Raw genomic sequence first — 56,339 nt, 5'->3', positions numbered from 1 at the left:
TGCCGCGTACCGGTTCCGGTCGCGGCCGTTCGACTTGGTGTCCACGCCGGGCGTGTGCGAGCACTGCTCCTCCGGCTGTGCCGAGCGCACGGACTGGCGGCGGGGCAAGGTTATGCGCAAGCTCGCCGCCAACGACCCCGAGGTCAACGAGGAGTGGATCTGCGACAAGGGCCGCTTCGCGTTCCGGTACACCGGTGCGGCCGACCGAGTGCTGCGGCCGATGGTGCGGGACAAGGCGACCGGTGAGCTCAAGCAGGCCTCGTGGACCGAGGCGCTTCAGGTCGCGGCCGAGGCGCTGACCAAGGCCCGCGGCTCGGCCGGTGTGCTGACCGGTGGCCGGCTGACCCTTGAGGACGCCTACGCGTACTCGAAGTTCGCCCGGGTCGCCCTGGGCACCAACGACATCGACTTCCGCGCCCGGCCGCACTCGCGTGAGGAGCAGGAGTTCCTGGCGTCCACTGTGGTCGGTACGACCCCGGAGACCGGGGTCACCTTCACCGGCATCGAGGCCGCGCCGACCGTGCTGTGCGTGGCCTTCGAGCCGGAGGAGGAAGCGCCGATCGTCTTCCTGCGGCTGCGCAAGGCCGCCCGCAAGGGCCGGACCAAGGTCTTCCACATCGGACAGTGGACGTCCCCGGCGGTCGAAAAGACCTTCGGCACGCTGCTGGCCACGCCGCCCGGCGGCGAGGCCGCCGCGGTGGACGCCCTGAGCAGCCACGCGCCGGACGTCACCGAAGGGCTCGGCAAGCCGGGTTCGGTGATCCTGGTCGGCGAGCGCGCCGCGCAGGTCCCGGGACTGTTCTCCGCGCTGCTGCGGCTGTCGGAGCAGACCGGCGCCAGGATCGCGTGGATTCCGCGGCGCGCCGGCGAGCGTGGTGCGGTCGAGGTCGGTGCGCTGCCGACGTTGCTGCCCGGCGGCAGGCTGGTCGCGGACGCCGCGGCCCGTGCCGAGGTCGAGCAGGCGTGGGGCCTGGAGCCGGGCTCGTTGCCGGACGTTCCGGGCCGTGACACCAACGGCATCATCGAGGCCGCCGCGAACGGCGAGCTTCGCGCGCTGGTGGTGGGCGGCGTCGACCCGTACGACCTGCCGGACCCGCAGCTGGCCCTGAAGGCGTTGCGGACCGCGGACTTCGTGCTCAGCCTGGAGCTGCGGCACAGCGCGGTCACCGAGTTCGCCGACGTGGTCCTGCCGATCGCGCCGTCGGTCGAGAAGGCCGGGACCTTCCTCAACTGGGAAGGCCGCCGCCGCGAGTTCGGCACCACGCTGGACGGGACCGGCGCGCTGCCGGACTGCCGGGTGCTGGACACGCTGGCCGTCGAGATGGACGCGGACCTGTTCACCCAGACGCCGACCGCGGCCGCCGGTGACCTGGCCAGGCTGGGGACGACCAGCACCGCCAGGGCCGCCGCGCCGACCGTCGAGTCGCGCCAGCAGAGCCTGCCGCAGAGCGACGGGCAGGCGCTGCTGGCCACGTGGCGTCAGCTGCTGGACAACGGTTCGTTGCAGGAGGAGGAGCCGCACCTGGCCGGGACCGCCCGGCGCGTGGTGGCCCGCCTGTCCGAGCACACGGCCGAAGTCCTCGGTGTCGACAAGGCGGAAACCGTGCGGGTCTCCACCGACCGTGGTTCGGTCACCGTGCCGTTCGAGTACGCGGACCTGCCCGACGGTGTCGTGTGGCTGCCCGGGAACTCCGGCGACGTCAGGGTCCGCCGCGAGCTCGGCGCCCTGCACGGCAGCCCCGTGAACGTCCACCCAGGAGGGACCGAATGACCAACGCCCTCGAAACCCTCGTGAGTGTTTATCGGTGTTCTAACCCTGATAACCACTCACGACTGATGACCTGGGGGGATGTGGCATGAGCAGGGCAGAGCTGCTGGCCGACGACCCGATCTGGTTGATCCTGCTGAAGGTGCTGTGCATCTTCCTGTTCGCGCTGCTCACCGCGATGATCACGGTGTGGGCCGAGCGGCGGCTGATCGGCCGGATGCAGAACCGGCCTGGTCCCAACCGGGTCGGCCCGTTCGGTCTGCTGCAGCCGATCGCCGACGCGATCAAGATGCCGTTCAAGGAAGAGATCGTCCCGCGCACGGCGGACAAGGTGACCTACCGGCTCGCTCCGGTGCTGGCACTGTCGCCGACCATGATCGGCCTGGCGGTGATGCCGTTCGGCCCGGAGGTCTCGATCTTCGGTGAGCGGACCGTGCTGCAGCTGGTCGACCTCCCGGTCGGCGTGCTCGTGGTGCTGGCGGCCGCGTCGATCGGTGTCTACGGCGTCGTGCTCGCGGGCTGGTCCTCCGGCACGCCCTACCCGCTGCTCGGTGGTCTTCGGTCGGCCGCGCAGGTGATCTCGTACGAGATCGCGATGGGCCTGGCGATCGTCGCGGTCATCCTGCAGACGCACTCGCTGTCGCTCGGCGACATCGTCGACTCGCAGCAGGGCCTGTGGTTCGGTATCGCGCTGTTCCCGGCGTTCTTCATCTACCTCGTCGCGATGGTCGGTGAGACCAACCGGGCCCCGTTCGACCTGCCGGAGGCGGAGTCGGAACTGGTCGCGGGCTTCCACACCGAGTACAGCTCGATGAAGTTCGTGATCTTCTACATCGCCGAGTACATCAACATGATCGTGGTGTCGGCGATGGGCACGACGCTGTTCCTCGGCGGCTACATGGCGCCGTGGCCGATCTCGCTGATCGGCGACAACTACTTCAACAGCGGCTGGTGGCCGATGTTGTGGTTCATCGGCAAGATCGGGCTGGCGCTGTTCTTCTTCATCTGGCTGCGCGGCACGCTGCCGAGGTACCGCTACGACCAGTTCATGAAGCTGGGCTGGAAGTTCCTGGTCCCGATCAGCCTGGTGTTCATCGTCGCGCTGACCGTCATCAACGTGTTCGACCAGCTCAGCACCACGGGAATCCTGATCTCGGCCGGGTTCTTCATCCTCTTGCTGATCGCACTGGTGATGATGATCCCGGACCGCCGGGAGCCGAGGGCGGGCCGCGTGCCGCTGTCCGGCGGCGGCTACCCGGTGCCGCCGATCGACCTGCAGATTCCGAGCAAACCGAGGCGGACCAAGCAGGCCCGCTCACGCGCCGGCCGTCGCCAGACCGTGGCGGCCGGGGCAAAGGAGGGCGACGATGGGGTTTCTTGATCCGGTAAAGGGTTTCGGCGTCACCTTCGGGATGATGTTCAAGAAGGTCGCCACCGAGAAGTACCCCGAGGTCAAGAAGGTCACCGCACCTCGGTACCACGGGCGGCACCAGCTCAACCGGCACCCGGACGGGCTGGAGAAGTGTGTCGGCTGTGAGCTCTGCGCGTGGGCCTGCCCGGCGGACGCGATCTTCGTCGAAGGTGGCAACAACACCGACGAGGAGCGTTATTCCCCGGGTGAGCGCTACGGCGCGGACTACCAGATCAACTACCTGCGGTGCATCGGCTGCGGCCTGTGCATCGAGGCGTGCCCGACCCGCTCGCTCACCATGACCAACGAGTACGAGCTGGCCAACGACAACCGCCAGGTGCTGATCTTCACCAAGGAGGACCTGCTCGCCCCGCTGCTGCCGGGCATGGAGGCCCCGCCGCACCCGATGCGTCTCGGCGAGACGGAGCAGGACTACTACGTGAACGGTCCTGAGCTGGCGAAGCGGGCGCAGGAGGAAGCCAAATGAGCAACTCCGCCATGCTGCTGGCCCAGGCAGGCGCCGAGGTCGCCAAGGTCTCCACCGGTGAGGCGATCTCGTTCTGGATCCTGGCCCCGCTCGCGCTGGGCGGCGCACTCGGCATGATCTTCGCCCGCAACGCCGTGCACTCGGCGATGTTCCTGGTGCTGACCATGCTCTCGCTCGGCGTGATGTACATGGTCCAGCAGGCGCCGTTCCTCGGCTTCGTGCAGATCATCGTCTACACCGGCGCGATCATGATGCTGTTCCTGTTCGTGCTGATGCTGGTCGGCCGGGACTCGTCCGACTCGGTGGTCGAAGTCCTTCGCGGGCAACGGGTCTGGGCGGCGATCCTGGGCATCGGGCTGGCCGGCCTGCTGGTCACCGGCGTCGCCGAGGCGCTGACCTCGGTCCGGCCGGTCGGGCTGGCCGAGCAGAACGCGGGTGGCGCCAACGTCGCGAACATCGGCCGGTCGGTCTTCACCGACTACCTGTTCCCGTTCGAGCTCACCTCGGCGCTGCTGATCACGGCCGCGCTCGGTGCGATGGTGCTCGGCTACACCGACAAGTCGAAGCGCCGCACCCAGCGGGAGACCGCGGACGCGCGCTTCCGCGGCGAGCACGACCGGCCGAGCCCGCTGCCCGGCCCGGGTGTGTACGCCACGGCCAACTCGGTCGCCGTCCCGGCCCTGCTGCCGGACGGTTCGATCGCGCCGGAGTCGGTGTCCGCGATCATCGAGGCCACCGCGTCGCGGGAACTCGCCACGGACATCGAGACCGTCGCGGGCGCGATCCCAGGTCCCGACGCCCACGCGTTGAAGCCTGCCGCTGCCAAGGAGGGTGACAAGTGACCCCCACCTACTACCTGCTGCTCTCCGCGCTGCTGTTCACCATCGGCGCGGTGGGCGTGCTGGTCCGGCGCAACGCGATCGTGGTGTTCATGTGCGTCGAGCTGATGCTCAACGCGGTGAACCTGACCCTGGTGACCTTCGCCAGGATCAACGGTTCGCTGGACGGCCAGGTGATGGCGTTCTTCGTGATGGTCGTGGCGGCCGCCGAGGTCGTGGTCGGCCTGGCGATCATCATGTCCATCTTCCGCACCCGTCGCACCGCCTCGGTGGACGACGCGAACTTGCTGAAGTACTAGAGGGGTAGAGCAGGTGTCCCAGACATTCAGCCTCGCCGCCGCGGAGCAGGTGGTCCCGGCGAGCGGACTGGCCGGCTCGGCGTGGCTTCTGATCGCGCTGCCCGCCCTCGGCGCACTCGTCCTGCTGGTAGGCGGCCGTCGCACCAACGCGTGGGGCCACCTGCTCGGCATCGCGACGGTCGTCGCCTCGTTCGCCATCGGCATCGCGCTGTTCTTCGACTCCGGCAGCAGCCAGGTCCAGGAAGCCAAGCTGTTCTCCTGGATCAACGTGAACGCGCTGAACGTCGACTTCGGACTGCGGATCGACCCGCTGTCGATCACGTTCGTGCTGCTGATCACCGGTGTCGGCTCGCTGATCCACATCTACTCGGTCGGCTACATGGCCGACGACGACGGCAGGCGCCGGTTCTTCGGCTACCTGAACCTGTTCGTCGCGGCGATGCTGATCCTGGTGCTGGGCAACAGCTTCGTGACGCTGTACCTCGGCTGGGAAGGCGTGGGTCTGGCGTCCTACCTGCTGATCGGCTGGTATCAGAACCGCCCGTCCGCGGCCACCGCGGCGAAGAAGGCGTTCCTGATGAACCGCGTCGGTGACGTGGGCCTGGCGGTCGCGATCTTCCTGCTGTTCAAGAACCTGGGCACCACGCAGTACACCGAGGTGTTCGCCCGGGTCGGCGAGCTGTCGCCGGCCACGGTCACCGCGATCACGATCCTGTTGCTGCTGGGTGCCTGCGGTAAGTCCGGCCAGTTCCCGTTGCAGGCGTGGTTGCCGGACGCCATGGAGGGCCCGACTCCGGTCTCCGCCCTGATCCACGCCGCGACGATGGTGACCGCGGGTGTCTACCTGATCGCCCGCGCCAACCCGATCTACAACCTCTCGGCCGACGGCCGGCTGGTCGTGGTCATCATCGGTGCGATCACGTTGCTGATCGGGTGCGTCATCGGTTGCGCGTACGACGACATCAAGAAAGTCCTGGCGTACTCGACGGTTTCGCAGATCGGCTACATGATCCTGGCGGTCGGCCTCGGCCCGTTCGGCTACGCGCTGGGCATCATGCACCTGGTCGCGCACGGCTTCTTCAAGGCCGGGTTGTTCCTCGGGGCCGGTTCGGTGATGCATGCCATGAAGGACGAAGTGGACATGCGCAAGTACGGCGGCCTGTGGCGGATCATGCCGATCACGTTCGGCACGTTCCTGCTCGGCTACCTCGCGCTGATCGGCATCCCGCCGTTCTCCGGCTTCTTCACCAAGGACGCGATCATCGCGGCGGCGTTCGGCCAGGAAGGCTGGCGCGCCTGGGTGTTCGGCGGCGCGGCGCTGCTGGGCGCCGGGCTGACCGCGTTCTACATGACCCGTCTGGTGCTGATGACGTTCTTCGGCAAGCAGCGCTGGAAGGAGCTGAAGGCCGAGGACGGCTCGGACTTCCACCCGCACGAGGCCAAGTCCGTGATGACCATCCCGATGATCATCCTGGCGATCGGCTCGGTCGGCGCGGGCTTCTTCTTCACCTCCGGCGACCGGTTCGTCACCTGGCTGGCGCCGTCGCTGCAGCCGTTGCAGGAGGTCGAGCACGGAGTCCTCTCGCACGGCATGATCCAGATCCTGGTGATCGGCCTGTCGGTGCTCGGCGTGCTGCTGGCGTGGCTGATCGTCGGCCGCAAGGACGTCCCGGTGGTCAAGCCCGCCCGGGTCTCGCCGGTCGTTCGCGCCACTCGCGCGGACCTGTACGGCAACCACCTGAACGAGGCCCTGGTCGCCCGGCCGGGCACCTGGCTGGCCCGCGCTCTGGTCTACGTGGACAACAAGGGCGTCGACGGCCTGGTGAACGGGATCGCGGCGTCGTTCGGCGGTAGTTCCGGCAGACTTCGCCGGCTGCAGACCGGGTTCGTGCGTTCGTACGCGCTGAGCATGCTGGCGAGCGGGATCCTCGTGGTCGCCGCGCTGCTGATGGTGAGGTTCTCCTGATGAACTTTTCTTCGGCCCCGATGGCCGCGGGCACGTCCAGTGGCGGCGCGGCTTATCTGCTCGCGTTGCTGCTGCTGCCGCTGCTCGGCGGCATCGTGGTGGCGTTCCTCAAGGACGACCGGATGGCCAAGCTGACCGCGCTGACGGTCTCCCTGGTCGAGCTGGCGCTGGTCATCCCGGCGTGGATCACGTTCGTGCCCAACGGTTCGCGCATCCAGCTGGCCCTGTCGGTGGACTGGATCCCGGCGTTCGGCGTGCACTTCTCGCTCGGCATCGACGGCATCGCGCTGACGATGATCGCGCTGATCGGCGTCCTCACCCCGATCGTGATCGGCGGGTCGTGGGCCGACAAGCTGCCGGAAGGCCGTGGCGCGGCGGGTTTCTACTCGCTGCTGCTGGTGATGCAGACCGGCATGGTCGGCGTGTTCGCCGCGACCGACGTGTTCCTGTTCTACGTGTTCTTCGAGGCCGTGCTGGTCCCGATGTACTTCCTGGTCGGCCGGTTCGGCGGGCCGCGCAGGCAGTACGCGGCGATGAAGTTCTTCCTGTACTCGCTGCTCGGCGGGCTGATCATGCTCGCGTCGGTGATCGGCCTGTACGTGGTGAGCGCGGACTACAACAACGGTGTCGGCACGCTGGACTGGCAGACGCTGTCGAACGTGATGGACCAGGCGCCGCTGAGCACGCAGATCTGGCTGTTCCTCGGCTTCTTCGTGGCGTTCGCGATCAAGGCGCCGCTGGTTCCGTTGCACACCTGGCTGCCGGACGCGACCGCCGAGGCCCCGATCGGCACCGGCGTGCTGCTGGTCGGTGTGCTGGACAAGATCGGCACGTTCGGCTTCCTGCGTTACTGCCTGCCGCTGTTCCCGGCGGCCAGCCAGGAACTGGCGCCGCTGGTGCTGGTGCTCTCGGTGCTCGGCCTGATCTACGGCGCGATCCTGGCCACCGGCCAGAACGACATGAAGCGGTTGATGGCGTACATCTCCATCGCCCACTTCGGGTTCATCGGCCTGGGCATCTTCGCCTTCTCGACCCAGTCGATCGCCGGTTCGGCGCTCTACATGGTCAACCACGGTCTGGCGACCGGAATGCTGTTCCTGGTCGTGGGCATGGTGATCGCGCGGGGCGACTCGCGGCTCATCTCGGACTACGGCGGTCTGTCGAAGGTCACCCCGCTGCTGGCCGGGCTGTTCCTGTTCGGTGGTCTGGCGGCGTTGTCGCTGCCCGGCACGAACTCCTTCGTCAGCGAGTTCCTGGTGCTGGTCGGGTCGTACCCGAACGCCCCGGTCTACGCGATCCTCGGCGCGGTCGGCATGATCCTCGCCGCGGCGTACGTGCTCTGGGCGTACCAGCGGGTCTTCCAGGGGCCGGTGCGCGGCAACGCGCTGGTCGGCGTGGCGGGCGGTCCCGGCGCGGCGACCGACCCGGCCAAGGTCGGCATCTCCGACCTCGGCGTGCGCGAGAAGGTCGTGCTGGCCCCGCTGGTCATCCTGATCATCTTCCTGGGCTTCTACCCGGCGCCGGTGCTGGACGTGCTCCAGCCGACGGTGGACGCAACGCTGCAGTCGGTCGGCCTGGCCGACCCAGTGGGAGGCAAGTGACGTGTTGGCTCTACAACCACCACCGCAGGCGCCGATCGACGCGCCGCAGATCGAGTACTCGGCGATCCTGCCGGTCCTGATCCTGCTCGGCGCGGCGTGCATCGGGGTGCTGGTCGAGGCGTTCGTGTCCAAGGCGAGCCGGTGGGCGGCGCAGGTCACGCTGTCCCTGCTGGCGATCCTCGGCGCGGGACTGGCATTCGTCCTGTACGTCACCGACTCGCCGGAGCGCGGGCTGACCACGCTGTACCGGACCATCGCGGTCGACCGGCCCGCCCTGTTCCTGTGGGGCACGCTGCTCGCCCTCGGGCTGGGTGCGCTGCTGCTGATCGCCGACCGGACGGTCGAGCGCGGTGGCGCGTTCGTCGCCCAGGCCGGTATCCGGCCCGGCACGGTGCAGGACCGCGCGCAGATGGCGTCCGGCGGCATGCAGACGGAGGTCTTCCCGCTCACGCTGTTCGCGCTGTCCGGGATGATGATCTTCTGCGCGGCCAACGACCTGCTGACCATGTTCATCGCACTCGAGGTGCTCAGCCTCCCGCTGTACCTGATGTGCGGTCTGGCCAGGCGGCGCAGGCTGATCTCGCAGGAGTCGGCGGTCAAGTACTTCCTGCTCGGCGCGTTCGCCTCGGCGTTTTTCCTGTACGGCCTGGCTCTGCTGTACGGCTACGCGGGTTCGGTCAAGCTGGCCGACATCGCCAACGCCGCCGCGGGTTCGGCCGCGTCCGACACGCTGCTGTTCGGTGGCTTCGGTCTGCTGGTCGTCGGCCTGATGTTCAAGGCGTCGGTCGGTCCGTTCCACGCGTGGACGCCGGACGTGTACCAGGGCTCGCCGACCCCGATCACGGCTTTCATGGCCGCGTGCACGAAGGTCGCCGCGTTCGGCGGCATCCTGCGCGTGCTGACCGTCGGCTTCGAGTCGACCAGCTGGGAATGGCGTGGCGTGCTGTGGGTCGTGGCGGTCGCCTCGATGGTGATCGGCGCGGTGCTCGGCCTGACGCAGACCGACATCAAGCGGATGCTCGCGTACTCGTCGATCGCGCACGCGGGCTTCCTGCTCGTCGGTGCGCTGGCGCTGCGGCCGGAAGGCCTGTCGGGCACGCTGTTCTACCTGCTCACGTACGGTTTCACGACGCTGGCCGCGTTCGGCGCGGTGAGCCTCGTGCGTGACTCGAACGGCGAGGCGACGCACCTGTCCCAGTGGGCGGGGCTGGCCAAGCGCTCGCCCGTGCTCGCCTGGGTGTTCGCGTTCCTGCTGCTCGCGATGGCCGGTATCCCGTTGACCAGTGGGTTCATCGGCAAGTTCGTGGTGTTCTCGGCCGGTATCCAGGACGGCATGGCGCCGCTCGTGGTGATCGCGCTGGTCGCCTCGGCGGTGGCGGCGTTCTTCTACCTGAGGGTCATCGTGCTGATGTTCTTCAGCGACCCGGCGCCGGACGGCCCGACCGTGACGGTCCCCGGCACGTTCACCACCGCTGCCATCACCCTCGGCGTGCTGGTCACGCTCGTGCTGGGCCTGGTGCCCGCCTTCGCCCTGGACTGGGCGGGGACAGGCACGTTCGCCTTCTAGACATCGATGAATCCACGCGGGTCCGGCCAGGTGACAACCTGGTCGGACCCGTTTTGGCAGATGGTCACGGCGTAGATGTACGTGTCGGGCTCGTCCTGTTCGTCGAGCGTGCTGAGTTCGGCGCTGTACATGCCGCTGGCGACGACTTCGGCCCGGAGGATCTCCATCGCCCAGGCGGTGAGTCGTTTCGCCAGTGCCTCAAGTCCGACGTCGGCCGGGTCGACCTCAAGCTGGTGGACGATCTCGTAGTAGGCCCGATCAAGCTCCTGCTTGCGCAGGTCGAGCAAGGTGTACGCGAACCGGTTAGCCATCTCCGACCTCCTGTGCGATTATTCTCCTATTAGGCTGGCAGATAGTAATCAAGCGAGCAATCCACGATCGGGTGACATGGCGACTTCAAGCACCGTCCAGGCATGGGAACTGGGCATCCGCCTCAAGGAGCGGCGTGACGAACTGGGGATGACCGTCGCCGCCGCGGGCAAGGCGACCGGGCTTGGCGGCGCGAACCTCTCGGCCATCGAGACGGGCAAGCGGAAGATGCCTGCCTTCCGGATGCCGGACGTGGCCAAGGTCTATGGGCTGACCGAGGATGAGATGTCCACTTTGGAGGAGCTGCGCGTTGGCGCGGACCGCCGCGAGTGGTACCACGACTACGCCCAGATCTACTCGAACGACTTCGTCCGGTTCCTCGGATTCGAGGCCGGTGCGGCGAGTGTGCGGACCTATCAGGGCGAGGTCATCCCAGGTTTGTTGCAGACCGCCGACTATGCGCGGGCGATGATCCGTGGCGGCGGCCCTTACATCCGGCCGGTCGACGTGGACGCCCGGGTGGAGTCCCGGATGCGCCGCCAGGAGCGGCTGACCGGTGAGGATCCGCTGAAGCTATGGGCAGTTGTCGGCGAAGCCGCACTGCTTCAGCAGGTCGGTGGCCGAGAAGTCATGCGTGGCCAACTGGAACATCTCCTTGGCTTGCCCCGAGAATCGGTCGAGCTCCGGGTGATGCCGTTCAGCGTCGGCTCGCATCCGTTGATCGGGAACTCGGCGGTGGTGTTCACCTTCGCCGCGCCACGGCTGCCGGATGTGTTGTGGCATGAGAGCGTTACCGCGCAGACCATTGTCGAGAATCGCGGTAAGGTGCTCGAAGTGGCCGCGAGCTTCGAGGATGCCTCGGAGCGTGCACTGGACCAGGCGGATTCACAGGCTCGCATCCGGCAGGCGCTCAAGGAGTTGGCATGACTCAGGGCTGGTTCAAGTCGAGTTTCAGCAGTCCCAACGGCAACTGTGTTGAAGTGAACCTCGATACCCCTCATTTCGTCCGGGTTCGGGACAGCAAGAACCCACAGGGCGGCGAGCTGCGGTTACCGTCCAGCGGCTGGTTCAAGTCCACCTTCAGCAACCCCAACGGTGACTGTGTCGAGGTGAACCTTGACGCCCCTGGCTTAGTGCGGGTTCGGGACAGCAAGAACCCCGAGGGCGGCGAGCTTCGGATACCTTCCGTTACCTGGGAGCGTGCTGTGCGCCACGGTCTGCAGCCCTGACGGCTGTCACCGCCGTATCAGCGATTACGCTGAGCGGACTGGTACCACTGCTGCCGGGGGAGCGACAACGACGTGACAGCCGAACAGACGCCTGACCCGCGCCTGCCACTAGGGCTGAGCGCGGCCGATCCGGACCTGGTGAAGGCCGTTGGCCTGGCGCTCTCCGACGTGGAGAAGATCCTGCACGGGGTCGCCGACAGCGACGTCTCGTTCATCGACGAGGCAGCCCTGCACCTGGTCAACGCGGGTGGCAAACGTTTCCGTCCGCTGTTCACCCTGATCTCCTCGCACGTGGCCGACGGCCCGTTGCCCGAGGTCATCACCGCGGCCGCGGCCGTCGAGCTGGTGCACCTGGCGACGCTGTACCACGACGACGTGATGGACGAGGCGACCATGCGGCGCGGCGCGGCCAGCGTGAACGCCCGGTGGGACAACACCATCGCCATCCTGACCGGGGACTTCCTGTTCGCCCACGCGTCCGGCCTCGTCGCCGACCTGGGCACGGACGCCGCCCGGATCATCGCCGAGACTTTCTCCGAACTGGTCACCGGCCAGATGCGGGAGACCGTCGGCCCGGCGCCCGGCGAGAACCCGGTGGACCACTACCTCACGGTCATCGGCCAGAAGACCGGCTCGCTGATCGCCACCGCCGGTCGCTACGCCGGGATGTTCTCCAACGCCACGGCCGAGCAGACCGAGGCACTGCACCGCTACGGCAAGATCATCGGCGCGGCGTTCCAGATCTCCGACGACATCATCGACATCGCGTCCCCCGCCGCCGAGTCGGGCAAGACCCCCGGCACGGACCTGCGCGAGGGCGTCAGGACCCTGCCGATGATCTACGCACTGTCGCATCCCGGCAACGACCGTCTCACCGAGCTGCTCGCCGGACCGATCTCCGACGACGCCGAGGTCGAGGAAGCGCTCGAACTGCTGCGCGACTCGACGGGCATGCAGCGTGCACGGGAGACCCTGGAGCAGTACGCCGAGCGCGCACACGCCGCGCTGGCGCCTCTGCCCGCAGGTTCCGCACGCGACGCCCTCGAGCTGCTGACACGGTACGTCATCGAGCGGACCCGCTAAGTCCGTGATTCCTTAACCCCGTAATCTTGACAAAGGGGTGGGGTCCACGAGGGAGCGAGTGCATGCAGATCTTCGGCCAGGTCTGGCTTTGGAGCCTCGGGTCGTTCCTGCTTGGGGTGTTGTTCACCTGGTTGCTGCTGGTCAAGCCGACCCGCAGGCGGGTGGTCGAGCTGGAGGAGGCGGCCACGCGCTCGCCTCGTGAGCCCAGGCAGCCGACCCGTGTCGTGGAGCCCGTCGGTCCGCCGATGGGACGGGAGGCCGACCGCTTCCTCGACGACCTCTTCGACACGCCCAAGGCACCGCCCATGCCGCCGCAGGAGTCGGTTCAGCAGCCGCTGGTCCAGCAGCCGGTGTTGCCGCCGCCGGTGCCGAAGTTGCCGCCGCCACCGATGCCGGCCTCCGCGCAGCCGGGCCCGACCGCTCCGCCGGAGCTGCCGCCGTTGCCTGAGCCGGTGGCGAAACCGCCGGCGCAGACGTTCTCGTCCCGGTTGGACCCGACGGCTCCGCCCGAGCCGCCGATCCCCGACGAGAACGACACGGAACTGTCGGACCGCCCGTTCCGTGAGTTCACCGAGAGCACCACGGTGTTCGTGCCGCCCGCGGACCTGCGCATCCCGGACAAGGCCGAGCCGACGGGTGAGGACTGGTTCGCCAAGGAGGACGAACCGGACCCGCACCTGATCACCGACGTCCAGGACGACGAGCGGGTCGACGAGCGGGGCACGATCTTCACCCAGCACACCACGCCGATCTCCGACGACGTGATCCGCACGCTGGACAACGAGGCACCGCCCGAGCAGGTCCAGCCCTACCAGCCCAAGGCGGCGGCCGCGCCGGATTCCGAACCCGCGCAGCACATCGAGCCGCCTCAGGTGCCCAAGCCCGAGCCCAAGCCCGAGCCCAAGCCCGAGCCACTGCCCGCGCCCGAGCAGACGCGACAGTTCGAGCCCGCCGCTGCCCCGGCGCAGGAAGCCCAGAACGCCGGCCGGTCACTGTTCGAGCCGGTCGTCCCGGTCGCCGGCCAGGAGCAGGCCGAGTCGTCCCAGCCGGAGGACTTCGTGCCGCCGGGCCCGTTCGGCCCGGGTTCGGCGATGCCGCTGCCCGGTGGCGGCGCGCCCGCGCCGGAGTTCAACGTCAAGGCGAGCGTGACCGCGCTGCGGTACTGCACTCAGGACAACCCGCAATTCGACCGGATTGTCGCGGAGGTGTGGTTCCGGTCCCCGAGCGACGCCGAACGTGTGGGTTTCCGTGTCCTGTCCTAGGTTTCTATGCCCCTGATGTCGGAGTGACGCGCACCACACCGTCCGTTACGGTGCTGGGACATGACAGATCAGATCGCGCGGCGCTGGACATTGTGGCGGCTCCCGCGACGGGCTCTGATCGGTTATCCGATACTTTCGCTCGCGGGCGCCTTCACCGCATTGTCGACCATTCCGGTGCGCTCGGAAAATCTGCTGCCTTTCGGTTTGCTGATCTTCTGCGCGGTGGTTTACCCGGAACTGTCCCGGCCGATCGAGCGGCTGCGCCGGACCGGCCGGCCGTTCATCGACCTCAATTCGGTGTGGATGTTCGCGGCGGTGCTGTTGCTGCACCCGGCGTTGTCGGCCGCGGTGATCGTGGCCTCGTACACCTCCCAATGGATTCGCAACCGGTCGGGGAAGGCGGTCTCGGCCGCGGCGACGATCGTCGCCGGATACGCGGCCTACGCGTTCCTCGCGTGGGTGAGCGTCGTGCCGTTCGACCGCATGCCGCGTGACGTGGCGTCCTTCGGGCTCGTGGTGAGTGCGGGCCTGGTTTTCCTGATCGTCGATTCCGTGTTGATCTATTACGCGGCCCCGCATGATCTCGAAGCGGGTGACTACGCGTTGAGCGGGTCCGCGATCGCGCTCGGCATCGTGCTCGCCTGGGCTCTGGTCGACTGGCCGATCATTCTTGTGCTGATCGTCGGGATAGCGCTCGCGTTGCACCGCGGTGTGCTGATTCGTCAGTTACGGGATCAGGTCAGAGTCGATTCGAAAACGGGTCTGCTGAATTCCGCTTCGTGGTCGAAGGACGCGACGGCGCGGTTGCGGCACGGCGGAAGTTCCGCCTTGCTCATGCTGGACCTGGACAATTTCAAGACGATCAACGACAAGTACGGTCACCTGGTCGGCGACAAACACCTGAAAGCCGTCGCGGACGTGCTGAAATCCGAAGTCCGCGGTACCGATGTGGTCGGCCGGTTCGGCGGCGAGGAGTTCGTGATCCTGCTTCCCTGCACGTCGCTGGACGACGCGCTGGCCGTGGCCGAGCGCATCCGCCGCCGGATCGACAACCTGGGCACCGTGACGGTGTCGGTCGGCGTGGCCGCCCACCCGGAGCACGGCTCGTCGCTCGACGAGGTGGTCAACGCGGCCGATCTGGCGTTGCTGGCGGCCAAGACCGCGGGCCGCAACCGAACTTTGCTTTTCGCTGCCCCGCAGGCGCCGGGTTGGTAACGTGCTCGCGGGGATTGCACAGAAGTAGATTGGCGGCAGATGCCCACGACGTTCGGGTTGTCCTTCGCGGCGGTCGACATCCTGTCCGAGGGACTGCAGCTCAATTGCCGGGTGTACCCGTTCGACATTCCGAGCTTCGGCCAGTACGCCGAGGACCGGGTACGGATCGCCGGCGCGATCAGGGACGACCTGATCAACCGCGGCCTGGCCGACCACCAGCGCCTTGGCCCGGAAGTGACCACGGCGCTACGGCTGTTCAACGACTACCAGGTGGCGATCGCCGTGATGGGCGACGTCGAAGGCGGCCGGAAGGTCTACGCCCGCGGCGCGGTCACGGCCAGGCGCGGCATGATCGTCGTCCAGGACGACCAGGTGCTCAAGTTCCAGATGATCCGGCCGGAAGGCCTGGCCCGCGGCATCGCCGCGCTGCTGCCGCCGTTGAAGGCGGGACCGGGCCAGTCGGTCACCATCACCAAACCCAAGGCGCACCCGGTGCCAGCGGACGAGGAAGTCGGCTTCCGTCAGCCGGTGGCCCGCGCCCAGACCACGAACCCGGCCCAGCTGCGCGCCGCCGAGGAGATGTTGCGCCGCAAGCGTGTCGGCTCCGGCCACTTCGTGGTGACCGGCCGCGACCGCAACGGCAACGTCAAACGGGCACCCGGCCTCGGCTGGGTCGACACGGACGCGGGCCGCTACCTCGTGCAGACACTGGGCCGCGACGACGTCGACGGCGGCACGTTCTTCCCCGCCGACATCACCCGGATGACCCACCAGCTCAACGAACTGCTCAAGTCCGTCAGCGCCTGACGCCAGCGCCGTGTCCACCTTTCCGGCACCCCGTGTCCACCTTTCCGGCACATCGAAACACCCGTTCCAGCACCTCGAAATGCCCCCAGGCGATCGCCTGGGGGCATTTCGAGGTGCCGGAACGTGACTTTCAGCGTGCCGGAATGGTGGACACGATCACTCGACGGTCCAGGTGTCCCGGCCGCGCAGCAACGACTGCAGGTCCGCGGGCTTCGCGGCCTTGGCGGTCGTGATCTGGTCGCGGGCCAGGTCGTCGTACGTCGCCCGCTGCACGTTGCGGAAGATGCCGGTGACCGTGTGGGACAGGTCCTCGCCGCCGATGCGCGACAGCGCGAACGAGTACGTCGGGTCGTCGATGGTCGGGTCGTGCACGACGAGGTTTTCCTCGCCCGCCTCCGAGACCTTGGCGATCTCCAGACCGCCGAACCCGCTGCGCACCAGGCCGTAGTCGCCGTCCGGGCCGAAGCGGACCGGCTCACCCTGCCGCAGCGGGATCAGCCTGCGCTCCTTCTCCTCCGGGTCCTTCAGCACGTCGAACGCGCCGTCGTTGAAGATCGGGCAGTTCTGGTAGATCTCCACCAGCGCCGAACCGCGGTGCTGCGCCGCCGCCTGCAGGACCTCGGTCAGGCCCTTGCGGTCGGAGTCCAGCGCGCGGCCCACGAACGTCGCCTCGGCGCCCAGCGCCAGCGAGATCGGGTTGAAGGGGTGGTCGAGCGACCCCATCGGCGTGGACTTGGTGATCTTGCCGGTCTCCGACGTCGGGGAGTACTGCCCCTTGGTCAGGCCGTAGATCCGGTTGTTGAACAACAGGATCTTGAGGTTCACGTTCCGGCGCAGCGCGTGGATCAGGTGGTTGCCGCCGATCGACAACGCGTCGCCGTCACCCGTCACCACCCACACCGACAGGTCCGGGCGCGCCACCGCGAGCCCGGTCGCGATCGCCGGCGCGCGGCCGTGGATCGAGTGGATGCCGTAGGTGTTCATGTAGTACGGGAACCGCGACGAGCACCCGATGCCGGACACGAACACGATGTTCTCGCGCTTCAGGCCGAGCGTCGGCATGAACGCCTGCACGGCGTTCAGCACGATGTAGTCGCCACAGCCCGGGCACCAGCGGACCTCCTGGTCCGACTTGTAGTCCTTCGCGGTCTGCTTCTCGTCCGTGGTCGGAATTCCGGCCAGGCCGGGCAGCCCGAGGTCGATGGCGGTCATGCCGGGACCCCCTTCACAACGTCTGTGAACACCCCTTGCAACTCCTCGGCCTTGAACGGCAGGCCGGCCACCTTCGTGTAGCTGATCGCGTCGACCAGGAACTTCGCGCGGATGAGCATCGCGAGCTGACCGAGGTTCATCTCCGGGATCACCACCCGGTCGTACGAGCGCAGCACGTCACCGAGGTTCGCGGGGAACGGGTTGAGGTGCCGCAAGTGTGTCTGTGCGATGGCGAGCCCGAGCTTGCGGACCCGGCGGCAGGCCGCGCCGATCGGCCCGAACGACGAACCCCAGCCGAGCACGAGCACACGTGCCTTGCCGGACGGGTCGTCCACTTCGAGGTCCGGGACCTTGATGCCGTCGATCTTGGCTTGGCGCAGGCGCACCATGTGGTCATGGTTAGCCGGATCGTAGGAAATCGAACCCTTTCCGTCCTGCTTCTCCAGGCCGCCGATCCGGTGCTGAAGACCGGGCGTGCCGGGAACGGCCCACTCGCGCGCCAGAGTCTCCGGGTCGCGGACGTACGGCCAGTGCTCGTCTGAACCGTCGGTAGCGTTGGGCTTGGTCGCGAACGTCACGCGCAGGTCCGGCAGCGTCTCGACGTCCGGGATCAGCCACGGCTCCGAGCCGTTGGCGATCGCACCGTCGGACAGCAACAGCACGGGAGTGCGGTACTCCAACGCGATCCGTGCGGCGTCGACGGCGGCGTCGAAACAGTCGGCGGGCGACTGCGGCGCGATGATCGGCACAGGTGACTCACCGTTGCGGCCGTACATGGCCTGCAACAGGTCGGCCTGTTCGGTCTTGGTCGGCAGACCGGTCGACGGGCCACCGCGCTGGACGTCGATCACGACCAACGGCAGCTCGGTCATCACGCCGAGGCCGATCGTCTCGGACTTCAACGCGATACCGGGACCCGAGGTCGACGTCACGCCGAGCGCGCCGCCGTACGAGGCGCCGAGCGCCATGCCGATACCGGCGATCTCGTCCTCGGCCTGGATGGTCGTCACGCCGAAGTTCTTGTGCCTGGACAGCTCGTGCAGGATGTCCGACGCCGGCGTGATCGGGTACGTGCCGAGCACGACCTCCAGCCCCGACCGCTGTCCCGCCGCGACGATCCCGTACGCCAGCGCGGTGTTGCCGGTGATCTGCCGGTACGTGCCGGGGTTCAGCTTCGCCGGCGCCACGTGGTAGGTCGTGGCGAAGGATTCGGTTGTCTCGCCGTAGTTCCAGCCCGCGCGGAAGGCCAAGATGTTGGCCTCGGCGATGTCCGGCTTCTTGGCGAACTTCTCCCGCAGGAACTGCTCGGTGCCCTCGGTGGGGCGGTGGTACATCCAGGACAGCAGGCCGAGCGCGAACATGTTCTTCGCGCGCTCCGCGTCCTTCTTGGAAAGCCCGGTCTCCTCCAGCGCGCTGCGCGTGATCGTCGCCATCGCGACCTTGTGCACCTGGTAGGAGTCCAGTGAGTCGTCCTGGAGCGGGTCGGTGTCGTAGCCGACCTTCTGCAGGTTGCGCTTGTTGAACTCGTCGGTGTTGACGATCAGCGTCCCACCTGGTGGGAGATCGCCGATGTTGGCCTTCAGCGCCGCCGGGTTCATCGCGACAAGCACGTCCGGCCGGTCGCCGGGCGTGAGAATGTCGTAGTCGGCGAAGTGCAGCTGGAAGCTCGAGACACCGGGCAGTGTGCCCTGCGGAGCGCGGATCTCCGCCGGGAAGTTCGGCAACGTCGCGAGGTCGTTGCCGAAGGCCGCGGCCTCCGATGTGAACCGGTCACCGGTGAGCTGCATGCCGTCGCCCGAGTCGCCGGCGAACCGGATCACGACCCGGTCGAGCTTCGTGATCTCGGTGTGCCTGGTCGACTTCAGCGCGTGGCCGTTGGTTTCACCCTCGACACCTGTGCTCATTGGGCTCGCCTGATCCCTCTCTGCCGCAACCGTGAATTCAGTTGCTTACCCCGCTTCGAGCCTAGTCCTCGAATGTCGAGCCGGCCTCGCACCTGGCCGCAGTCGGGCTAGTCATTACCTGTTACCAAAGGTAGATACCGGGGTTGGACCGGCACCTGGCGAAGCGGTCTACGTCACATGCCATAAGTATATGTTACCGGCGGTAACACCTACGAGCGGCCGGTGATCCGCGTTCGCAGCCTCTCCAGCCGCTCGGCGAACTCGGCCGACTCCAGGGTGTGCACCTGTGCTCTCAATTCAGTTTCAACGGCATTCGCATGATCAACGTTGCCCGAGGTCGTGCGCAAAGTTTGTTTCGTGGTCCTGACAAGGTCCCGTGGCGCGTTCACCGCACCGCTCGCCAGTTGGACGGCGGCGGCGACCGGGTCGTCGGCGGCCTGCCAGGCAAGGCCCCGCTCAACTGCGGCTTCGGCGTCCAGGATGTGCCCGAGCAACGTCATGGCGACGGCCGTCTGCCGGTCGACGGCGCGCTGCAACATCCACGTCATGCCGCCACCCGGGTGAATCCCAATCTGTAGGAACCGGGCGTCGAACCTTGCGTTCGGACCGGCAATGCGTATGTCGCATGCGAGCGCCAGATTCAGGCCCGCGCCCACCGCGGCGCCGTTGACCGCGGCGATGGTCGGCAGGCCGCAGTCGGCGAACGCCAGGAAACCCGCGTAGATCCGGCGAAGTCCCTCTTCGTGGGCGTCGCCGAGAGTGGTGAGGTCGGCACCCGCGCAGAACGCCGGTGGCGCACCTGTGACGACGATCGCGTGCACGCTCTCGTCGTTCTCGCACTCCCGCACGGCATCCACGAGCGCCGCCGATATGGGCAGCGTCAACGCATTACGCCGTTGCGGAACGTTGAGCGTGATGACTGCGACCCCGCCGTCACGCTCCAGCAGCACCTCGGTCATGCCTTGAACCGTACGGTGCGGACCGTGGTGATCCACCTGGCGTCCCGGCGGATCGGACAGTCCGTCAAGTCACGTCCGGGGCTCGGGGGCGGGTGACCGTTCGAGCAGCGTGGACAGTACGACCGTGGAGACCGTGCGGTCGATCATGTCCACACCTCGCAGCCGCTCGAGCGCGTCCTCGAGGTGGTGGATGTCCGCGGCCCGCAGATGCACGATCGCGTCGGCCGCGCCGGAGACCGTGTAAGCCGCAACCACCTCCGGCAGCGGTTCGAGGCTCGCGCGGATCTGCCCGGGGGAGACGTTGCCCCGGTAACGGACCTCCACGAAGGCCTCGGTGCCCCAGCCGAGGGCCTCCGGGTCGACCACGGCCGTGAAGCCGCGCAGCACGCCGCGGTCGAGCAGCCGGTCAACCCTGCGCTTGACCGCAGGCGCCGACAGCCCGACGACCTTGCCGATCTCGGCATAGCTCGATCGGGCGTCGGCGACAAGCTCCGAAACGATTCGCTGATCTATCGAGTCCACACGCAACATTCTGCATGCTCAAGCGCAACAGTACGACCTTGATCCGTACTCGAAGGGGGCCATACATTTCGATCCATGACATCTGCGGACCGGATGCCCACGACCCGGCGGTATCTGATGTGCCCACCGCGGTACTTCGAGGTCGCGTACTCGATCAACCCGTGGATGGACCCGGCGAAGCCGGTGGACCACGACCTCGTGATGCGGCAGTGGCAGACGCTGCACGACACCTACGTCGACCTCGGCCACAAGGTCGAGACGATCGAACCCCAGCCCGGACTGCCCGACATGGTCTTCGCGGCCAACTCGGCGACCGTGATCGACGGCCGCGTCCTCGGCGCCCGGTTCCGCGCGGAACAACGAGCCGCGGAGGCGGACCACTACCGCAGGTGGTTCAACGAGAACGGCTACCACAACATCGTGATGCCCACGTGCATCAACGAAGCGGAAGGCGACTTCGCGTGGACCGGCCGCTACCTGCTGGCAGGCACCGGTTTCCGCACCGACCCCGGCGCCCACGCCGAAGCCCAGGAAGTCCTCGGCGTCCCGGTGGTGTCCCTGCACCTGACCGACCCGCGCTACTACCACCTCGACACGGCACTGTTCGTGCTCAACGAGGACGAGCCCAACGTCGCCTACTACCCCGGCGCGTTCTCCGAGGGCTCACAGCGCGTCCTGCGGCGTCTCTTCCCGGATGCGGTGATCGCCACGGCCGAGGACGCGGAGACCTTCGGCCTCAACGCCGTGTCCGACGGCCGCAACGTCATCCTGCCGACCGAGTCGACCGCCCTCGCCGCCCAGATCGAGGACCGCGGCTACGAACCGATCTTCGTGGACATCTCGGAGCTGAAGAAGTCCGGCGGCGGCCCCAAGTGCTGCACCATGGAGATCCGCGGCTGACCACGAATCACCCATCCGTGACATGCCGCACGTGTGTTCGATTGTGAGACACTCGGCCCGTGGTCGAGAGGGATAGCACCGCCCTGCTGCGGGAGGCCGTCGCCATACAGCGGAGGCACACGGCGTCCTCAACGAGCACACGGTGACCCTGAACGAGCACACGGCGCGCTTCGACTCGATCGACAGCCAGCTTCAGCACCTGATCAAGTTGGTGGGCCGGATACTCGACCGCCTACCCGAAAAACCCCACGAATTCTGAACCCAAGCGCAAGCCCCCTGGTCCACCAGGGGGCTCTGCCTATCAGGTCATGCCATACCAGGCGTACGCGAGCGCAGGCGACGTCACGGAGGCGGCAGCCATCCACAACACCGCCAGAGACAAAGTGGCACCAACCCGCTTGAGCATGGAGATGATGATCACACACAGTCGATCTTGTGCGACTCGCGGGGTCCCGATTCTCAACCCCGACGCCCTTGACCCTTAGCTTCGCGGCGAAGCCGCGCCGCTGGTCCCAGCGAAAGTGCCCAGCGCTGGAAGGTGCGGAGCAAGCACCGTGGGGAGTGTGGGGGCTCGGCCCCCCAAAATGATGGAAGGGCGACCCTGCGAAGTTGCGAAGCAACGAGCAGAGTCGCCCTGAGCCCGTGGCGGGTGACGGATTTGAACCGCCGTAGCTTGCGCGGCTGATTTGCAGAATGCTCGCCGCTCAAGATCCATGTACCTTCTGACCTGGAATTACACGTGGTACTCATAGTGCGGAGTGTGTCCACGGGCCCACGGATGGCCCACGCCACGCTTCGTTGTAGGCCTTCCGGGGAGTCGTCAGGCGTTTACGCGATCAGTAGTTCTGACAGCGCGGCCATGTGAGCTACCCGGTCCCGGTGTTGTCTAGCCTGGAGCACCAGATTCGCCACCACTAGCGCCGGGTCGGCATCAGATACGTCCATCCCGAGATGCTGTCGGAGCCATGGCGCGACTTCGCTCCACCGGTAGAAGACGGTGCCGTCACGTACGGGGTTGACGGGCGGTGGAAAGCCCCCGTTCCCTCTTGCGCCTGTGGCATACCGCCGCACCGACTCGCGACTTTGTCCGATGCGGTCCGCAATATCGGCCAAGGTCACCAGGTCCTGGTCTAGAACACGAACAGCCACCAGCCCAACCGACTCAACCGAGCGGACCGCTGAAACAATCGCGTCTGCCATAGTAGGTGCCTCCCGATCGAATTCTGCGATCGGGAGACTGTCCTCCATGCCGAACGACGCGTCATCGCAGCCTGCTGCGAAAAGCTCGTCCAGCTCGTTGTCGGTAGGCCGACGATTGAGCACTAAGGTGAACACATGTGCGGCCACGGCCTACCTCCTCTCTGTGCTTCAGGCCATCGAGACTTAAAAGTACCTAGCCATGGGTGTGCTGCGCGGCAAACCGGTCGATCTGCTTGGCATGCGTGCCTGGGTCGCGAGGCGTTGACCAAATACCCCGACTTGCTCGACATGGCTCGCACATCACCTCACCCCACCGGTGACCGCGGCCGATCTCTCGGACGACAAGCCCGATCTTTTCAGCTCGGCGAAGCGCATCGGCAATCTCTTTCTTCGGGTGCCGACCCGAACTGGCCATTTCCGCTCCAAAGATGTGTGAATCTTGCAGCGGCCACCGGATGTGACCTTTGCGCACCTGACATGGCGGTCCTCCTCGTGCGTGCCTACCCCGGTGCAATACTACACCGGCCTGGTGCACAAGTGCACCAGGCCGACGGATAGGGGTCCATGGATGTCCCATCAAGATCGTTGAGGGCTCTACAGAGTCTGCTTGCAGCCCGGCCAACCCCTCCTGTACCCGTCGTCGGGCCTCTTGTTCGCCACCGTCAGACACTTTGCGTACACCCGCAGCGACACGGCCGCATGACGCAGGTCGTACGGCGCTTAACAAGGGGAGGCAACCACATCAGGCGCGAACGCCCGGCTCGCGGCCGGGGTCGAGCCGCTGGTCCGAGCCGAACGCGGCCAGCGCTGGAAGGTGCGGAGCAAGCACCGTGGGGGGTGTGGGGGGCTCGGCCCCCCAAAATGATGGAAGGGCGACCCTGCGAAGTTGCGAAGCAACGAGCAGAGTCGCCCTGAGCCCGTGGCGGGTGACGGATTTGAACCGCCGTAGCTTGCGCGGCTGATTTACAGTCAGCTCCCTTTGGCCACTCGGGCAACCCGCCGGGGTGACCAAACTGTACCCAACCCCCTAAGCCGGGTGCCAACGGGTATCCCGTTGCGCGTTCAGCGGTAGCATCGCCTGGGCTTTTGGTGGATCGACTCGGAGGTGCGGTGACGTGGCGGACCCGTCGTTCGACGTGGTGAGCAAGGTCGACCGGCAGGAGGTGACCAACGCGATCAACCAGGCCGGCAAGGAGCTGTCGACCCGGTTCGACTTCCGTGGCACCGGTGCCGAGATCGACTGGACCGGCGAGGAGTCGCTCTCCATCCAGGCCGAGACCGAGGAGCGGTGTCTGGCCGCCATCGAGGTCTTCAAGGAGAAGCTGATCAAGCGGGGGATCTCGCTCAAGGCGTTCGAGGCCGACGAGCCCAAGCCGTCCGGCAAGGTCTACAAGGCGTCCGGCAAGATCCTCCAGGGCATCGCGGCCGACAAGGCCAAGGAGATCGCGAAGGCCATCCGTGACGAGGGCCCGAAGGGTGTGCAGGCGCAGATCCAGGGCGACCAGCTGCGGGTGTCCGGCAAGAAGAAGGACCACCTGCAGGATGTGATCGCGTTGTTGAAGAACAAGGACTTCGGGATCGCCCTCCAGTTCACCAACTACCGCTGATGCGCGGCATCGTGCTCGCCGGGGGCAGCGGGACCCGGTTGCACCCGATCACCCAGGCCATCTCCAAGCAGTTGCTGCCGGTGTACGACAAGCCGATGATCTACTACCCGATCTCGGTGCTGATGCTGTCCGGGATCAGGGAGATCCTGGTCATCTCCACGCCCGCTGATCTGCCGAACTTCGCGCGTCTGCTGGGGGACGGTTCCCAGTTCGGATTGAGCTTCTCGTACGCCGAGCAGGCCGAGCCCAACGGTCTGGCGGAGGCGTTCATCATCGGTGACGAGTTCGTCGGTGACGATGACGTCGCGTTGGTGTTGGGCGACAACATCTTCTACGGCCAGGGTTTCTCCGGGATGTTGAAGCGGGAGGCGTCGTCACTGGACGGCGCCACGCTTTTCGGTTACCCGGTCAAGGACCCGCAGCGGTACGGCGTCGGCGAGGTGGACGCGTCCGGCAGGCTGTTGTCCATCGAGGAGAAGCCGGCCGAGCCGAAGTCGAACCGGGCGATCACCGGTCTTTACTTCTACGACAACCAGGTCGTCGAGATCGCCAAGGGCCTGACGCCGTCGGCCCGCGGTGAGCTGGAGATCACCGACGTGAACCTGGCGTACCTGCGGCAGGACCGGGCCAAGCTGGTCGACCTCGGCCGCGGGTTCGCCTGGCTGGACACGGGCACGCACGACTCGCTGCTGGAGGCGGGCCAGTTCGTGCAGGTCCTGGAGCACCGCCAGGGTGTGCGGATCGCGTGCCTCGAGGAGATCGCGCTGGTGATGGGGTACATCACACCGGACGAGTGCTTCGCGCTGGGGGCGCGGCTGGCGAAGTCGGGGTACGGCGACTATGTGATGTCCGTCGCGAAGTCGGCCCTGTCAGCGCGGCGCTAGCGCCGGTCCGGCGTCGAGCAGGTCGTAGCCCAGTTCGACGTCTCCCCTGATCATCACATCGACCGAGCGTGGTTCCCGTCTGTCCGCCATGAGCAGGCAGAACTGGATCACGTCCATGGTCATCTCGACGGTGACGCCGAGGTCCGGCCCGCCGAGCGGGAGCGTCCACGTGCCACCGCCAGGTCCGGTGAGCACCAGCCGGACGACGTTGCCCGGACGTGCCACCCGGCGGTAGGCGGCGGCGTGGGGCAGCAGTCGTGCGGCGAAGTCCGCGATGGCGTGCATGTGCTCCGGTGGTGGCGGCGGTAGTGCTTTCCGCGTCACCAAAGCGATGTCGCGCGCGTGAATCCACGTCTCGTACGCCCGGGACAGCATCAGGTCCTGTGGCAGGGATCGGACGGCCAGTGCCTGGCAGATCGCGTCGGCTTGGCGCCGCCACTCCTGCCAGACCCGCTCTTGGTCACGCGGCATGGCCAGCAACTGCTCCGTGCGCGTGTCCGGGTCGTCGCCGGGTCGTACCGGCGGGTGGACGTGCAGACCTAATTGGTCGGCGACGAGGTTGTCGGTGGCGGTCAGGTGGACGACCAGTTCCAGCACGGTCCACGGGTCGTGTGCCACGACTCCGGTCCACTCGTGCGCGTCAAGTTCCTTCAACAGTGCGTCAAGTGCGGCGACGGACGCCGCGTAAGCCTTGGCGTACGGAGGGATTGCGCAGGGACCGACTACGGCCGCGACTCTGTCCCGCACCCGCTCGGGCGGCGGACTCCCTGTTCCGGCAAGGTATTGAGTGCCTTCGGTGAGCGTACGGACCTCGGCACGGCACGTCTCGCATGTCCGCAGGTGCGCTTCGACGGCTTCGGATTCCGGCCGGTAGCACGCGTCCATCGTCCAGGCGGCGAGCAGCGACGAGACCGCCGCGTGGTCACTCACCGCCCGGCCGCCAGTTCCCGCAAACCGGCGCGGAGCCGGGATTTCGCTGTCCCGGCGGGGATTCCGAGCTCGATCGCGATCTGCTGGTACGTCCGGCCCTGGTAGTAGGCCAGTTCCAGTGCCTGTCTGGTCAGGTCCGGTAAGGACGCCAACGCCACGGGCCGTTCCACCTCGACTCGCTGACTGGGAATGTTGTTGTGCCGCAACCACTGCACCGCGAGCCGGTGGGCCAGCACAGCCAGCCAGCACCGCAGGCTCGCCTGAGCGGGATCGTAGGCGAGCGGACGATTCCACAGGCTCACGAACGCGTCAACCGTGATGTCCTCCGCCACCGAGGAATCACCCGTCACGCTCAAGGCGACGGCGTAGACCGTCGCGCTGTGCAGGTCGTACACCTCAGTCAGCGCGTCCTGGTCGCCGTAGACCAATCGCTGCCGGAGGTCACCGTCCACCATGACTCGGACCATCCCAGTGGAAGCGGTCCGTTCACACCGCCAGACGTCACAGCCCGCGACGGGCCATGTCCTCCAGTCGCCGGATTCGCTCGGCGATCGGCGGATGCGTGTCGAACAACCGTGCCAGTTGTTCACCCGGCCGGAACGGGTTGGCGATCATCAGGTGTGACTGCGACGCGATCGCCGGTTCGGGCGCCAGCGGAGCCTGCTGGGTGCCGATCTCCAGCTTGCGCAACGCCGAGGCCAGCGCGAGCGGATCGCCGGTCAGCTCGGCACCGGACTCGTCCGCCTGGTACTCGCGGGAACGGCTGATGGCCATCCGCACCACGCCGGCCGCGACCGGGCCGAGGATCGCGATGACGAGCATCGCCAGCGGGTTCGGCCGGTCGTCGTCCTCGCCGCCGAACAAACCGAACAGCATCGCGAAGTTGGCGAGGAAGCTGATGACGCTGGCCAGCGCGCCTGCCACGCACGAGATCAGGATGTCGCGGTTGTAGACGTGCGACAGTTCGTGGCCGAGGACGGCCCGCAGCTCACGCTCGTTGAGGATCTCCAAGATGCCTGTGGTGCAACACACGGCGGCGTTGCGGGGGTTACGCCCCGTCGCGAACGCGTTGGGTGCCTGCGTCGGGCTGATGTACAGCCGCGGCATCGGCTGCCGGGCGGCGTTCGCGAGCTCGCTGACGATCCGGTACATCGCGGGCTGTTCCCACTGCGACACGGGACGCGCCCGCATGGCGCGCAGCGCGATCTTGTCGGAGTTGAAGTACGCGTACGCGTTCACACCGAGCGCGATCAGCAGCCCGATGATCAGCGCGGTGCGCCCGAACAGCGAGCTGACCAGCAGGATGAGAGCACTCATGCCGCCAAGCAGGAATGCGGTCTTCACCCCGTTGTAGTGCCGGTGCACGGTGCCCTCCTTCCCGAGTTCCTTTCGGAACAACGCTCTTGTGGGAAGGGAAGTTCCTGTTAGGACCCGGTGTGGCCGAGCCGCCAGTACGTGGCCGGGCGCACGCTCGCCCGGTCGATGCCCTTCTCGGCCAGGACCTCACGCACGGCCTGCATGACCTGGCGTTCGCCCGCGGCCCAGACCGCGGGTGTGCCGTCCGGGAACTCCGCGGCTGTGAGCGCCTTCACCAACGGTTCGCTGCTGCCTGCGGGAACGCCGTCGCGGTGCACCCACGTGACGTCGACGTCCTGCTCCTCGGCGGCGTTCTCGATCTCGACGAACGCCCTGATTCGTGCCCCGGGCAACGCCTCCATGATCGAGCTGATGGCCGGCAACGCGGTCTCGTCGCCGATGAGCAGGTGCCAGTCGGCGTCAGGGTCGGGCTGGTACGCGGGCGACGGGCCGACGAAGATCACCTCGTCACCGGGCTGGGCGTTCGACGCCCACTTCGACGCGGGCCCGTGATCACCGTGCAGCACGAAGTCGAAGTCGATCTCGTTCGCCACCGGGTCGTGCCTGCGGATGGTGTACGTGCGCATGTACGGACGGACCCGCGACATCGCCACCCGCGCCGACTCCAGGGTGAGCGGCTCGGGCAGTTCGGCGCCGGGTTCGTACAGGTAGAGCATCACGTTCTCGTCCGTGCCCGCACCGGCGAAGTCGTCGATCTGCGGGCCGCCGACGGTGATCCTGGCCATCCGCGGGGTGATCCGGCGCGTGCGGATCACCGGCACCCGCCACAGTTTGGTGGGCTGCCTGCGTGCCCGGCGACGTTCGGTACTCATCGCCGCTCAATGTAAGGCGCCGCTCGCCGGTCAGCCTGGGCGGTCCAGTTCGGCCGTACCCGATCGGGTACGAGTGTCGCGGGCACGGTTGTCAACCCCGTGGTCGCCAGGAGGGCGGCGGCGAACTAGCCCAGACGGGCGTACTTCGCTGTGTCCGCGATAACAGGTTGGTCACAACGTCCGTGGTGGCCGGATAAAGTCTTGGTCGCGGCGCCGTTCTGCCGGCGGAATCATCGCTACCAGCCGATTTCGGCGTGGAAACTTCGCTGACCGTCCAAGGGGTTGGAAAGTGATCAACGTCATGCCCGAGTCTGATCCCGAATGCTCCTGGTCTTCACCGGTTCGCGAGGTCAGCGGGAACTCTGTGCCGTCGGAATGGGTGGCTATTTCGCCTGATCGGGGTACAGTAGCCCGACTGCGCAAGCTGTGGTGACGCTGTGGTGATGCCGCGACGCACCCGAGATGCCCGTACCCCCGTGGGACGAGGAGGCGGCATGGCGGAGCGACCGGATGCCGTGGAGCCGGTAGATGAGACCCCGCTTGTCCGTCGTTTCCGTTTCTACTCAGTCAGCGTCGTCATCATCGGCGTGCTCGCCGCGCTACTGGTCTCGTGGTGGCTGCCGCCGACGGACTACAACAGCGGCCACATCTGGACCGGCCTGCTGCTGATCGTCGGCTTCCTGGTCGCCGAACAGCTCGCCGTCAACGTCGACGTCCGCAGCGGCGTGAGCTGGTCGATCTCGTTCACCGAGATCCCGCTCGCGATCGGCCTGTTCGTCGCGCCCTTCGAACTCGTGCTGCTCGCGCACGTCATCGCCGGTGTGAGCACCTTGCTCATCCGTGGCGTGCATGACCGCGTGCTCTACAACGCCGGTGTGCTGGTGATCGAGATCAGCACCGCCTTCGCCGTGCTGAACGCGTTCCAGGTCGGCCTCGACGGCGCCGGCCCGAGCTGGGCGGGCGCGTTCGTCGGCGCCTTCGCCGCACCGGTCTCAAGCACCCTGCTCGGCCTGGTCACGGTGCACGTCCTCGGCAGGCGGATGCGGCTTTCCGCGGGCGTCCTGCTGGTCGGCCGGACCCTGGTGCTCGGCATGGTCAACTCCGCGGTCGGCGTCGTCGGCTACGTGGTGGCCGTTCAGGAAGAGGGCGGCTGGCCGTTGATCCTGCTCGCACTTTCCGGCTTCGGCGCCCTGTACGTCGCCTACTCGGGCCTGCTCCGCGACCAGCGTGACCTTGAGGCGTTGTCCCAGGTCAGCCTTATCGTGGCGCGGTCGGGCCAGCAGGCCGCCGCGAAACCGGCGACCGGGCTCGACGACATCTCCGCGAACGTGGCCGACGACGAGTGGCACGCGATCGCCGAACGGATCAAGGACCAGCTGTCCGCGACCCGGGTCGTGCTGCACATCAGGTTCGATCCGCAAGCGCCGATGCGAACCGTGACCGCGGGTACGGATCTGCCGCAGGAACTCCAAGCCGAAGAGGTCATGGGCGCCAAGGGCGACCCGTTGCTGCGCCTGCCTGGATCACACGTACGGCACTTCCGTCGGATCGACGCGATGCCTGAGATCCGTCAGTCCTTGCTGCGCAGGGACGCGACGGAAGCGCTTGTGGTGCCGTTGCGCAGCGCGAGCCACCTGCTCGGTGTCGTCGAAGCGCACGACAGGCAGAGCCGTTGGCGCGGTTTCGGTACGGCCGACATGCGCCTGATCGGCACCATGGCCAGCCATTTGGCGACGGCGTTGGACAACCGCAGGCTGCTGTCGCGGCTGCGGCACGACGCGTACCACGATCCGCTGACGGGCCTGCTCAACCGGCCAGGCTTCCGGCAGGCCGCCACCGAGGCGCTGCGGTCCGACCCGCAGGCCATGGTCGTGCGGATCGACCTCGACGTGCTGTCCACGGTCAGCGACGCACTCGGCTACGCCTGGGGTGACCGGATGGTCTCCGCGGCCGCCCGCCGGATCAGGGACACCCTCGGCCCGGAGAGCATGATCGCCCGGCTTGAGGGCATGGCTTTCGCGGCGCTGCTGCACAGCCGTCCGATCGACGAGATGCACTCCCTCGCCGAACGCCTGCGGGACATGCTGATCGCGCCGTACATCGTGGAACGCCTCACGCTCGACGCCGGAGCGGTCGTCGGTTTCGTCTCCGCGGCGATGGAGGACGACAGCACGGTCGTCGACGTGGACACGTTGCTACAGCACGCGGATGTGGCCGTACGTGCCGCCAAGGCGGGCGGCGAGCCGGTCCGGGCGTACATGCCGAGCATGGGGCAGATCTTCCTGCGCCGGTTCCAGCTGGTCACCCAGTTCCGGCACGCCGTGGAGACCGGCCAGGTCAAGGTGCACTACCAGCCCAAGGTCGCGCTGCCGAGCCGCAACGTGCTGGGCGTGGAAGCGTTGGTGCGCTGGACGCATCCGGAGTACGGCAACCTCGACCCGGACGAGTTCGTGCCGGCCATCGAGGCCGCCGGCCTGGTCGGCGCGCTCACCGGGTTCGTGATGGAGCAGGCGCTGACCAAGGTCCGCAGGTGGCTCGACAAGGGCCTGCGGATCTCCGCCGCGGTCAACATCTCCGTGCGCAGCCTGGCCGAACAGGACTTCCCCGAGCAGGTCTCGGACCTGCTGACCCGCTACGGCGTGCCCGCCGAGCTGCTGACGCTGGAGCTGACCGAGTCCGGCGTGATGGCCGACCCGCAGAAGGCCCTGCCGGTGCTGCGCAGGCTGCACGCGCTCGGCGTGATCCTGGCGGTGGACGACTTCGGCACCGGCTACAGCTCGCTGGCGTACCTGCGTCAGCTGCCCGTGGACGAGGTGAAGATCGACAAGAGCTTCGTCTTCGGCATGGGCACGGACCTGTCGGACCTCGCCGTGGTGCGCTCGATCGTCGAGCTCGGCCACTCGCTGGGCCTGTCCGTGGTGGCCGAGGGCGTCGAGGAGGACGTGGCACGCGACCAGCTGTCCGCGATGGGCTGCGACGTCATCCAGGGCTACCTGATCTCCCGGCCGCTGTCGGAGAGCAGGCTGGAAGCCTGGTTGCAGGCCCGCACGACGAAGACCCCGGGCCGGTTGGACGAGACCGTGCTCACGTTGCTGGCGTGAAACCGACCCCCGGTTTTTAATCCCTGGAGCGGGTGTGTAAAGTTCTCCTCGCTCCTAGAGCACGCCCCAATAGCTCAGTCGGTAGAGCGTCTCCATGGTAAGGAGAAGGTCTACGGTTCGATTCCGTATTGGGGCTCGGTGGGCCCAGCCGTGATGTCATCGATGTGGCATCGCGGCTAGATCCATGTGGCGGTGTAGCTCAGGTGGTAGAGCAAACGGCTCATAATCGTTGTGTCGCCGGTTCAAGTCCGGCCACCGCTACGCGATTGGGAGAGGTGTGCTCGCGAAAGCGCGAGCCTTCATCGCTCCGCATTACACTGGGGGTGCGACCCCCAGACCCCGCCCAGGGGGCAAGCCCCCTGGACCCCCGAAGGTTCGCCTGGAGGACCTGAGGGGTGTCGGGAAACCCCGCTTTAGCTAGGAAGGTACTGCTGTGGCTGCCACTGACGTGCGACCGAAGATCACGCTCGCGTGCGAGGTGTGCAAGCACCGCAACTACATCACCAAGAAGAACCGGCGCAACGACCCGGACCGCATCGAGCTGAAGAAGTTCTGCCCGAACTGCGGCACGCACCGCGCGCACAAGGAAACTCGCTGAGCGCCAGTTCCTCATGGCTCTCGATCCCTCCTTCATCGGACGCACGTACCCCGCATCACCCGTCTACCAGGTGAGCCGGGCGAAGATCCGGGAGTTCGCGGAGGCGATCGGCGACGACAACCCGCTGTACTCCGACCCGGCTGCCGCACAGGCCGCCGGGTATCCGGATGTTGTCACCCCGCCGACGTTCCTCACCATCATCAACCTGGCCGCGATCAACATCGTGATCACCGATCCGGACCTGGGGCTGGACTACAGCCGGATGGTGCACGGCGACCAGAGCTTCACGTACCACCGGCAGGTGCACGCGGGCGACGAACTGCGTGCCATCGTGCACATCGACGACATCATGTACCGGGCCGGCAACGACTTCATCAACCTGCGCGCGGACCTGTGCGACGCGGACGACCAGGTCGTCGTGGTCACCCGTGCCCAGCTTGTGGTGCGTGAGGCAGCGAAGCCCGAAGAGGTGCCCGCATGACCGCCGTCGGCGACGAACTGCCGTCGCTCACCGTGCACGTCACCCGCAAGGACCTGGTCCGCTACGCGGGCGCGGCGCTGGACTTCAACCCGATCCACTGGAACGAGCCGTTCGCCAAGGAAGTCGGCCTGCCGAACGTGATCGCCCACGGCATGCTCACCATGGCGCTCGCCGGGCGTGTGCTCACCGACTGGACCGGCGACCCGGGCAACATCCTCGAGTACTACGTGCGGTTCACCCGGCCCGTCGTCGTTCCCAACGACGACAAGGGCGCGACCGTCGAGCTCTCCGGCAAAGTCCGTGAGATCAACGAGGACGGCACGGCCAAGGTCGACATCACCGCCAAGTTCGAGGGCAAAACCGTCCTCGGCAAAGCCCAGGCAGTCCTGCGCCTCCCCTAACCCCCCTCGTGAGTGTTTATCGGCGTTAGAACACCGATAAACACTCACGAGGTGTTTACCTGGCTTCGCGCAGGAGGTCGCCCATCCTCGTCAGGCCGGTGGCCAGGTCGTCGTCGCCCAGCGCGTACGACAGCCGGAAGTAGCCGGGGGTTCCGAACGCCTCACCGGGCACCACCGCGACCTCGGCCTGCTCCAGCACCAACGCGGCCAGCTCGACGCTGGTCTGCGGGCGCACACCGCGGATCTCCTTGCCCAGCAGGCCCTTCACCGACGGGTACACGTAGAACGCGCCCTTCGGCGTCGGCACCTCCACGCCCGGGATGGCCGAGAGCATGTCCACGATCGTGCGGCGACGGCGGTCGAACGCCACGTGCATCCCCCGCACGGCGTCCAGCGGCCCCGAAACGGCCGCCAGGGCGGCCCGCTGGGACACGTTCGCCACGTTCGAGGACAGGTGCGACTGGAGGTTCGCCGCGGCCTTCGTGACGTCCTTGGGGGCGATCATCCAGCCGACCCGCCAGCCGGTCATCGCGTACGTCTTGGCGACGCCGTTGACGATCACGCACGTGTCGGCCAGTTCGGGCACCACGACCGGCATGGATTCGGCCGTGGCGCCGTCGTAGACCAGGTGCTCGTAGATCTCGTCGGCGATCACCCAGATGCCGTGCTCGACCGCCCAGCGGCCGATCGCCTCGACCTGCTCACGCGGGTAGACCGCGCCGGTCGGGTTGGACGGCGAGACGAACATCAGCGCCTTGGTGCGCGGCGTGCGGGCCGCTTCCAGCTGCTCGACCGTGACCAGGTAGTCCTGGGTCTCGTCGGTCACCACAGGCACCGGCACGCCGCCGGCCAGCGTGATCGACTCGGGGTAGGTGGTCCAGTACGGCGCGGGCAGGATGACCTCGTCGCCGGGGTCGAGCAGGGTCGCGCAGGTCTGGTAGACCGCGTGCTTGCCGCCGTTGGTCACGATGACCTGGCCGGCCTCGACGTCGTAGCCGCTGTCGCGCTTGGTCTTCGCCGCGATCGCCTCCCGCAGCTCGGGCAGGCCCGCCGCGGGCGTGTAGCGGTGGTTACGGGGATCGGCCGCGGCCTCGACGGCCGCCCGCACGATCGGGTCCGGGGTGGGGAAGTCCGGCTCGCCCGCGCCGAAGCCGATCACCGGGCGGCCCGCCGCCTTGAGCGCCTTCGCCTTGGCGTCGACCGCCAGGGTCGCCGACTCGCTGATGCCACCGATCCTTGCCGAGACACGTGCCATGGCAGCATCGTCGCAGATCGGGCCGTGCGCACGGCGGCTGGGGTGACCGCGATTTCAGGCCCGGGACGGGCTTGCCGTACACTTTCGAACTCGGAACGAAAGTCACTTTGCCCCACGCGGTCAGACCTGACAGAGTGGGGACAGTGGATCTCGTCCACCGGTGGTCCTCGGGTCACCACAGGGGCGTAGCTCAATTGGCAGAGCAGCGGTCTCCAAAACCGCAGGTTGCAGGTTCAAGTCCTGTCGCCCCTGCAACGAAGGTCAAGGCTGGCGAGCGGAGGAACTGGCGTGAGCGAGGAGCCGGGCAAGGATCGGGAAGAGGACCAGAAGCCTCAGTCCCGTCCGGTCACCGCCGCTGCGCGGCGCGAGCGCCGTGCGTCGGCGCGCCCCGCAGCGCGCAAGGACGCCGCACCGGCCGCCAAGGCCAAGCCGAAGGGCAAGCCGGCGGCCGAGACCGAGGCCGAGGGCAAGAAGGGCCGCGCCACCCCGTCACGGGACGGCAAGGAGAAGCGCCCCGGCCTGTTCGCGCGCCTCGTCCGGTTCCTCAAAGAGGTGGTCGCCGAGCTGCGCAAGGTCATCTGGCCGACCCGTAAGCAGATGATCACCTACACCGCGGTGGTGCTGGTCTTCCTCGCCGTGATGGTCGCCATCATCGCCGGGCTTGACCTGGGCATCGGCAAGGGCGTGCAGGCAATCTTCGGGTAAGCAAGCCGCACGCGAGATGTAGAGATTAGGAAGCGAGATCACTGTGACCTCCGAGAACGGCGCCGCTGGCGGCCAGGGGCTGCCCAGTCCGGCCGACGACGAGGTCGTCGCCACTCAGGACGAGGAGTTCCTCGACCAGGCGGAGACCGACGAGGACGTCGTCGACGACGCCGAGGAGCCCGCCGCGCCTGCGGAAGCGGAAGAGGCCGTCGCCGAGGAGGAGGACCCGGTCGCCGAGCTGCGTGAGGCACTGCGCCGCGCGCCGGGCGAGTGGTACGTGATCCACTCCTACGCGGGCTACGAGAACAAGGTCAAGACCAACCTCGAGACCCGTATCCAGACCCTCGACATGGAGGACTACATCTTCCAGGTCGAGGTGCCGACCGAAGAGGTCACCGAGATCAAGAACGGCCAGCGCAAGCAGGTGCAGCGCAAGGTGCTGCCCGGCTACATCCTGGTCCGGATGGACCTCAACGACCCCTCCTGGAGCGCGGTCCGCAACACCCCGGGGGTCACCGGCTTCGTCGGTGCGACCTCCAAGCCGTCCCCGCTGACCATCGACGAGGTGGCGAAGTTCCTGCTGCCGCAGGTCGAGCAGAGCAAGCCGGCCGCGGGCAAGGCGCCTGCCGCCGCCGCCAAGCCGACCGTCGAGGTCGACTTCGAGGTCGGCGAGTCGGTTACAGTGATGGACGGCCCGTTCGCCACGCTCCCCGCGACTATCAACGAGGTCAACGCGGACGCGCAGAAGCTCAAGGTCCTGGTGTCGATCTTCGGCCGCGAGACTCCGGTCGAGCTGTCGTTCAGCCAGGTCTCCAAGATCTGACCGGCCTCTCGGCTTGAAGGTCGGCGGCCGCGCGGCGGCACGGCAGGTTCGTCGCGCGGACCCACGCAGGAAACAGGAATACGAGAATGCCACCCAAGAAGAAGAAGCTTGCGGCGATCATCAAGCTGCAGATCACGGCCGGCCAGGCCAACCCGGCTCCGCCGGTCGGTCCGGCGCTCGGCCAGCACGGCGTCAACATCATGGAGTTCTGCAAGGCCTACAACGCCGCGACCGAGTCGCAGCGTGGCACCGTGGTGCCGGTCGAGATCTCCGTGTACGAGGACCGGTCGTTCGACTTCAAGCTCAAGACCCCGCCGGCCGCGAAGCTGCTGCTGAAGGCCGCCGGTGTGGAGAAGGGCAGCGGCGAGCCGCACCGCACCAAGGTCGCCAAGGTGACCTGGGACCAGGTGAAGGAGATCGCCCAGCAGAAGCAGGCCGACCTCAACGCCAACGACATCGACCAGGCGGCCAAGATCATCGCGGGCACCGCCCGCTCGATGGGCATCACGGTCGAATAAGTCTGATGGTGTGGTCGGTGGGTAACGACATCGACCAGGCGGCACAGTGTCGATCAATACCCATCGCGGGCACCGCCCGCTCGATGGGCATCACGGTCGAATAGAACTTTACGCAAGACACGTGGGAGGGCCTCGCGCGGCCCGCTACCACAACTGTTAGTGAGGAACGACAGATGGCAAAGCGCAGCAAGGCCTATCGTCAGGCCAGCGAGCTGGTGGACAAGGAGCGGCTGTACTCGCCGCTCGAGGCCGCCAAGCTCGCCAAGGAGACCTCCAAGGTGAAGATGGACGCGACCGTCGAGGTCGCGATCCGGCTGGGTGTCGACCCCCGCAAGGCCGACCAGATGGTCCGCGGCACCGTGAACCTGCCGCACGGAACCGGTAAGACCGCCCGGGTCATCGTGTTCGCCACCGGTGACAAGGCCGCCGAGGCCGAAGCCGCCGGAGCCGACGCGGTCGGCGCCGAGGACCTGATCGAGCGCATCCAGGGTGGCTGGCTCGACTTCGACGCCGCGATCGCCACCCCGGACCAGATGGCCAAGGTCGGCCGGATCGCCCGGATCCTCGGCCCGCGTGGCCTGATGCCCAACCCGAAGACCGGCACGGTCACCCCCGCGGTGGCCAAGGCCGTGCAGGACATCAAGGGCGGCAAGATCAACTTCCGGGTGGACAAGCAGGCCAACCTGCACCTGGTGATCGGCAAGACCTCGTTCGACAACGACAAGCTCGTCGAGAACTACGCCGCCGCGCTGGACGAGATCCTGCGGGCCAAGCCGTCCTCGGCCAAGGGCAAGTACCTGAAGAAGGTCACCTTCACCACGACGATGGGCCCCGGTATCCCGGTGGACCCGGCTCGTACCCGTAACCTGCTCGCCGACGAGGCCGCCGCGGTCTGAGCGGCCCAAGGCACGAGAAAGGCGGACCCACTCACGGGTCCGCCTTTCTTTTCGGCCGTTGGTGTTACAACGCCGTATACACCGCTTGTGTACATGGAGGTGTGACACGGGTGAAGCTGGCGAGGGCGGACCGCCGGGAACAGATTCTTGGGTGCGCCACCAGGGTTCTCGCCGACCGTGGCTACGCGTCGACCGGGCTGGAGGAGATCGCCGAGGCGGCCGGGATCAGCCGGATGATCCTGTACCGGCACTTCGAGTCCAAAGCGGACCTGTACCGGGCGGCCTGCGAGCGCGCAGGCGAAAGGCTTGCCGCGGCGACGGGGGACGAACTCACCGAGTCCACTGTGGGCGCTCTGGTGATGTGGGCGGCCAAGGAGACCGCCGAGTTCCGCCTGCTGTTCCACCAGGCCGCCCGGGAAGCCGAGTTCCGCGCGGACATCGACGCCCTGCGGGCCGAACTGATCGAGACGCTCGAACACCGGATGCGCGACGTGATCCCGGACGCCCAATGGGCGACGTGGGCCGCGCACCTGGCGCTGACCGTGACCGTCGAGGCGACCATGACGTGGCTCGAGGTCGGCAGTCCCGATCCGGACCAGGCCGTCGAGCGGATCACCGAGGCCGTCAAGGCGGTCATCACCGCGTCGGTCCGGCACTGACTTTCCAGGCGTGTGCGGTGCTGAACTAGCGCGACGTGACGGTGGTCCTCGGGGCGGTCGTGGGCGTGGTCGTGGCGCACTCCTTGGTCTGGTGACCGGAGATGATCCATGCCGCGCCGAACGGCGTGAACGTGAACGTGCCCAGCGTGGTGGTGCCCGGCTTGACCGCCAGCGTGCAGGAGTCGACCTCGATGATCTGTTTGCCGGACGTGTCCACCCGGGGAACCCTGGTCAGGGCGGCGACCTCGGGCCTGAGCTTCGCCACGGCCGCCGCGCAGTCCGGGGCGTCGAAGTTGCGGGCGAACGCGGCCTCGGCTTCCTTGGTGAACAGGTAGCACGCGACCTGCGGCTGCCCCAGCGCGATGCTCCGGTACAGCGTGTCGACCACCTCGTTGGGCCTGCCCGGCTCACGCCCTGGGTCGTTCGGCGAACCGGGACCGGCGCCGCCCTGCACGGTGTTGTCGTCCGGCGGCGGGCCGAAGTAGTAGTCGTACGCCCAGATCAGGCCGATGACCACGAGCGCGAACACCACCAGCTTGCGGAGGGCCTTGCTGAACAGGATCTTCTTCCACAGCGGGGTCCCGCGGGCGGGCGCGGCGGGCGGCAGCTGCCCTTGTCCCTGCATCTCCTGGAACTTCATGAACTGCTGGAACTGTTGGAACTGCTCGAACTGACGCTGCTGCTCAGGGTCAATCGGAGCCGGGTGGTTGGGGCGCTCGTCTTCGGCCACGTCCCCATCATGCCGGGGGCGATTTGGAGAGGCAGCCGTGTGTCCCGTATCGTTGTGGCCGTTCTACCGAAGACCGCTGGTCTCTTCCCCCGTGAAGATGAAGATCCCGCAAGGGTGGCCCGCGCAGGAGGAACGAGCTGAGCGAAGAAGTGCCTTCTTTCTTCACGCCCGTGCCTGCGCGCCGGGCGTTTCGTCTTTTCCGGGCCTGGGACAAGCGGTCGTAGCCCAGAGAGGAGGCGAACATGGCGAAGCCGGACAAGGTGGCCGCAGTCGCCGAGATCGCGGACAAGTTCCGTACGAGCTCGGCCGCCGTCGTCACGCAGTACAGCGGCCTCTCCGTGTCGCAGCTCACCACGCTGCGCCGCGCTCTCGGCACCAACGCGTCTTACCGTGTCGCGAAGAACACCCTGGTCAAGCTGGCCGCCAAGGACGCCGGAGTGGAGGGCCTCGACGCCCTCTTCGAGGGTCCGACGGCGATCACGTTCGTCGACGGCGAGCCCGTCGACGCGGCCAAGGCTCTGCGTGACTTCGCGAAGGACAACAAGGGTCTGGTCATCAAGGGCGGCTACATGGAGGGCCGCCCGCTCTCGGTGGACGAGGTCACGCGGATCGCTGACCTGGAAAGCCGTGAGGTGCTGCTCGCCAAGCTGGCGGGCGCGATGAAGGGCAACCTCGCCAAGGCCGCCGGGCTGTTCAACGCCCCGGCCTCGCAGGTCGCCCGCCTGGCCGCCGCGCTGCAGGAGAAGAAGGCAGCCGCGGAAGCTCCCGCCGAGAGCTGAAGTTCACCCCCACCCGCTTAGCTGAAAGAAAGGAGCCGCCATCATGGCGAAGCTCAGCACCGACGAGCTGCTCGACGCGTTCAAGGAGATGACGCTGCTCGAGCTGTCCGAGTTCGTGAAGCAGTTCGAGGAGACCTTCGAGGTCACCGCGGCTGCCCCGGTCGCGCAGGTCGTCGCGGGCCCCGGTGGCGGCGGCGCCGCTCCGGCCGAGGCCGAGGAGCAGGACGAGTTCGACGTCGTCCTGGAGTCGGCGGGCGACAAGAAGATCCAGGTCATCAAGGTCGTCCGCGAGGTCGTCTCGGGCCTGGGCCTGAAGGAGGCCAAGGAGCTGGTCGAGAGCGCCCCGAAGCCGGTTCTGGAGAAGGTCGCCAAGGAGGCCGCCGAGGCCGCCAAGGAGAAGCTCGAGGCCGTCGGCGCCAAGATCACCCTGAAGTAACACCCGAGCAACATCGACGAACAGGCGAGCGCAGCGAGCCATGTGAGTCGGTGACGGGTGTCCGCGCGTGTCTGCCTTTGCGGCGTGTGAGTCGCTCCATCCGCGGCGAACAGCGAGAAGCAAGCCAGCTGGAAGCGAGTCGGATGGAGGACTCACGCCACCCGCTAAGGCGGACACGCGGTAATTCACCCAACCAGCCATGCTGGAACAGACAGCCAAAGAGCCCCGAGGCCGACCTCGGGGCTCTTCGCGTCTCCACCGTCCCAGCACCCCGTGTCCACCGTTGCGGCACCCCGTGTCCACCGTTGCGGCACGCCGTGTCCACCGTTGCGGCACCCCGTGTCCACCGTTGCGGCACTGTGAAATTCCCTAGTCGGGCTGGTTGGGGATTCGGGGTGCCGGAACGGGGTTTTCGGGGTGCCGGAGTGGTGGACACGGGTGCTGCAAAGGTGGACACGCGCGGTGGGGTTACCGCCAGCCGGTGACCTCGGTCAGGCGGGCGGCCGTTATCCGGGCGCCGCTGTTCTGGGAGCCGCCGTAGGCGTGGAACGCCAGTGAGCACCAGCCGGAGCAGCCGGGGGAACCGGCCGGGCGGTTTGTCGCGACCGCGCTGCCGCTGTTTCCGCCGATGGTGTCGTTCTGGTAGTAGAGCCGCAGGGTGTTGGATACGCGGATTTGGTCAGTGGACAGCCATTGCTGCTTGTTCTTGTCGCCGCCGTAGCCCTGGATCGTCGTGGGCGTGCCGTTCAGCGAGGCGGTCGTGGCGTACGCGCCGTACCAGCCGACGGTGTTGCCGATGGTGCAGTTCAGGTTCGCACCGCCGTAGTCGTGGTCGGCGGAGCCTGAGCTGATCCAGCCGGAGCTGGCTCGCAGCTGGGTCGCGGTGCACGAGCCGTAAGGCGCGGTCGTGCCGTCGTAACCGGGGTAGAAACGCAGTCCTGTGTAGAACGCGCCGCTGCCGTACACGCAGTGCCCGGCAGTCAGCACGAGTGACGGGCCGAACATCCAGCCGGTGCAGTGCTGCCGTTCCACTCCGCCCGACGTACGGGTGATCAGTACGGTCGCGCGGGCGGGGAAGGTGGTTGTCGGGCTGACCCTGACGCGGTTGTCCGGGCCGATGATGGACTGGATGCCGATCCCGCTGAAGCCCTCGATCTTGTGACCGGGCCGCACCGGGTCGGCTCCGACGAGTGCGGGGTCCTGGATGCCGCTGCCTTCGTAGGCCGGGACCCCGGTCAGTGTGCCGCTCGCGTTCGCGGGCGACGCCAGGACCAGACCGGCTGCCAGGACTCCGCTGAGTAACGCGGCCAGACGCTTACCCATGTCCATTCTCCGTCCGTTGCAGGGAAGAAGCAGGGAAAAGACAACTGACGGTATCCAGATGATCCCGTTACGCACAGCATCCGTTCGTAGTGAATGCTTACCGCTGCGCCGCCTGGTCTAGGGTGCAGGTCCGGGTGGCAGATCCGACAGTCCGCCGTACCAGGTAGTAACCCCGACCGGCCTCAGTCGTTGGGGTGAAGAGGAAGCGAGCTCGGGAGGGTCGATGGGCGCCGAAGTGGTCGTCGAGGGTCTCACCAAGTCCTTCGGTCGGCAGACCATCTGGCGGGACGTCACCCTGACACTGCCGCCTGGCGAGGTCAGCGTGATGCTCGGCCCGTCAGGGACCGGGAAGTCCGTCTTCCTCAAGTCCATGATCGGGCTGCTCAAGCCCGACCGCGGCAAGTGCGTGATCAACGGCGTCGACATCGTCTCGTGCTCCGAGCACAAGCTGTACGAGGTCCGCAAGCTCTTCGGCGTGCTGTTCCAGGACGGCGCGCTGTTCGGGTCGATGAACCTGTACGACAACGTGGCCTTCCCGCTGCGCGAGCACACCAAGAAGTCCGAGACCGAGATCAAGCGGATCGTGCTCGAGAAGATGGAGATGGTCGGCCTCACCGGCGCGGAGAAGAAACTCCCCGGTGAGATCTCCGGCGGTATGCGCAAACGAGCCGGTCTGGCCCGTGCGCTCGTGCTCGACCCGGAGATCATCCTGTGCGACGAGCCGGACTCCGGTCTCGACCCGGTCCGCACCGCGTACCTCAGCCAGCTGCTGATCGACCTGAACGCGCAGATCGACGCGACCATCCTGATCGTCACGCACAACATCAACCTCGCGCGCACCGTTCCGGACAACCTGGGCATGCTGTTCCGCCGTGAGCTGGTCATGTTCGGCCCGCGCGAGGTCCTGCTGACCTCCGACGAGCCCGTTGTCGAGCAGTTCCTCAACGGCCGCCGGATGGGCCCGATCGGCATGTCCGAGGAGAAGGACGTCGCCACGATGGCCGCCGAGCAGGCCATGGCCGACGCCGGTCACCACGACGGGTCCACTGAGGACGTTCGTGGTGTCGTGCCGCAGTTGCAGCCGACCCCGGGGCTGCCCGAGCGGATGGGCGTCCGGCGCCGCAAGGACCGGGTGATGAGCATCCTGCACACGCTTCCGCCTGCCGCGCAGGAAGGCATCATCGAAAGCCTGACGCCCGAGGAGCAGCGGCGTTACGGCGTGCGCCCGCACACGATGGCGACTGTCCCGGCCGGACGCAGACCGTCACCGGCGCCGCGGGGCAACCTGAACAGCGAACGCATCCAGGGTGACCTGAACGTCGCCGACATCCCGCCGACCCAGTGGCAGCCGCCCCAGCACGGTCCGGGTGGTGGCGCGTGACAGTTCGCTCCACCAGGTCGTCCTTCCCTGGTGCCGGCGCGCTTCGGGAAACAGGGCAGATGTTCGCCCTCGGGCTTGACGTCGTGCGCGGGTTCTTCCAGCGGCCGTTCCAGTTCCGCGAGTTCATCCAGCAGTCCTGGTTCATCGCGAGCGTGTCGATCCTGCCGACCGCGCTGGTCGCGATCCCGTTCGGCGCGGTCATCGCGTTGCAGCTGGGATCGTTGGTCACGCAGCTCGGCGCGCAGTCGTTCATGGGTGCCGCGAGCGTGCTGGCGATCATCCAGCAGGCCGCACCCCTGGTGACCGCGCTGCTCGTCGCCGGTGCCGGTGGCTCGGCGATGTGCGCGGACATCGGCGCACGGACCATCCGCGAGGAGATCGACGCGATGGAGGTGCTCGGTGTCTCCGCCGTGCAGCGCCTCGTCGTGCCGCGTGTGCTCGCGTCGATGCTCGTTGCCGTGCTGCTCAACGGTTTGGTCAGCGTTGTCGGTGTGCTTGGCGGCTACTTCTTCAACGTGGTCCTGCAGGGCGGCACGCCCGGTGCGTACCTCGCCGGTTTCTCCGCCCTGGCCCAGCTGCCGGACCTGTGGATCAGTGAGATCAAGGCGCTGATCTTCGGGTTCATCGCCGGTGTGGTCGCCTGCTACCGCGGCCTGCACCCCGCTCCCGGCCCCAAGGGCGTCGGTGACGCGGTGAACCAGTCGGTGGTCATCACGTTCCTGTTGCTGTTCTTCGTGAACTTCGTGCTGACCACTGTGTACCTGACGGTCGTGCCGGCGAAGGGGAGCTGAGACATGGCGGTCTCCGACCAGCTCCGCAAGCCACTGGACATGCTGGACAAAGCGGGCGACCAGATGTCGTTCTACGCCAGGGCACTGGCGTGGATTCCGCGCGCGGCAACCCGGTACATGCGCGAGACCATGCGGTTGCTGGCCGAGGTCAGCTTCGGCAGCGGCGCGCTCGCGGTCATCGGCGGCACCATCGGCGTGATGCTCGGGCTGACGTTGTTCGTCGGCACGGTCGTGGGCCTGCAGGGTTACGCGGCGCTGAACCAGATCGGCACGGCCGCGTTCGCCGGGTTCGTCTCGGCGTACTTCAACACGCGCGAGATCGCGCCCCTGGTCGCCGGGCTGGCGTTGTCCGCGACGGTCGGCTCCGGGTTCACCGCCCAGCTCGGCGCGATGCGGATCTCCGAGGAGATCGACGCGCTGGAAGTGATGGGCGTGCCGAGCCTGCCCTACCTGGTGACCACCCGGATCATGGCCGGGTTCATCGCGGTCATCCCGTTGTACATCATCGGTCTGCTGTCCTCGTACGTCGCGTCCCGGACGATCACGGTCTACTTCTACGGCCAGTCCGCGGGCACGTACGACCACTATTTCGACCTGTTCCTCCCGCCCCAGGACGTTTTCTGGTCGTTCGGCAAGGTGCTGATCTTCGCTGTGCTGATCATCCTGACCCACTGCTACTACGGCTACCGCGCCAGCGGCGGCCCGGCGGGCGTCGGCGTCGCCGTCGGCCGTGCCGTGCGGACGACGATCGTCGCGGTCACGCTGCTCGACTTCTTCCTGAGCCTGGCGATCTGGGGCACGACGACGACCGTGAGGATCGCCGGATGAGCACGATCCGCCGCAGGCTGCTGGGCCTGGTGTTCATCGCGATGCTGATCGGCTTCGTGGTGCTGAGTGTCGCGTTCTTCAACAAGTCGTTCAGCTCGTTCGTGCGTGTCACGCTGACCGCCGACAAGGTCGGCAACCAGCTCCAGCAGCGCTCGGACGTCAAGGTGCGCGGGCTGATCGTCGGCTCGGTCGAGAAGATCACGCCGACCAGGCACGGCGCCGAGCTGACGCTGGCGCTGGACCCGGACAAGGCGAACCTGGTGCCCAGCGACGTCACCGCGCGGTTCCTGCCGAAGACGTTGTTCGGTGAACGCTATGTGGCGCTGCAGATCCCGGCGAACCGCTCGGCACAGTCCATTTCGGACGGTGCGGTGATCGAGCAGGACACCTCGGCGCCCGCGATCGAGGTGGAGAAGGCGCTGAACGACCTTCTGCCGGTGTTGCAGGCGGTTCAGCCGCAGAAGCTGTCCAGCACGCTGACCGCGATCTCGACCGCGCTGGAGGGCAAGGGCAAATCGCTCGGCGAGACACTGTCCGACCTCGGCCAGTACGTCGGCGAACTGGCCCCGCACGTGCCCCAGCTGCAACACGACCTGCAGGCGCTGGTGAAGTTCTCCGACACCTACAGCGCGGCCGCGCCGGAGCTGGTGCAGGCGCTGACGGACCTGACGACGACGTCGAAGACCCTCGCCGAGCAGCGCACCAACCTGTCCAACCTGTACGCGAGTGTCACCACGGCGGGCACCGACCTGAGGACGTTCCTCGCGGTGAACAAGAACAACCTGATCCAGCTCGCGGACACCTCCCGGCCGACGCTGGAGCTGCTGGCCAAGTACGCGCCGGAGTACCCGTGCTTCCTGCGGCAGATGGCCGAGACGATCCCGGTGCTGGACAAGGCTTTCGGCAAGGGCACGGACGAACCCGGCCTGCACGCCACGATCGAGATCACGGTCAACCGCGGCGCCTACAAGCCAGGCAAGGACGAGCCGCGGTACGCCGACAAGCGCGGGCCGCGCTGCTACGACTTCAAGCAGTTCCCGGACCCGTTCCCGCAGCATCCACCGGAGGGCCCGCTGAAGGACGGTTCCACGCAGCCGCCCGCGGCCCGGTCCGCGCAGGACGGCGTGCTGCCGCCGAGCCTGATCGGCCAGACGTCCCCGTCCGGCTTCGGGCTCGCGAACACCCGTACCGAGCAGGAGTTCGTCGCCGCGATGATGGCCGACCGGATGGGCATGCGGCCTGATCAGGTGCCCGCGTGGACGACGATGCTCGCCGCGCCGGTGTTCCGGGGAGCGGAGGTGACCGCCCGATGAGGGGCAGAGGGTGTCTTTCATGGCTGCCCGTCCGCGATAGCCGGGCCGAGGCGGCCCCTGGCGGCACCGCCGAATCACCCGAATACGCCCGGTATGGGGGCGATCCGGCGGCACCGCCAGGAACCACCTCGATCCCGACTCTCATCGGACGGCAACCATGAAAAACACCCTTGCCGCGCCGATGATCAAGCTGACGCTGTTCATCGTGGTCACCGTGGTCGCCACGGCCGTGCTGGCGATCAGCATCGCGAACACGAACCTCAGCTCCACCAACACCTATTCGGCCCGGTTCGTCGACGTGACGTCGCTGCTGCCCGGTGACGACGTGCGCATCGCGGGCGTCCGGGTCGGCCAGGTCGAGGAGGTCGGGATCGCGGACCGCAAGCAGGCCGAGGTGAGGTTCTCGGTCGACGCGGGCCGCAGGCTGCCCGCCGGTGTCACCGCGACGATCAAGTTCCGCAACCTGGTGGGCCAGCGGTACATCGCGCTCAGCCAGGGCACCGGCACCGGGTTGCTCGAGCCGGGCGGCACGATCCCGTTGGAGCGCACCAGGCCCGCGCTGGACCTGACCGAACTGTTCAACGGCTTCAAGCCGTTGTTCCGAGCGCTGTCCCCGGACGACGTGAACAAGCTGTCCTACGAGATCATCCAGGTCCTGCAGGGCGAAGGCGGCACGGTCGAATCGCTGCTGTCGCACACCGCCTCGCTGACCAAGACGATCGCGGACAAGGACGCGGTGATCGGCGAAGTGATCACCAACCTGAACAGCCTGCTGGACACGGTGAACGCCCGCGGCCAGCAGCTGAGCGACCTCGTCGTCCAGTTGCAGCAACTGGTCTCCGGACTGGCCGCGGACCGCAAGCCGATCGGTGACGCGATCCAGGCGCTGTCCGGGCTCGCCGGGACCACGGCGGGCTTGCTCGACGAGGCCCGTGAGCCGCTGAGGAACGACATCGCCGCACTCGGCACGTTGACCAAGAACCTCAACGACAACGAGCAGATCGTCGAGCACTTCTTCCAGTTCTTCCCGGAGAAGGTGTCCACGCTGACCCGCACAGCCAGCTACGGCTCGTGGTTCAACTTCTATCTCTGTTCGGCATCGGGGTCGGTCTCGTTGCCGCCGTTGATCACCCAGCCGATCAGCATCCCGGTCGCGCCGGTCTCCCAGCCGAGGTGCAAAGGATGAGGTCCTTCCGTTCCCGCAACCCGATCACGATCGGCGTCACCGGTCTGGTGGTGATCGCGCTGGTGCTGCTGGCCGCGGTCTACTCCGACGACCTGCCGATCATCGGCGGCGGCACGACCTACCAGGCCCAGTTCTCCGAGGCCGCCGGCATCAAGCCGAGCGACGAGGTGCGCATCGCGGGCGTGAAGGTCGGCAAGGTCACCGACGTCGACCTGGACGGCGACTCGGTGCTGGTCTCGTTCAAGGTCAAGGACGCCTGGATGGGCGACCGGACCAGGGCGGCCATCAAGATCAAGACCTTGCTGGGGCAGAAGTACCTGGCACTGGAACCGGACGGCTCGGGCACGCTCGACCCGGACAGGCCGATCCCGCGCAACCGCACGATCGCGCCGTACGACGTGCTGGAAGCGTTCCGCGGCTTGGCCGAGACGGTCGACGCGGTCGACACGCCGCAGCTGGCCAAGAGCTTCGAGGTGCTGTCGCAGACGTTCGCCGACACGTCGGACAACGTGAAGGGCGCGCTCGACGGGCTGTCGGCGTTGTCCAGGACGATCTCCAGCCGGGACGAGCAACTGGCGCAGCTGCTGGGCAACACCGCGCGGATCTCGCAGACGCTGGCCGACCGGGACGCCGAAGTGGCGAAACTGTTGGAGGACGGCAACAAGCTGCTCGACGAGGTCCGTAAGCGCAAACAGGCGATCAGCGCGTTGCTCGACGGCACGAAGAAGCTGTCGGCTGAGCTGAAAGGCCTGGTCGACGACAACTCCAAGCAGCTGGACCCGGTGCTGGCGCAGCTGGACCAGTTCACCGCGATGCTCCAGCGCAACCAGGACGACCTGAGCAAGGGCATCGAGAAGTTCGCCCCGTTCGTCCGCCAGTTCACCAACACGCTCGGCAACGGCCGCTGGTTCGACAACTACATCTGCGGCCTGCTGCCGCCGTCCGTCGGCCCGATCAACCCGCAGGGGTGTGCGCCATGACGTTCAAAACGCGCCAGGGGCGCGACCTCGGACGTGGCGTCGCGATCGCCTGTGTGCTCGCGCTCGCCGCCGCGGTGGTGCTGTGGTACGTGCTGACCGACAGCGGAAGCAAGCGCATCACGGCGTACTTCGGTGCCGCGGTCGGCCTTTACGAGGGCAACGACGTGCGCGTGCTCGGCGTCGCGGTCGGCACCGTGGACAAGGTGGAGCCGCAGGGCGACCAGGTCAAGGTCGAGCTGCTGGTCGACCGTGACCGGGCGATCCCGTTGGACGCCAGCGCGGTCGTGGTCGCGCCCTCGCTGGTCAGCGACCGGTACGTGCAGCTCGCGCCCGCCTACGTGGCCGGCCCGCAGATGAACTCGGGTGCGACGATCCCGCGTCAGCGCACCGCGACTCCGCTTGAGGTCGACGAGCTCTACAAGAGCCTGAACCGGGTGAGCACCACGCTCGGTCCCAACGGCGCCAACAAGGACGGCGCCCTGTCGGACCTGCTGGACACGCTGGCCAAGAACCTCGAAGGCAACGGCCAGGCCACCCACGACACGATCAAACAGCTCGGCCAGGCGGCCAGAACCCTGTCCGGCAGCCAGGAACAGCTGTTCTCCACAGTGGACAACCTGAACAGGTTCACCGGCACGCTGGCCGCGAGCGACCAGCAGGTCCGGCAGTTCTCCCAGCAGCTGGCCGACGTGAGCAAGTTCCTCGCCGCCGAGCGCACCAACCTCGCGCAGGCTGTGCAGCAGCTGTCGACCGCGCTGGAGCAGGTGCAGGCGTTCATCAGGGACAACCGGGACCGCCTGAAGTCCAACGTGGACAAACTGGCGTCGGTCACCAAGGTGCTCGTCGACCAGCGGGCCGCGCTCGCCGAGGTGCTCGACGTCGCCCCGCTGGCGCTGAGCAACGTCTACAACACGTACAACGCGGCGTCCGGAACGCTGGACGCCCGGGCGAACCTCAACGAGCTGACCCAGCCGCCGATCGTGATGATCTGCAAGCTGCTCGAACAGGGCACGCCCAAGGACATCCCGACGCTGCTGTCCGACGCCTGCAAGGCCGCCGCGCCGCTCGTGAAGGGCATCCCGTCGGTTCCGCAGGTGCTCAACGCCTACAGCAACGGGTTCGTGCCGCAGTTCCCGGTTCCGCTGGGAGGTGGCCGATGAGGATGCGCATGATCGTCGGCGCCTGCGCGGGCGCGCTGCTGCTGAGCTCGTGCAGCTTCGAGGGCATCTACGACCTGCCGCTGCCCGGCGGCGCCGATCTCGGCGACCACCCGTACACGGTGAAAGCCCAGTTCCGGGACGTGCTCGACCTCGTGCCGCAGTCCGGCGTGAAGGTCAACGAGGTCCCGGTCGGCCGGGTCGAGGCGATCACCCTCGCGCCGGACGGCTGGACCGCCGAGGTCACCATGAGCGTGCGCGGCGACGTGGACCTGCCCGGCAACTCCCTGGCCCGGCTGCGCCAGTCGAGCCTGCTGGGTGAGAAGTACATCGAGCTGACCGCGCCGGACACGGGCAAGGAACAGGGCAAGCTCGCCAACGGCGCGTACATCGGCCTGGACCGCACGAACCGCAACACCGAGGTCGAAGAGGTCCTCGGTGCGTTGTCGATGCTGCTCAACGGCGGTGGCGTCGACCAGTTGCGGACCATCGCCAACGAGCTGAACCAGGTGGCCGACGGCAACGAGCCGCAACTGCGTGCCCTGCTGACCAACACGAACAAGCTGGTGTCCGGCCTCGACGCCCGGCGCGGTGACATCACCAAGGCGCTGGACGGCCTGAACAAGCTGTCGGGCACGCTGGACGGGCAGAAGGACAAGATCGCCCAGGTGCTCGACGAGATCGGCCCCGGCTTGCAGGTGCTGGCCGAGCAGCGGCCGCAGCTGGTCACCATGTTGCAGAACCTCGACCAGCTCTCCGACGTCGCGGTCGGCACGATCAACCAGAGCAAGGCGGACGTCGTCGCGGACCTCAAGGCGCTCACCCCGACGCTGCAGAAGCTCAGCGAGGCGGGCGCGAACCTGCCCAAGGCGCTGGAACTGCTGCTGAGCTTCCCGTTCCCGGACTCCGCGGTCGCGGGCGTGAAGGGCGACTACTTCAACCTGTACGCCAAGATCGACCTGAACCTGCAGGAAGTGGTGAACAACCTGTCCCGCAGCAGGCAGAACCCCTTGCAGGACATCCCGTTGGTGGGGGACCTGCTGGGCGGCCAGGACGGCGCCCAGCCCGGTGCGCCGCCGCCGCTGGGCGTGCCGGACCTCGGCAACCAGCCCAGCACCCCGAGCAAGCCGTGCTCCAACGCGGGCGGCCTGCTCGGCTCGATCCTGGGAGGCCAGCGGTGCTGACCAAGCGGACGAGGTTGCAGATCGTCGCGTTCTTCGTGATCGCGATCGTCGCGGTGGTGTACGCGCTGTTCCGGTTCACCGACGTCGGAAAGGTCTTCGGCCGGGACGGCTACACGGTCCGGCTTCAGCTCCACGACTCCGGCGGCATCTTCACCAACGCCGAGGTGACGTACCGCGGGGTGCAGGTCGGCCGGGTCGGCGAGATGCGGCTGACGCGCGACGGCCTCGAAGTGGACCTGAACATCCGGCCGGACGCGCCGCGCATCCCGTCGGACCTCCAGGCGGTGGTGGCCAACCGGTCCGCGGTGGGTGAGCAGTTCGTGGACCTGCAACCGGCGAAGGACGCCGGGCCGTACCTCAGCGGCGACTCGGTGATCCTGGCCGACCGGACCAAGACGCCGCTGTCCACCGACAAGGTCCTGCGGGACCTCGACGACCTGGTGGTCTCGGTGCCGACCGAGTCGCTGAAGACGGTCGTGGACGAGCTGGACAAGGCGTTCGCGGGCACCGGCCCGGACCTGGCGCAGCTGCTCGACTCGACCGGCGAGTTCACCAAGGCCGCGCGGGAGAACCTGCCGCAAACCATCGAGCTGCTGGAGAACGCCGGGACCGTGCTGGACACCCAGAACGCGGAGTCCGGCAACATCAAGTCCTTCTCCCACAGCCTGGCCCAGCTGAACGAGCAGCTGAAGAACTCCGACGGCGACATCCGCAGGCTGATCGCCGCGACGCCGCAGGCGGCCGAGCAGGTCAGCGGCCTGCTGCGGGAGTCCGGCACCGGGCTGAGCGTGGTCCTGGCGAACCTGCTGACCACGTCGAACATCCTGGTCACCCGCACCGCCGGCCTCGAACAGGCACTGGTCACGTACCCGGTGGTCGCGGTCGGTGCGAACACCGTGGCCCCCGGCGACGGCACCGCGCACCTCGGCCTGGCGCTGAACATCTTCAACCCGCCGCCGTGCGTGAAGGGCTACGAGCAGACCACCCGGCGGCCGGGCAACGACGTGGCGCCTGCCCCGACGAACGAGAAGGCATACTGCGCGGAACCGGTCGGCAGCCCGATCAACGTGCGTGGCGCGCAGAACGCGCCGTACGGTGGGAAAATCGCCGCACCGTCGCAGGCGCAGATCCACGCCAACGCGGGCAGGCCGGGCGAGCAGCTGGCCGAGGGCTCCGCGGGCCTGATCGGCGTGCTCGGCGAGCCGCACACGGCCGGACCGCTCGACCTGTTGCAGACGCTCGGAGGATCATGACGAACCGCTACCTGCTGTACGGCTCGATCGCGCTGGTCGTGGTCGCGGGCGTCTTCGCCGCGGTGTTCGGCGTCTGGTGGGCCGCGGCCAGCGGGGACGACTCGGACGTGCGGCGCACCCGGGAAGAGGTCAGCACGGTCGGGTCCGCCGCCGTGGCGACCCTGACCTCGCTGGACCACACCAACGTGGACGCGACCTACCAGCGCTTCCTGGACGTGTCGACCGGTGCCGTGCACGACGACTACGCCAAGAACCAGGCCGACTTCAAGAAGCGGATCTCCGACGCCAAGGTGGTCACCACGGCCGCGGTCCGGGAGACCGCGGTGACCGACGTGAACCTGCAGAAGAAGGAGGCCAGCCTCCTGGTCGTGGTGGACACGACCGTGAAGGAGAGCGACAAGGCGCCGACGACCAAGCGGCTGCGGATCGAGGCCGCGCTCGACCAGACCGACGACGGCTGGAAGGTCAAAGCGCTGCGCCAGGTCCCGTACTCCGCCACCGGCCAGTAGTTCCCGGCCAGAAGTTCCCGGAAGGACACCGACCGTGCCACCCCCTCGCCGCCGTCCCGCCACCCCGCCGTCCCGGCGCCCCAAGGTCGCGGGCCTGCACCGGCGCCCTTCGGAGGAAGAGGCCACGCCGTCGCTCGACGTCCCCGTGACCGGCGAGGAGTCCGCCAACGGCCACCAGACCGCCGAGCCGGAGCCACCGCGCCCCCAGGATCCGGTCGACCGGCAGCCGTTCGTCGAGGACACGGCCGACCAGGACACGGTGTGGTCCGAGCCGGTGCCGGAGCCCGCAAAACCGGACGAGCCCGCTGCTTCGGAGGAACCCGCCTCGGCGGAAGCCCCTTCGGAGAAAGCCCCTTCGGAGAAAGCCACTGAGGAGCCGGACGAGGACTCGGCCGAAGCCGAGCCGGAGCGGCAGCGGCCGAACCTGACGGTGCCGGTGATCCTGGTGGTCGTGGCGTTGCTGCTGGGCGGCCTCGGGTTCTGGTTCACGCAGAAGGTCAGCGACGCCAGGGTGGGCTCGGGCAACGAGGTGCTGGCGGACGTCAACGCCACCAAGGACGTCGTCGGCGCCGCCAACACAGCGGTGACCGCGGTGCTGTCGTACAAGTTCGACGACATGCCCGGTGCGACCAAACGCGCCAAGGAGTACCTGGCAGGCGAAGCCGTCGACCAGTACGACAAGTCGATGAAGGCCCTGGAGGCCGACATCCAGAACCAGAAGCTCCAGGTCGTGGTCAACCCGGTGAACGTCGGCGTGGTCCGGCTCGCCGGCGACGACGCGCGTGTCCTGGTCTTCGCCGACCAGGTCGGCACCCGCGCGGACAAGCAACCGTCCGGCGGCCCCACCCAGTTCGCCATGGACATGCGCCGCGTCGACGGCAAATGGAAGATCGTCAAACTGGACTTCTTCGAGAACCCCCGGTGACGCCATCCCGGTGGTGTGCCGCCGCGGTGCTCGTTGGTCCACGTTTCTTCCATTCCACGTAACGAGGACTTCATCGAACGACCACAGCGGTCCCACCGGGCGGACTCGGTCATCGGATCGGCGTATGAATTCGAATGAATCGGTGGCGTAGGAATTGATCCTCGGGTATTCGTGGATCTGTGCACCTCACTGTCTGCTGGGACCGTGCCGGTGACGAGCTGATCGGTGTGTTCAGCCCGCACGCGGTGGCATGGCTGCGCAGGCAAATGGCCGGATATGGCGAGTTGCTCGAGTGGCGGTATACCAAATATACGAGCGACGACCCCACGGCCGAGGCAATCGGCATCCCGTTGGCCACCACGCCCGCCGAATATCCGCCGCTGGTCGCGGCATTGCGGGAGATCATCCCGGAGGAGGAACCCGAACCGGTCCGGCTGTGGTGGGAACCGGACGTGGTGCGCTGGCTCTACGCGGGCGCCCGGCTCGTGCTGGATTCGCTGCCGGAGACCGGCGGTGTCGTCGTCCTGCGGGAACGTCACCAGATCGACGCCTGGCAGGCCGCCGTGCCGAACATGCGCACGGTGTTCGCGGTCGCCGCGGGCGTGTGGCCGGTTCCGGCAGGCACGGAACCGCACCGGCACACCATGCCCAGGACCGATCCGGCTCGTTTCGTGCACGACCGGAACCTGACCGACTGGCTGCGGCACGTCGTGGAGGCGCTCACCGAAATCGCCGAACCGGCCGCCACTTCGTAAGTGGATTGAATCCCCGAATCTCGGGGTACATCAGAGCATCGGGTAAGGGCAGTACGGAATTTCACGAAGGACGCAGGTCGGGAAGACGACCTCGCCGGCAAAGGGCGGCGGACACGGTCGAGTGAACCGTGCGCGCGAACGCCGCTGATCACGGGCGACGGCCGGTAGCGTCCCGAGCGCGATGAAGATAGCTCTGCCTTCGCACCGCGGAACCCTCGTCGCGGTGACCGGAGCGACGACTCCGGCCAAGACGGAGGTCGTCGACGCGCTCGTCAAGCGCCTCGGCCCGGCGACGCTGACCATCGGCGCCCGGTCCCGCCCGGACCCCGAGTCGTCGATCGACACGCTGGCGAAGGTGGACGGCCGGACCGCGGAGGACGCGATCACCATCGCGCGGATGGCCGAGTCGGCCGCCGTGCGCGCCAGTAGCCTGGTGATCACCGTCCGTCCGGTGCTCGACGAGCTCGCCCGCTACCGGGCCGCCCGCCAGTTGCGGCACGAACACGTCCAGCACCACGTGATGAGCCGGGTCGAGGACACGGTCGCCTGGGAAGCCGCCGACTACGACTTCGTGGTGTGGTGTCGGTCACCTTTTCCGGCCCCGGCGGTGCGGGTTTTCGAGGCCGCGCTGGGCGGCGTGCTCGAGGATCTGTGCGTGCCCCATCACTCGCTGTGCCTACCCTTGATCAACGAAACGGTCGAACACCTGGTAGCCTCTATCCCCCGCTAGCTGGTCCAACAGGCTTGGATTTGCTCGTCCACGTGGGTGAACACCGCGTGGCCCCTTGACTGGAGAACCGGTCAGGGTCACGCTGTTGTCGTGAGCGTGGGGTCGTGTCTGCGACCCCTGGACAGTCGCCGCTATTTTGGCTAGACTGCGTCTTTGCTCTGCCCACTTTCCGTGCGCCCTTACCCGAGAGCTAGGATTCTGGGCATCAAGCACCCTTGACAGTTGCGTTAGTTGCCTGCTAGCGCGGCCGCTCAACCGCTCATAGTCCCTGGAAGGACGCATCTTGGCAGTCTCCCGCGCGACCGAAGCCACTGCTGCGACCAACTCCATGTCCGGAATCCCAGGTGCTCCGAAGCGCGTCTCGTTCGCGAAGCTGTCCGAGCCGCTCGGCGTGCCCAATCTGCTCGACCTGCAGATCCAGTCCTTCGAATGGTTCACCGGAGCCGAGGCGTGGTTCCAGCGCCGCGTCGACGCCGGTGACGAGAACCCCGTCGGTGGTCTCGAGGAAGTGCTGAACGAGATCTCGCCGATCGAGGACTTCTCCGGCTCGATGTCGCTCTCCTTCTCCGACCCGCGCTTCGACGAGGTCAAGGCCTCCGTCGAGGAGTGCAAGGACAAGGACATGACCTACGCCGCACCGCTGTTCGTCACCGCCGAGTTCACCAACCACACCACTGGCGAGATCAAGAGCCAGACGGTGTTCATGGGTGACTTCCCGGTGATGACCAACAAGGGCACCTTCATCGTCAACGGCACCGAGCGTGTCGTGGTGTCCCAGCTGGTGCGCTCGCCGGGCGTGTACTTCGCCCAGGCCGTCGACAAGACGACCGACAAGGACGTGTTCGACTGCCGGATCATCCCGAGCCGGGGTGCCTGGCTGGAGTTCGACGTCGACAAGCGCGACACCGTCGGTGTCCGCATCGACCGCAAGCGCCGCCAGCCGGTCACCGTCCTGCTGAAGGCACTGGGCTGGACCACCGAGCAGATCCGGGAACGGTTCTCGTTCTCCGAGACGCTGCTGGCGACCTTGGAGAAGGACCACACCGCGGGCCAGGACGAGGCGCTGCTGGACATCTACCGCAAGCTGCGTCCGGGCGAGCCGCCGACCAAGGAGTCGGCGCAGACCCTGCTGGAGAACCTGTTCTTCAAGGACAAGCGGTACGACCTGGCCAAGGTGGGGCGCTACAAGGTCAACAAGAAGCTCGGCCTGACCGAGTCGTACGACACCGGGGTGCTGACCGAAGAGGACATCGTCACCACCATCGAGTACCTCGTCCGGCTGCACGCCGGCGAGACCACGATGATGGGCAAGGACGGCCGGGAGCTGCCGGTCGAGATCGACGACATCGACCACTTCGGCAACCGGCGGCTGCGCACGGTCGGCGAGCTGATCCAGAACCAGATCCGGGTCGGTCTGTCCCGCATGGAGCGCGTCGTGCGCGAGCGGATGACCACCCAAGACGTCGAGGCCATCACGCCGCAGACCCTGATCAACATCCGGCCGGTGGTCGCCGCGATCAAGGAGTTCTTCGGCACCTCGCAGCTGTCGCAGTTCATGCAGCAGACCAACCCGGTCGACGGGCTGACCCACAAGCGCCGCCTCTCGGCGCTCGGCCCGGGTGGTATCTCGCGTGAGCGCGCCGGCATGGAGGTCCGTGACGTCCACCCGTCGCACTACGGCCGGATGTGCCCGATCGAGACCCCGGAAGGCCCGAACATCGGCCTGATCGGCTCGCTGTCGTCGTACGCCCGGGTCAACCCGTTCGGCTTCATCGAGACGCCGTACCGCAAGGTCGTCGACGGCCGGGTCACCGACCAGATCGACTACCTGACCGCGGACGAGGAAGACCGTTACGTCAAGGCGCAGGCCAACTCGCCGACCGACGCCGACGGCAACTTCATCGAGGACCGCGTCCTGGTCCGGACCAAGGGCGGCGAGGTCGAGTACATCGACCCGCACGGTGTCGACTACATGGACGTCTCGCCGCGCCAGATGGTGTCGGTCGCGACCGCCATGATCCCGTTCCTCGAGCACGACGACGCCAACCGCGCCCTGATGGGTGCGAACATGCAGCGTCAGGCCGTGCCGCTGCTGCGTAGCGAGGCGCCGCTGGTCGGCACCGGCATGGAGCTGCGTGCCGCGGTCGACGCCGGTGACGTCGTCGTCGCGGGCAAGGCCGGTGTGGTCGAGGAGCTGTCCGCGGACTTCATCACGGTGATGGCCGACGACGGCACCCGCCAGACCTACGGGCTGCACAAGTTCCGCCGCAGCAACCAGGGCACGTGCATCAACCAGAAGCCCATCGTCAACGAGGGCGACCGGGTCGAGGTCGGCCAGGTCATCGCGGACGGCCCGTGCACCGAGGACGGCGAGATCGCGCTCGGCAAGAACCTGCTCGTGGCGATCATGCCGTGGGAAGGCCACAACTACGAGGACGCGATCGTGCTGTCGCAGCGTCTCGTCCAGGACGACGTCCTGACCTCGATCCACA

55 protein-coding genes and 4 tRNA genes (2 of these 59 running past the window's edge) are annotated in these 56,339 nt (G+C 67.4%); 45 read left to right on the top strand and 14 right to left on the bottom strand.

What is annotated here, in order from left to right:
- The 8 genes from GC106_RS37220 to nuoN form a co-directional block, all read left to right on the top strand.
- Nucleotides 1-1,771, top strand: partial view of an NADH-quinone oxidoreductase subunit G gene (locus GC106_RS37220; RefSeq protein WP_173140296.1) — the 3' portion only. Its footprint begins 674 nt before the window's first position; the window shows 1,771 of its 2,445 coding nt (coding positions 675-2,445); the start codon falls outside the window, past its left edge; its stop codon occupies nt 1,769-1,771.
- A gap of 85 nt (nt 1,772-1,856) precedes the next feature.
- Entirely contained in the window at nt 1,857-3,149 is a 1,293-nt protein-coding gene (gene nuoH / locus GC106_RS37215) for an NADH-quinone oxidoreductase subunit NuoH (protein WP_173140294.1), read from the top strand.
- The gene (gene nuoI / locus GC106_RS37210; RefSeq protein ID WP_173140292.1) at nt 3,136-3,666 is read left to right on the top strand and encodes an NADH-quinone oxidoreductase subunit NuoI; all 531 of its coding nucleotides are present in this window, start codon (nt 3,136-3,138) and stop codon (nt 3,664-3,666) included. The genes nuoH and nuoI overlap by 14 nt, the downstream gene beginning before the upstream one ends.
- Nucleotides 3,663-4,508 (top strand): NADH-quinone oxidoreductase subunit J, encoded by an 846-nt coding sequence (locus GC106_RS37205; RefSeq protein ID WP_246367699.1) that lies wholly within the window; start codon nt 3,663-3,665, stop codon nt 4,506-4,508. The genes nuoI and GC106_RS37205 overlap by 4 nt, the downstream gene beginning before the upstream one ends.
- Nucleotides 4,505-4,804 (top strand): NADH-quinone oxidoreductase subunit NuoK, encoded by a 300-nt coding sequence (nuoK, locus tag GC106_RS37200; protein ID WP_042182552.1) that lies wholly within the window; start codon nt 4,505-4,507, stop codon nt 4,802-4,804. Before GC106_RS37205 ends, nuoK begins: the two co-directional genes overlap by 4 nt.
- Before the next feature lie 67 nt (nt 4,805-4,871).
- Nucleotides 4,872-6,770: an NADH-quinone oxidoreductase subunit L gene (gene nuoL / locus GC106_RS37195; RefSeq protein WP_173140334.1), complete on the top strand. Its 1,899-nt coding sequence runs from the start codon at nt 4,872-4,874 to the stop codon at nt 6,768-6,770.
- Entirely contained in the window at nt 6,770-8,371 is a 1,602-nt protein-coding gene (locus GC106_RS37190) for an NADH-quinone oxidoreductase subunit M (protein ID WP_246367697.1), read from the top strand. Before nuoL ends, GC106_RS37190 begins: the two co-directional genes overlap by 1 nt.
- Nucleotide 8,372: 1 nt before the next feature.
- Complete coding sequence (gene nuoN / locus GC106_RS37185) at nt 8,373-9,938, top strand: NADH-quinone oxidoreductase subunit NuoN (RefSeq protein ID WP_312873185.1); 1,566 nt, start codon at nt 8,373-8,375, stop codon at nt 9,936-9,938.
- Here nuoN and GC106_RS37180 read toward each other — a convergent pair.
- Nucleotides 9,935-10,249, bottom strand: a complete 315-nt coding sequence (locus GC106_RS37180) for a hypothetical protein (RefSeq protein ID WP_173140290.1) — start codon at nt 10,247-10,249, stop codon at nt 9,935-9,937. The genes nuoN and GC106_RS37180 overlap by 4 nt on opposite strands.
- Before the next feature lie 76 nt (nt 10,250-10,325).
- Here GC106_RS37180 and GC106_RS37175 point away from each other — a divergent pair, with 76 nt between their 5' ends.
- From GC106_RS37175 to GC106_RS37150, 6 genes are all read left to right on the top strand, one after another.
- The gene (locus GC106_RS37175; protein WP_173140288.1) at nt 10,326-11,174 is read left to right on the top strand and encodes a helix-turn-helix domain-containing protein; all 849 of its coding nucleotides are present in this window, start codon (nt 10,326-10,328) and stop codon (nt 11,172-11,174) included.
- On the top strand, nt 11,171-11,476 hold the full coding sequence (locus GC106_RS37170) for a DUF397 domain-containing protein (RefSeq protein WP_173140286.1): 306 nt from the start codon (nt 11,171-11,173) through the stop codon (nt 11,474-11,476). The genes GC106_RS37175 and GC106_RS37170 overlap by 4 nt, the downstream gene beginning before the upstream one ends.
- A 72-nt stretch (nt 11,477-11,548) precedes the next feature.
- Nucleotides 11,549-12,559: a polyprenyl synthetase family protein gene (locus tag GC106_RS37165; protein ID WP_312873184.1), complete on the top strand. Its 1,011-nt coding sequence runs from the start codon at nt 11,549-11,551 to the stop codon at nt 12,557-12,559.
- Nucleotides 12,560-12,621: 62 nt separating this feature from the next.
- Nucleotides 12,622-13,821, top strand: coding sequence for a sunset domain-containing protein (locus GC106_RS37160; RefSeq protein ID WP_173140284.1), 1,200 nt, complete (start codon nt 12,622-12,624; stop codon nt 13,819-13,821).
- A gap of 60 nt (nt 13,822-13,881) precedes the next feature.
- Nucleotides 13,882-15,036 (top strand): GGDEF domain-containing protein, encoded by a 1,155-nt coding sequence (locus GC106_RS37155; protein WP_246367689.1) that lies wholly within the window; start codon nt 13,882-13,884, stop codon nt 15,034-15,036.
- A gap of 39 nt (nt 15,037-15,075) precedes the next feature.
- Nucleotides 15,076-15,843, top strand: coding sequence for an ESX secretion-associated protein EspG (locus GC106_RS37150; RefSeq protein ID WP_173140282.1), 768 nt, complete (start codon nt 15,076-15,078; stop codon nt 15,841-15,843).
- A gap of 156 nt (nt 15,844-15,999) precedes the next feature.
- Here GC106_RS37150 and GC106_RS37145 read toward each other — a convergent pair whose 3' ends face one another.
- From GC106_RS37145 to GC106_RS37130, 4 genes are all read right to left on the bottom strand, one after another.
- Nucleotides 16,000-17,055: a 2-oxoacid:ferredoxin oxidoreductase subunit beta gene (locus tag GC106_RS37145; RefSeq protein ID WP_173140280.1), complete on the bottom strand. Its 1,056-nt coding sequence runs from the start codon at nt 17,053-17,055 to the stop codon at nt 16,000-16,002.
- A complete protein-coding gene (locus tag GC106_RS37140) occupies nt 17,052-18,959 on the bottom strand; it encodes a 2-oxoacid:acceptor oxidoreductase subunit alpha (RefSeq protein WP_173140278.1) in 1,908 nt (635 codons plus the stop codon). The genes GC106_RS37145 and GC106_RS37140 overlap by 4 nt, the downstream gene beginning before the upstream one ends.
- 209 nt (nt 18,960-19,168) lie before the next feature.
- A complete protein-coding gene (locus tag GC106_RS37135) occupies nt 19,169-19,918 on the bottom strand; it encodes an enoyl-CoA hydratase (protein ID WP_173140276.1) in 750 nt (249 codons plus the stop codon).
- Nucleotides 19,919-19,987: 69 nt separating this feature from the next.
- Nucleotides 19,988-20,440, bottom strand: a complete 453-nt coding sequence (locus GC106_RS37130) for an Lrp/AsnC family transcriptional regulator (RefSeq protein ID WP_173140274.1) — start codon at nt 20,438-20,440, stop codon at nt 19,988-19,990.
- Nucleotides 20,441-20,515: 75 nt separating this feature from the next.
- On the opposite strand from GC106_RS37130, the gene ddaH reads away from it, so the two are divergent.
- Complete coding sequence (gene ddaH, locus GC106_RS37125; protein WP_376777804.1) at nt 20,516-21,340, top strand: dimethylargininase; 825 nt, start codon at nt 20,516-20,518, stop codon at nt 21,338-21,340.
- An 828-nt stretch (nt 21,341-22,168) separates the two neighbouring features.
- On the opposite strand, the gene GC106_RS37120 is transcribed toward ddaH, so the two are convergent.
- Nucleotides 22,169-22,687 carry a helix-turn-helix transcriptional regulator gene (locus GC106_RS37120; RefSeq protein ID WP_173140272.1) on the bottom strand — a complete coding sequence of 173 codons (519 nt, stop codon included), beginning with the start codon at nt 22,685-22,687 and terminating at the stop codon, nt 22,169-22,171.
- A 773-nt stretch (nt 22,688-23,460) separates the two neighbouring features.
- Nucleotides 23,461-23,541 (bottom strand) — tRNA-Tyr (locus GC106_RS37115).
- A 114-nt stretch (nt 23,542-23,655) separates the two neighbouring features.
- On the opposite strand from GC106_RS37115, the gene GC106_RS37110 reads away from it, so the two are divergent.
- Together GC106_RS37110 and rfbA are read left to right on the top strand one after the other, a co-directional pair.
- Nucleotides 23,656-24,147, top strand: coding sequence for a YajQ family cyclic di-GMP-binding protein (locus GC106_RS37110; protein WP_173140270.1), 492 nt, complete (start codon nt 23,656-23,658; stop codon nt 24,145-24,147).
- Complete coding sequence (rfbA, locus tag GC106_RS37105) at nt 24,147-25,031, top strand: glucose-1-phosphate thymidylyltransferase RfbA (RefSeq protein WP_173140268.1); 885 nt, start codon at nt 24,147-24,149, stop codon at nt 25,029-25,031. The genes GC106_RS37110 and rfbA overlap by 1 nt, the downstream gene beginning before the upstream one ends.
- Here the strand turns inward: rfbA and GC106_RS37100 are convergent.
- From GC106_RS37100 to GC106_RS37085, 4 genes are read right to left on the bottom strand one after another with little or no spacing between them, the layout of a single operon-like run.
- Nucleotides 25,017-25,961 (bottom strand): maleylpyruvate isomerase family mycothiol-dependent enzyme, encoded by a 945-nt coding sequence (locus GC106_RS37100; RefSeq protein ID WP_173140266.1) that lies wholly within the window; start codon nt 25,959-25,961, stop codon nt 25,017-25,019. The genes rfbA and GC106_RS37100 overlap by 15 nt on opposite strands.
- Nucleotides 25,958-26,416 (bottom strand): RNA polymerase sigma factor, encoded by a 459-nt coding sequence (locus GC106_RS37095; protein ID WP_217281427.1) that lies wholly within the window; start codon nt 26,414-26,416, stop codon nt 25,958-25,960. Before GC106_RS37095 ends, GC106_RS37100 begins: the two co-directional genes overlap by 4 nt.
- 46 nt (nt 26,417-26,462) lie before the next feature.
- Nucleotides 26,463-27,326 carry a zinc metalloprotease HtpX gene (htpX, locus tag GC106_RS37090; protein ID WP_173140262.1) on the bottom strand — a complete coding sequence of 288 codons (864 nt, stop codon included), beginning with the start codon at nt 27,324-27,326 and terminating at the stop codon, nt 26,463-26,465.
- Nucleotides 27,327-27,385: 59 nt separating this feature from the next.
- A complete protein-coding gene (locus GC106_RS37085; RefSeq protein WP_173140260.1) occupies nt 27,386-28,150 on the bottom strand; it encodes a siderophore-interacting protein in 765 nt (254 codons plus the stop codon).
- Between the two features lie 443 nt (nt 28,151-28,593).
- On the opposite strand from GC106_RS37085, the gene GC106_RS37080 reads away from it, so the two are divergent.
- From GC106_RS37080 to GC106_RS37055, 6 genes are all read left to right on the top strand, one after another.
- On the top strand, nt 28,594-31,251 hold the full coding sequence (locus GC106_RS37080; RefSeq protein WP_446684955.1) for a putative bifunctional diguanylate cyclase/phosphodiesterase: 2,658 nt from the start codon (nt 28,594-28,596) through the stop codon (nt 31,249-31,251).
- 63 nt (nt 31,252-31,314) lie between these two features.
- Nucleotides 31,315-31,387, top strand: a tRNA-Thr gene (locus GC106_RS37075).
- 52 nt (nt 31,388-31,439) lie between these two features.
- Nucleotides 31,440-31,512 (top strand) — tRNA-Met (locus tag GC106_RS37070).
- 172 nt (nt 31,513-31,684) lie between these two features.
- Nucleotides 31,685-31,849: a 50S ribosomal protein L33 gene (gene rpmG, locus GC106_RS37065; protein ID WP_033384328.1), complete on the top strand. Its 165-nt coding sequence runs from the start codon at nt 31,685-31,687 to the stop codon at nt 31,847-31,849.
- Between the two features lie 13 nt (nt 31,850-31,862).
- Nucleotides 31,863-32,330: an FAS1-like dehydratase domain-containing protein gene (locus GC106_RS37060; RefSeq protein ID WP_173140256.1), complete on the top strand. Its 468-nt coding sequence runs from the start codon at nt 31,863-31,865 to the stop codon at nt 32,328-32,330.
- Nucleotides 32,327-32,731 carry a MaoC family dehydratase gene (locus tag GC106_RS37055; protein WP_173140254.1) on the top strand — a complete coding sequence of 135 codons (405 nt, stop codon included), beginning with the start codon at nt 32,327-32,329 and terminating at the stop codon, nt 32,729-32,731. The genes GC106_RS37060 and GC106_RS37055 overlap by 4 nt, the downstream gene beginning before the upstream one ends.
- 55 nt (nt 32,732-32,786) lie before the next feature.
- Here GC106_RS37055 and GC106_RS37050 read toward each other — a convergent pair whose 3' ends face one another.
- Nucleotides 32,787-33,986, bottom strand: coding sequence for a pyridoxal phosphate-dependent aminotransferase (locus GC106_RS37050; protein ID WP_173140252.1), 1,200 nt, complete (start codon nt 33,984-33,986; stop codon nt 32,787-32,789).
- Between the two features lie 179 nt (nt 33,987-34,165).
- Here GC106_RS37050 and GC106_RS37045 point away from each other — a divergent pair.
- From GC106_RS37045 to GC106_RS37020, 6 genes are all read left to right on the top strand, one after another.
- Nucleotides 34,166-34,238, top strand: a tRNA-Trp gene (locus GC106_RS37045).
- 36 nt (nt 34,239-34,274) lie between these two features.
- Nucleotides 34,275-34,691 (top strand): preprotein translocase subunit SecE, encoded by a 417-nt coding sequence (secE, locus tag GC106_RS37040; protein WP_173140250.1) that lies wholly within the window; start codon nt 34,275-34,277, stop codon nt 34,689-34,691.
- Between the two features lie 43 nt (nt 34,692-34,734).
- Nucleotides 34,735-35,514: a transcription termination/antitermination protein NusG gene (nusG, locus tag GC106_RS37035; protein ID WP_173140248.1), complete on the top strand. Its 780-nt coding sequence runs from the start codon at nt 34,735-34,737 to the stop codon at nt 35,512-35,514.
- Nucleotides 35,515-35,600: 86 nt separating this feature from the next.
- Entirely contained in the window at nt 35,601-36,032 is a 432-nt protein-coding gene (gene rplK, locus GC106_RS37030; protein ID WP_037265260.1) for a 50S ribosomal protein L11, read from the top strand.
- A gap of 173 nt (nt 36,033-36,205) precedes the next feature.
- The gene (rplA, locus tag GC106_RS37025) at nt 36,206-36,928 is read left to right on the top strand and encodes a 50S ribosomal protein L1 (protein ID WP_173140246.1); all 723 of its coding nucleotides are present in this window, start codon (nt 36,206-36,208) and stop codon (nt 36,926-36,928) included.
- A gap of 110 nt (nt 36,929-37,038) precedes the next feature.
- On the top strand, nt 37,039-37,587 hold the full coding sequence (locus GC106_RS37020; RefSeq protein WP_217281425.1) for a TetR/AcrR family transcriptional regulator: 549 nt from the start codon (nt 37,039-37,041) through the stop codon (nt 37,585-37,587).
- 25 nt (nt 37,588-37,612) lie between these two features.
- On the opposite strand, the gene GC106_RS37015 is transcribed toward GC106_RS37020, so the two are convergent.
- Nucleotides 37,613-38,317, bottom strand: coding sequence for a hypothetical protein (locus GC106_RS37015; RefSeq protein ID WP_173140242.1), 705 nt, complete (start codon nt 38,315-38,317; stop codon nt 37,613-37,615).
- A 242-nt stretch (nt 38,318-38,559) separates the two neighbouring features.
- Between GC106_RS37015 and rplJ the strand changes: the two genes are divergently transcribed.
- Entirely contained in the window at nt 38,560-39,096 is a 537-nt protein-coding gene (gene rplJ / locus GC106_RS37010; RefSeq protein WP_173140240.1) for a 50S ribosomal protein L10, read from the top strand.
- A gap of 43 nt (nt 39,097-39,139) precedes the next feature.
- A complete protein-coding gene (gene rplL / locus GC106_RS37005) occupies nt 39,140-39,532 on the top strand; it encodes a 50S ribosomal protein L7/L12 (protein ID WP_173140238.1) in 393 nt (130 codons plus the stop codon).
- Nucleotides 39,533-40,000: 468 nt separating this feature from the next.
- Here rplL and GC106_RS37000 read toward each other — a convergent pair whose 3' ends face one another.
- Nucleotides 40,001-40,855, bottom strand: coding sequence for a trypsin-like serine peptidase (locus GC106_RS37000; protein WP_173140236.1), 855 nt, complete (start codon nt 40,853-40,855; stop codon nt 40,001-40,003).
- A 223-nt stretch (nt 40,856-41,078) separates the two neighbouring features.
- On the opposite strand from GC106_RS37000, the gene GC106_RS36995 reads away from it, so the two are divergent.
- The 14 genes from GC106_RS36995 to rpoB all read left to right on the top strand — a co-directional run.
- Nucleotides 41,079-42,236 (top strand): ABC transporter ATP-binding protein, encoded by a 1,158-nt coding sequence (locus GC106_RS36995; protein ID WP_173140234.1) that lies wholly within the window; start codon nt 41,079-41,081, stop codon nt 42,234-42,236.
- A 59-nt stretch (nt 42,237-42,295) separates the two neighbouring features.
- The gene (locus GC106_RS36990) at nt 42,296-43,027 is read left to right on the top strand and encodes an MlaE family ABC transporter permease (protein ID WP_173140322.1); all 732 of its coding nucleotides are present in this window, start codon (nt 42,296-42,298) and stop codon (nt 43,025-43,027) included.
- A gap of 3 nt (nt 43,028-43,030) precedes the next feature.
- Complete coding sequence (locus tag GC106_RS36985; RefSeq protein WP_173140232.1) at nt 43,031-43,855, top strand: MlaE family ABC transporter permease; 825 nt, start codon at nt 43,031-43,033, stop codon at nt 43,853-43,855.
- Nucleotides 43,852-45,168 carry an MCE family protein gene (locus GC106_RS36980; RefSeq protein ID WP_173140230.1) on the top strand — a complete coding sequence of 439 codons (1,317 nt, stop codon included), beginning with the start codon at nt 43,852-43,854 and terminating at the stop codon, nt 45,166-45,168. Before GC106_RS36985 ends, GC106_RS36980 begins: the two co-directional genes overlap by 4 nt.
- A gap of 157 nt (nt 45,169-45,325) precedes the next feature.
- A complete protein-coding gene (locus GC106_RS36975) occupies nt 45,326-46,354 on the top strand; it encodes an MCE family protein (RefSeq protein WP_173140228.1) in 1,029 nt (342 codons plus the stop codon).
- Nucleotides 46,351-47,334 carry an MCE family protein gene (locus tag GC106_RS36970; RefSeq protein WP_173140226.1) on the top strand — a complete coding sequence of 328 codons (984 nt, stop codon included), beginning with the start codon at nt 46,351-46,353 and terminating at the stop codon, nt 47,332-47,334. The genes GC106_RS36975 and GC106_RS36970 overlap by 4 nt, the downstream gene beginning before the upstream one ends.
- Entirely contained in the window at nt 47,331-48,494 is a 1,164-nt protein-coding gene (locus GC106_RS36965) for an MCE family protein (protein WP_173140224.1), read from the top strand. Before GC106_RS36970 ends, GC106_RS36965 begins: the two co-directional genes overlap by 4 nt.
- Nucleotides 48,491-49,675: an MCE family protein gene (locus GC106_RS36960; protein ID WP_173140222.1), complete on the top strand. Its 1,185-nt coding sequence runs from the start codon at nt 48,491-48,493 to the stop codon at nt 49,673-49,675. The genes GC106_RS36965 and GC106_RS36960 overlap by 4 nt, the downstream gene beginning before the upstream one ends.
- The gene (locus GC106_RS36955; protein ID WP_173140220.1) at nt 49,669-50,928 is read left to right on the top strand and encodes an MCE family protein; all 1,260 of its coding nucleotides are present in this window, start codon (nt 49,669-49,671) and stop codon (nt 50,926-50,928) included. The genes GC106_RS36960 and GC106_RS36955 overlap by 7 nt, the downstream gene beginning before the upstream one ends.
- Nucleotides 50,925-51,437 (top strand): Rv1363c family protein, encoded by a 513-nt coding sequence (locus GC106_RS36950; protein ID WP_173140218.1) that lies wholly within the window; start codon nt 50,925-50,927, stop codon nt 51,435-51,437. Before GC106_RS36955 ends, GC106_RS36950 begins: the two co-directional genes overlap by 4 nt.
- Before the next feature lie 34 nt (nt 51,438-51,471).
- Nucleotides 51,472-52,362 carry a hypothetical protein gene (locus tag GC106_RS36945; protein WP_173140216.1) on the top strand — a complete coding sequence of 297 codons (891 nt, stop codon included), beginning with the start codon at nt 51,472-51,474 and terminating at the stop codon, nt 52,360-52,362.
- 179 nt (nt 52,363-52,541) lie between these two features.
- Entirely contained in the window at nt 52,542-53,117 is a 576-nt protein-coding gene (locus GC106_RS36940; RefSeq protein WP_173140214.1) for a DUF2017 family protein, read from the top strand.
- A gap of 181 nt (nt 53,118-53,298) precedes the next feature.
- Nucleotides 53,299-53,847 (top strand): hypothetical protein, encoded by a 549-nt coding sequence (locus GC106_RS36935; RefSeq protein WP_173140211.1) that lies wholly within the window; start codon nt 53,299-53,301, stop codon nt 53,845-53,847.
- A 283-nt stretch (nt 53,848-54,130) separates the two neighbouring features.
- Nucleotides 54,131-56,339: the 5' portion of a DNA-directed RNA polymerase subunit beta gene (rpoB, locus tag GC106_RS36930; protein ID WP_173140209.1), read on the top strand. It continues 1,277 nt past the right edge of the window; 2,209 of the gene's 3,486 nt are visible here — the first part of the coding sequence; it begins with the start codon at nt 54,131-54,133; its stop codon lies off the right edge, out of view.

This window comes from Kibdelosporangium persicum, from assembly GCF_013280595.1.
GTDB lineage: Bacteria > Actinomycetota > Actinomycetes > Mycobacteriales > Pseudonocardiaceae > Kibdelosporangium > Kibdelosporangium persicum.
This window is presented reverse-complemented; position numbering and strand designations above follow the sequence as displayed.

What these genes read in the sequence shown, in the direction of transcription:
- nuoH (WP_173140294.1), top strand. Translation starts at nt 1,857, where the DNA reads ATGAGCAGGGCAGAGCTGCTGGCCGACGACCCGATCTGGTTGATCCTG.
- nuoI (WP_173140292.1), top strand. Translation starts at nt 3,136, where the DNA reads ATGGGGTTTCTTGATCCGGTAAAGGGTTTCGGCGTCACCTTCGGGATG.
- GC106_RS37205 (WP_246367699.1), top strand. Translation starts at nt 3,663, where the DNA reads ATGAGCAACTCCGCCATGCTGCTGGCCCAGGCAGGCGCCGAGGTCGCC.
- GC106_RS37190 (WP_246367697.1), top strand. Translation starts at nt 6,770, where the DNA reads ATGAACTTTTCTTCGGCCCCGATGGCCGCGGGCACGTCCAGTGGCGGC.
- GC106_RS37180 (WP_173140290.1), bottom strand. Translation starts at nt 10,249, where the DNA reads ATGGCTAACCGGTTCGCGTACACCTTGCTCGACCTGCGCAAGCAGGAG.
- GC106_RS37175 (WP_173140288.1), top strand. Translation starts at nt 10,326, where the DNA reads ATGGCGACTTCAAGCACCGTCCAGGCATGGGAACTGGGCATCCGCCTC.
- GC106_RS37170 (WP_173140286.1), top strand. Translation starts at nt 11,171, where the DNA reads ATGACTCAGGGCTGGTTCAAGTCGAGTTTCAGCAGTCCCAACGGCAAC.
- GC106_RS37160 (WP_173140284.1), top strand. Translation starts at nt 12,622, where the DNA reads ATGCAGATCTTCGGCCAGGTCTGGCTTTGGAGCCTCGGGTCGTTCCTG.
- GC106_RS37155 (WP_246367689.1), top strand. Translation starts at nt 13,882, where the DNA reads ATGACAGATCAGATCGCGCGGCGCTGGACATTGTGGCGGCTCCCGCGA.
- GC106_RS37150 (WP_173140282.1), top strand. Translation starts at nt 15,076, where the DNA reads ATGCCCACGACGTTCGGGTTGTCCTTCGCGGCGGTCGACATCCTGTCC.
- GC106_RS37145 (WP_173140280.1), bottom strand. Translation starts at nt 17,055, where the DNA reads ATGACCGCCATCGACCTCGGGCTGCCCGGCCTGGCCGGAATTCCGACC.
- GC106_RS37140 (WP_173140278.1), bottom strand. Translation starts at nt 18,959, where the DNA reads ATGAGCACAGGTGTCGAGGGTGAAACCAACGGCCACGCGCTGAAGTCG.
- GC106_RS37135 (WP_173140276.1), bottom strand. Translation starts at nt 19,918, where the DNA reads ATGACCGAGGTGCTGCTGGAGCGTGACGGCGGGGTCGCAGTCATCACG.
- ddaH (WP_376777804.1), top strand. Translation starts at nt 20,516, where the DNA reads ATGACATCTGCGGACCGGATGCCCACGACCCGGCGGTATCTGATGTGC.
- rfbA (WP_173140268.1), top strand. Translation starts at nt 24,147, where the DNA reads ATGCGCGGCATCGTGCTCGCCGGGGGCAGCGGGACCCGGTTGCACCCG.
- GC106_RS37095 (WP_217281427.1), bottom strand. Translation starts at nt 26,416, where the DNA reads ATGGTGGACGGTGACCTCCGGCAGCGATTGGTCTACGGCGACCAGGAC.
- GC106_RS37085 (WP_173140260.1), bottom strand. Translation starts at nt 28,150, where the DNA reads ATGAGTACCGAACGTCGCCGGGCACGCAGGCAGCCCACCAAACTGTGG.
- GC106_RS37080 (WP_446684955.1), top strand. Translation starts at nt 28,594, where the DNA reads ATGCCGCGACGCACCCGAGATGCCCGTACCCCCGTGGGACGAGGAGGC.
- GC106_RS37060 (WP_173140256.1), top strand. Translation starts at nt 31,863, where the DNA reads ATGGCTCTCGATCCCTCCTTCATCGGACGCACGTACCCCGCATCACCC.
- GC106_RS37055 (WP_173140254.1), top strand. Translation starts at nt 32,327, where the DNA reads ATGACCGCCGTCGGCGACGAACTGCCGTCGCTCACCGTGCACGTCACC.
- GC106_RS37050 (WP_173140252.1), bottom strand. Translation starts at nt 33,986, where the DNA reads ATGGCACGTGTCTCGGCAAGGATCGGTGGCATCAGCGAGTCGGCGACC.
- rplK (WP_037265260.1), top strand. Translation starts at nt 35,601, where the DNA reads ATGCCACCCAAGAAGAAGAAGCTTGCGGCGATCATCAAGCTGCAGATC.
- rplA (WP_173140246.1), top strand. Translation starts at nt 36,206, where the DNA reads ATGGCAAAGCGCAGCAAGGCCTATCGTCAGGCCAGCGAGCTGGTGGAC.
- rplJ (WP_173140240.1), top strand. Translation starts at nt 38,560, where the DNA reads ATGGCGAAGCCGGACAAGGTGGCCGCAGTCGCCGAGATCGCGGACAAG.
- rplL (WP_173140238.1), top strand. Translation starts at nt 39,140, where the DNA reads ATGGCGAAGCTCAGCACCGACGAGCTGCTCGACGCGTTCAAGGAGATG.
- GC106_RS37000 (WP_173140236.1), bottom strand. Translation starts at nt 40,855, where the DNA reads ATGGGTAAGCGTCTGGCCGCGTTACTCAGCGGAGTCCTGGCAGCCGGT.
- GC106_RS36995 (WP_173140234.1), top strand. Translation starts at nt 41,079, where the DNA reads ATGGGCGCCGAAGTGGTCGTCGAGGGTCTCACCAAGTCCTTCGGTCGG.
- GC106_RS36990 (WP_173140322.1), top strand. Translation starts at nt 42,296, where the DNA reads ATGTTCGCCCTCGGGCTTGACGTCGTGCGCGGGTTCTTCCAGCGGCCG.
- GC106_RS36985 (WP_173140232.1), top strand. Translation starts at nt 43,031, where the DNA reads ATGGCGGTCTCCGACCAGCTCCGCAAGCCACTGGACATGCTGGACAAA.
- GC106_RS36980 (WP_173140230.1), top strand. Translation starts at nt 43,852, where the DNA reads ATGAGCACGATCCGCCGCAGGCTGCTGGGCCTGGTGTTCATCGCGATG.
- GC106_RS36975 (WP_173140228.1), top strand. Translation starts at nt 45,326, where the DNA reads ATGAAAAACACCCTTGCCGCGCCGATGATCAAGCTGACGCTGTTCATC.
- GC106_RS36970 (WP_173140226.1), top strand. Translation starts at nt 46,351, where the DNA reads ATGAGGTCCTTCCGTTCCCGCAACCCGATCACGATCGGCGTCACCGGT.
- GC106_RS36965 (WP_173140224.1), top strand. Translation starts at nt 47,331, where the DNA reads ATGACGTTCAAAACGCGCCAGGGGCGCGACCTCGGACGTGGCGTCGCG.
- GC106_RS36960 (WP_173140222.1), top strand. Translation starts at nt 48,491, where the DNA reads ATGAGGATGCGCATGATCGTCGGCGCCTGCGCGGGCGCGCTGCTGCTG.
- GC106_RS36950 (WP_173140218.1), top strand. Translation starts at nt 50,925, where the DNA reads ATGACGAACCGCTACCTGCTGTACGGCTCGATCGCGCTGGTCGTGGTC.
- GC106_RS36935 (WP_173140211.1), top strand. Translation starts at nt 53,299, where the DNA reads ATGAAGATAGCTCTGCCTTCGCACCGCGGAACCCTCGTCGCGGTGACC.